Origin of the sequence: Heyndrickxia camelliae, assembly GCF_002844575.1 — a bacterium.
Lineage (GTDB): Bacteria > Bacillota > Bacilli > Bacillales > Bacillaceae_C > Margalitia > Margalitia camelliae.
Genome location: NZ_PIQO01000008.1, coordinates 1 through 57671, shown reverse-complemented (window position 1 = coordinate 57671; position 57671 = coordinate 1). Strand labels below are relative to the sequence as shown.

The 57671-nt window shown below is 37.5% G+C and carries 51 protein-coding genes (1 of these 51 running past the window's edge); 41 read left to right on the top strand and 10 right to left on the bottom strand.

Annotated elements, in window-relative coordinates; all coding sequences use genetic code 11:
* The 11 genes from CWO92_RS12035 to CWO92_RS11985 form a co-directional block, all read left to right on the top strand.
* On the top strand, window positions 1-298 hold the final stretch of the coding sequence (locus CWO92_RS12035) for a PRK06851 family protein (protein WP_101354461.1). The gene continues 794 nt to the left of window position 1, outside the view; the window shows 298 of its 1092 coding nt (coding positions 795-1092); its start codon lies off the left edge, out of view; the stop codon is at window positions 296-298.
* Window positions 299-429: 131 nt separating this feature from the next.
* Entirely contained in the window at window positions 430-1620 is a 1191-nt protein-coding gene (locus tag CWO92_RS12030) for a MalY/PatB family protein (RefSeq protein ID WP_101354460.1), read from the top strand.
* A gap of 100 nt (window positions 1621-1720) precedes the next feature.
* Window positions 1721-2569 carry a MurR/RpiR family transcriptional regulator gene (locus CWO92_RS12025; protein ID WP_101354459.1) on the top strand — a complete coding sequence of 283 codons (849 nt, stop codon included), beginning with the start codon at window positions 1721-1723 and terminating at the stop codon, window positions 2567-2569.
* A gap of 138 nt (window positions 2570-2707) precedes the next feature.
* Window positions 2708-3592 (top strand): N-acetylmuramic acid 6-phosphate etherase, encoded by an 885-nt coding sequence (gene murQ, locus CWO92_RS12020; RefSeq protein WP_101354458.1) that lies wholly within the window; start codon window positions 2708-2710, stop codon window positions 3590-3592.
* Between the two features lie 17 nt (window positions 3593-3609).
* Window positions 3610-4983 carry a PTS transporter subunit EIIC gene (locus CWO92_RS12015; RefSeq protein WP_101354457.1) on the top strand — a complete coding sequence of 458 codons (1374 nt, stop codon included), beginning with the start codon at window positions 3610-3612 and terminating at the stop codon, window positions 4981-4983.
* Between the two features lie 61 nt (window positions 4984-5044).
* Window positions 5045-6112 carry a DUF871 domain-containing protein gene (locus tag CWO92_RS12010; RefSeq protein WP_101354456.1) on the top strand — a complete coding sequence of 356 codons (1068 nt, stop codon included), beginning with the start codon at window positions 5045-5047 and terminating at the stop codon, window positions 6110-6112.
* A 218-nt stretch (window positions 6113-6330) separates the two neighbouring features.
* Window positions 6331-7521 carry a glycine C-acetyltransferase gene (locus tag CWO92_RS12005; protein WP_101354455.1) on the top strand — a complete coding sequence of 397 codons (1191 nt, stop codon included), beginning with the start codon at window positions 6331-6333 and terminating at the stop codon, window positions 7519-7521.
* 131 nt (window positions 7522-7652) lie between these two features.
* On the top strand, window positions 7653-8600 hold the full coding sequence (locus CWO92_RS12000) for an L-threonine 3-dehydrogenase (protein WP_101354454.1): 948 nt from the start codon (window positions 7653-7655) through the stop codon (window positions 8598-8600).
* A gap of 130 nt (window positions 8601-8730) precedes the next feature.
* Window positions 8731-9993: an ATP-binding protein gene (locus CWO92_RS11995; protein ID WP_101354453.1), complete on the top strand. Its 1263-nt coding sequence runs from the start codon at window positions 8731-8733 to the stop codon at window positions 9991-9993.
* A 184-nt stretch (window positions 9994-10177) separates the two neighbouring features.
* The gene (gene recQ / locus CWO92_RS11990; RefSeq protein ID WP_101354452.1) at window positions 10178-12340 is read left to right on the top strand and encodes a DNA helicase RecQ; all 2163 of its coding nucleotides are present in this window, start codon (window positions 10178-10180) and stop codon (window positions 12338-12340) included.
* A gap of 56 nt (window positions 12341-12396) precedes the next feature.
* Entirely contained in the window at window positions 12397-13263 is an 867-nt protein-coding gene (locus CWO92_RS11985; RefSeq protein ID WP_101354451.1) for a Cof-type HAD-IIB family hydrolase, read from the top strand.
* 94 nt (window positions 13264-13357) lie between these two features.
* Here the strand turns inward: CWO92_RS11985 and bshB2 are convergent, their stop codons facing one another.
* From bshB2 to pdxK, 3 genes are all read right to left on the bottom strand, one after another.
* Window positions 13358-14041, bottom strand: coding sequence for a bacillithiol biosynthesis deacetylase BshB2 (gene bshB2, locus CWO92_RS11980; RefSeq protein ID WP_101354450.1), 684 nt, complete (start codon window positions 14039-14041; stop codon window positions 13358-13360).
* 23 nt (window positions 14042-14064) lie between these two features.
* Window positions 14065-14415 (bottom strand): YojF family protein, encoded by a 351-nt coding sequence (locus CWO92_RS11975; protein ID WP_101354449.1) that lies wholly within the window; start codon window positions 14413-14415, stop codon window positions 14065-14067.
* 245 nt (window positions 14416-14660) lie between these two features.
* Window positions 14661-15476, bottom strand: a complete 816-nt coding sequence (gene pdxK, locus CWO92_RS11970) for a pyridoxine/pyridoxal/pyridoxamine kinase (RefSeq protein ID WP_101354448.1) — start codon at window positions 15474-15476, stop codon at window positions 14661-14663.
* 673 nt (window positions 15477-16149) lie between these two features.
* Between pdxK and rsgA the strand changes: the two genes are divergently transcribed.
* From rsgA to CWO92_RS11940, 6 genes are all read left to right on the top strand, one after another.
* Complete coding sequence (rsgA, locus tag CWO92_RS11965) at window positions 16150-17208, top strand: ribosome small subunit-dependent GTPase A (protein WP_101354447.1); 1059 nt, start codon at window positions 16150-16152, stop codon at window positions 17206-17208.
* A gap of 115 nt (window positions 17209-17323) precedes the next feature.
* The gene (locus CWO92_RS11960; protein ID WP_101354446.1) at window positions 17324-17716 is read left to right on the top strand and encodes a VOC family protein; all 393 of its coding nucleotides are present in this window, start codon (window positions 17324-17326) and stop codon (window positions 17714-17716) included.
* A gap of 2 nt (window positions 17717-17718) precedes the next feature.
* Window positions 17719-18324 (top strand): molybdenum cofactor guanylyltransferase, encoded by a 606-nt coding sequence (gene mobA, locus CWO92_RS11955; protein ID WP_101354445.1) that lies wholly within the window; start codon window positions 17719-17721, stop codon window positions 18322-18324.
* A gap of 64 nt (window positions 18325-18388) precedes the next feature.
* Entirely contained in the window at window positions 18389-18853 is a 465-nt protein-coding gene (locus CWO92_RS11950; RefSeq protein WP_101354560.1) for a molybdenum cofactor biosynthesis protein MoaE, read from the top strand.
* On the top strand, window positions 18846-19079 hold the full coding sequence (moaD, locus tag CWO92_RS11945; RefSeq protein WP_101354444.1) for a molybdopterin converting factor subunit 1: 234 nt from the start codon (window positions 18846-18848) through the stop codon (window positions 19077-19079). The genes CWO92_RS11950 and moaD overlap by 8 nt, the downstream gene beginning before the upstream one ends.
* Before the next feature lie 23 nt (window positions 19080-19102).
* The gene (locus tag CWO92_RS11940) at window positions 19103-20119 is read left to right on the top strand and encodes a ThiF family adenylyltransferase (protein WP_101354559.1); all 1017 of its coding nucleotides are present in this window, start codon (window positions 19103-19105) and stop codon (window positions 20117-20119) included.
* Between the two features lie 90 nt (window positions 20120-20209).
* Here CWO92_RS11940 and CWO92_RS11935 read toward each other — a convergent pair whose 3' ends face one another.
* Window positions 20210-20563, bottom strand: coding sequence for a YflT domain-containing protein (locus CWO92_RS11935; RefSeq protein ID WP_101354443.1), 354 nt, complete (start codon window positions 20561-20563; stop codon window positions 20210-20212).
* A 190-nt stretch (window positions 20564-20753) separates the two neighbouring features.
* Between CWO92_RS11935 and CWO92_RS11930 the strand changes: the two genes are divergently transcribed.
* A complete protein-coding gene (locus CWO92_RS11930; RefSeq protein ID WP_101354442.1) occupies window positions 20754-21017 on the top strand; it encodes a YwdI family protein in 264 nt (87 codons plus the stop codon).
* Between the two features lie 54 nt (window positions 21018-21071).
* A complete protein-coding gene (locus CWO92_RS11925; protein WP_101354441.1) occupies window positions 21072-21443 on the top strand; it encodes a DUF423 domain-containing protein in 372 nt (123 codons plus the stop codon).
* Between the two features lie 369 nt (window positions 21444-21812).
* On the opposite strand, the gene gerQ is transcribed toward CWO92_RS11925, so the two are convergent.
* Together gerQ and hemQ are read right to left on the bottom strand one after the other, a co-directional pair.
* Entirely contained in the window at window positions 21813-22238 is a 426-nt protein-coding gene (gene gerQ / locus CWO92_RS11920; RefSeq protein ID WP_101354440.1) for a spore coat protein GerQ, read from the bottom strand.
* Window positions 22239-22578: 340 nt separating this feature from the next.
* Window positions 22579-23334, bottom strand: a complete 756-nt coding sequence (hemQ, locus tag CWO92_RS11915) for a hydrogen peroxide-dependent heme synthase (protein WP_101354439.1) — start codon at window positions 23332-23334, stop codon at window positions 22579-22581.
* A 359-nt stretch (window positions 23335-23693) separates the two neighbouring features.
* On the opposite strand from hemQ, the gene pta reads away from it, so the two are divergent.
* The 4 genes from pta (at window position 23694) to CWO92_RS11890 (ending at window position 30101) form a co-directional block, all read left to right on the top strand.
* Window positions 23694-24665 carry a phosphate acetyltransferase gene (pta, locus tag CWO92_RS11910; RefSeq protein WP_101354438.1) on the top strand — a complete coding sequence of 324 codons (972 nt, stop codon included), beginning with the start codon at window positions 23694-23696 and terminating at the stop codon, window positions 24663-24665.
* A 204-nt stretch (window positions 24666-24869) separates the two neighbouring features.
* A complete protein-coding gene (gene lipL, locus CWO92_RS11905) occupies window positions 24870-25712 on the top strand; it encodes an octanoyl-[GcvH]:protein N-octanoyltransferase (RefSeq protein ID WP_101354558.1) in 843 nt (280 codons plus the stop codon).
* A 634-nt stretch (window positions 25713-26346) separates the two neighbouring features.
* Window positions 26347-28095 carry an ABC transporter ATP-binding protein gene (locus CWO92_RS11895; RefSeq protein WP_101354436.1) on the top strand — a complete coding sequence of 583 codons (1749 nt, stop codon included), beginning with the start codon at window positions 26347-26349 and terminating at the stop codon, window positions 28093-28095.
* A complete protein-coding gene (locus CWO92_RS11890; RefSeq protein WP_101354435.1) occupies window positions 28092-30101 on the top strand; it encodes an ABC transporter ATP-binding protein in 2010 nt (669 codons plus the stop codon). The genes CWO92_RS11895 and CWO92_RS11890 overlap by 4 nt, the downstream gene beginning before the upstream one ends.
* A gap of 125 nt (window positions 30102-30226) precedes the next feature.
* Here the strand turns inward: CWO92_RS11890 and CWO92_RS11885 are convergent, their stop codons facing one another.
* On the bottom strand, window positions 30227-30958 hold the full coding sequence (locus CWO92_RS11885; RefSeq protein ID WP_101354434.1) for an RsfA family transcriptional regulator: 732 nt from the start codon (window positions 30956-30958) through the stop codon (window positions 30227-30229).
* Window positions 30959-31149: 191 nt separating this feature from the next.
* Between CWO92_RS11885 and CWO92_RS11880 the strand changes: the two genes are divergently transcribed.
* Together CWO92_RS11880 and CWO92_RS11875 are read left to right on the top strand one after the other, a co-directional pair.
* Window positions 31150-32454: an HD domain-containing protein gene (locus tag CWO92_RS11880; protein ID WP_101354433.1), complete on the top strand. Its 1305-nt coding sequence runs from the start codon at window positions 31150-31152 to the stop codon at window positions 32452-32454.
* Window positions 32455-32480: 26 nt separating this feature from the next.
* Complete coding sequence (locus CWO92_RS11875) at window positions 32481-32990, top strand: YwgA family protein (RefSeq protein ID WP_101354432.1); 510 nt, start codon at window positions 32481-32483, stop codon at window positions 32988-32990.
* Between the two features lie 61 nt (window positions 32991-33051).
* On the opposite strand, the gene thmT is transcribed toward CWO92_RS11875, so the two are convergent.
* Complete coding sequence (gene thmT / locus CWO92_RS11870) at window positions 33052-33237, bottom strand: 2-hydroxymuconate tautomerase (RefSeq protein WP_101354431.1); 186 nt, start codon at window positions 33235-33237, stop codon at window positions 33052-33054.
* Window positions 33238-33388: 151 nt separating this feature from the next.
* On the opposite strand from thmT, the gene CWO92_RS11865 reads away from it, so the two are divergent.
* Window positions 33389-34051, top strand: coding sequence for a site-2 protease family protein (locus CWO92_RS11865; RefSeq protein ID WP_101354430.1), 663 nt, complete (start codon window positions 33389-33391; stop codon window positions 34049-34051).
* Between the two features lie 182 nt (window positions 34052-34233).
* A complete protein-coding gene (locus CWO92_RS11860) occupies window positions 34234-34746 on the top strand; it encodes a YwhD family protein (protein WP_101354429.1) in 513 nt (170 codons plus the stop codon).
* A 241-nt stretch (window positions 34747-34987) separates the two neighbouring features.
* Here CWO92_RS11860 and CWO92_RS11855 read toward each other — a convergent pair whose 3' ends face one another.
* Window positions 34988-37054: a transglycosylase domain-containing protein gene (locus tag CWO92_RS11855; RefSeq protein ID WP_101354428.1), complete on the bottom strand. Its 2067-nt coding sequence runs from the start codon at window positions 37052-37054 to the stop codon at window positions 34988-34990.
* A gap of 185 nt (window positions 37055-37239) precedes the next feature.
* Between CWO92_RS11855 and speE the strand changes: the two genes are divergently transcribed.
* The 5 genes from speE (at window position 37240) to argS (ending at window position 42188) form a co-directional block, all read left to right on the top strand.
* Complete coding sequence (speE, locus tag CWO92_RS11850; protein ID WP_101354427.1) at window positions 37240-38070, top strand: spermidine synthase; 831 nt, start codon at window positions 37240-37242, stop codon at window positions 38068-38070.
* Window positions 38071-38083: 13 nt separating this feature from the next.
* Complete coding sequence (gene speB, locus CWO92_RS11845; RefSeq protein WP_101354426.1) at window positions 38084-38956, top strand: agmatinase; 873 nt, start codon at window positions 38084-38086, stop codon at window positions 38954-38956.
* Between the two features lie 177 nt (window positions 38957-39133).
* Window positions 39134-39880, top strand: coding sequence for a sulfite exporter TauE/SafE family protein (locus CWO92_RS11840; protein WP_437177544.1), 747 nt, complete (start codon window positions 39134-39136; stop codon window positions 39878-39880).
* A gap of 191 nt (window positions 39881-40071) precedes the next feature.
* Window positions 40072-40521 carry a YwiB family protein gene (locus CWO92_RS11835; RefSeq protein WP_101354425.1) on the top strand — a complete coding sequence of 150 codons (450 nt, stop codon included), beginning with the start codon at window positions 40072-40074 and terminating at the stop codon, window positions 40519-40521.
* Complete coding sequence (gene argS / locus CWO92_RS11830; RefSeq protein ID WP_101354424.1) at window positions 40518-42188, top strand: arginine--tRNA ligase; 1671 nt, start codon at window positions 40518-40520, stop codon at window positions 42186-42188. The genes CWO92_RS11835 and argS overlap by 4 nt, the downstream gene beginning before the upstream one ends.
* A 168-nt stretch (window positions 42189-42356) precedes the next feature.
* Here argS and cls read toward each other — a convergent pair whose 3' ends face one another.
* Window positions 42357-43559, bottom strand: a complete 1203-nt coding sequence (gene cls / locus CWO92_RS11825; RefSeq protein WP_207767797.1) for a cardiolipin synthase — start codon at window positions 43557-43559, stop codon at window positions 42357-42359.
* Between the two features lie 263 nt (window positions 43560-43822).
* Here cls and CWO92_RS11820 point away from each other — a divergent pair, with 263 nt between their 5' ends.
* The 9 genes from CWO92_RS11820 (at window position 43823) to pyrG (ending at window position 57637) form a co-directional block, all read left to right on the top strand.
* Window positions 43823-45940 (top strand): 4Fe-4S dicluster domain-containing protein, encoded by a 2118-nt coding sequence (locus tag CWO92_RS11820; protein WP_101354422.1) that lies wholly within the window; start codon window positions 43823-43825, stop codon window positions 45938-45940.
* 217 nt (window positions 45941-46157) lie between these two features.
* Window positions 46158-47339, top strand: a complete 1182-nt coding sequence (locus CWO92_RS11815) for an acetyl-CoA C-acetyltransferase (RefSeq protein WP_101354421.1) — start codon at window positions 46158-46160, stop codon at window positions 47337-47339.
* Window positions 47340-47354: 15 nt separating this feature from the next.
* Complete coding sequence (locus CWO92_RS11810) at window positions 47355-48206, top strand: 3-hydroxybutyryl-CoA dehydrogenase (RefSeq protein ID WP_101354420.1); 852 nt, start codon at window positions 47355-47357, stop codon at window positions 48204-48206.
* 35 nt (window positions 48207-48241) lie between these two features.
* On the top strand, window positions 48242-49363 hold the full coding sequence (locus CWO92_RS11805; RefSeq protein ID WP_101354419.1) for an acyl-CoA dehydrogenase: 1122 nt from the start codon (window positions 48242-48244) through the stop codon (window positions 49361-49363).
* Between the two features lie 12 nt (window positions 49364-49375).
* Entirely contained in the window at window positions 49376-50515 is a 1140-nt protein-coding gene (locus CWO92_RS11800) for an acyl-CoA dehydrogenase (protein WP_101354418.1), read from the top strand.
* Window positions 50516-50840: 325 nt separating this feature from the next.
* Window positions 50841-51422: a TetR/AcrR family transcriptional regulator gene (locus tag CWO92_RS11795; RefSeq protein ID WP_101354556.1), complete on the top strand. Its 582-nt coding sequence runs from the start codon at window positions 50841-50843 to the stop codon at window positions 51420-51422.
* 15 nt (window positions 51423-51437) lie between these two features.
* On the top strand, window positions 51438-54704 hold the full coding sequence (gene icmF / locus CWO92_RS11790) for a fused isobutyryl-CoA mutase/GTPase IcmF (RefSeq protein WP_101354417.1): 3267 nt from the start codon (window positions 51438-51440) through the stop codon (window positions 54702-54704).
* Between the two features lie 534 nt (window positions 54705-55238).
* The gene (rpoE, locus tag CWO92_RS11785) at window positions 55239-55817 is read left to right on the top strand and encodes a DNA-directed RNA polymerase subunit delta (RefSeq protein ID WP_101354416.1); all 579 of its coding nucleotides are present in this window, start codon (window positions 55239-55241) and stop codon (window positions 55815-55817) included.
* A gap of 221 nt (window positions 55818-56038) precedes the next feature.
* Window positions 56039-57637 (top strand): CTP synthase, encoded by a 1599-nt coding sequence (gene pyrG, locus CWO92_RS11780; protein ID WP_101354415.1) that lies wholly within the window; start codon window positions 56039-56041, stop codon window positions 57635-57637.
* The last annotated feature ends 34 nt before the right edge of the window (window positions 57638-57671 follow it).

Here is a 57671-nt window from a genome sequence, read left to right as displayed (position 1 = left end):
AGTTGCAATCTTTGACAGCACAGATCCTCATGAGTATTTTCCTGATCGTGAAGGTGATGAAATTGTGGATTTATATTTAGCAGCAGTAACTCCAGGAACAGATGAAAAATATTCTATAGAAATTAAGGAAGTGCATAAAAGATATAAAGATAAGATGAAAGAAGGTACTGCTTATTTAGCGGAGGCAAAAGCCCTTCATGATGAGCTTGAACAATATTATATTGAAGCAATGGACTATGCTATTGTTGATGAGATTTACGAGGAAGTGAATGCTGGAATTCAAAAGTTGGAACAATAATGATTGAAGTGGCTCTATTATGTGGGGTCACTTTTTTTTAGGCTTTTTTGCATTGTTCAACATAACATGGTTTAAAGATTCACACAATTATATTAAAGTATGTATGAGGACAAAGAATAGGGGGATAAAGTGTGAATTGGAATGATTGCATCGAGAGGACAAATACACATTCGGTAAAATGGTCAATGGCAGATGATGAAATAATCCCAATGTGTATTGCAGATATGGATTTCCAGGTGGCTCCTGAGATTATTGAGGCCATGGAAAAGAAAGCAAGGCATGGGATATATGGGTACACAACTTTTTGTGAAGATTATTATACTTCTATTATGAAATGGTGGGAAAAGAGATTTCAGCTGAAAATGGAAAGAGACTGGATCTGTTTTAGTCCTGGCATCATACCTGGAATGAATCTTCTTTTACAAGTTTTAACGAAACCGGGGGACAAAGTAATCGTTCAAGAGCCAGTATATTATCCTTTTTATAGCAGTATTGAAAATCATCAATGTGAAATTCTTTCAAACTCGCTTAAATATGTTGATGGGCGCTATGAAATTGATTTTGCAGACCTTGAGCGAAAGGCAAGTGATCCACTGGCAAAGGTCATGATATTATGCAGTCCTCATAATCCAGTTGGACGAGTTTGGAGTGAAGAAGAGTTAAGGAAGATTGCAGACATATGTTTGAAAAACGATGTGTGGATTATCTCGGATGAAATGCACGGTGACCTTGTATACAAAGGAAATCACCATTTGCCATTATTCAGTGTGAATCATGAAATTAAAAACAGGAGCATTCTTTGTGCAGCTCCTAGTAAAACCTTTAATATTGCTGGGTTACAAACTTCTATTATTATGATTCCTAATACAGAAATAAGAGACAAATATCAGCATAAACTATTTCAATATGGAATGATGAGACCGAATGTATTTGGTGTTGAGGCCACTGTCGCTGCATATACCTCCTGTGAATATTGGTTAGAAGACTTATTAAGATATTTAGAGGGAAATCTGCGGTTCGTTGAAGACTATTTTAATACTAATATCCCGGAAATAACGCTTATACATCCTGAAGCGACCCATCTTATATGGATGGATTGCTCGAAATTAAACTTGAAAGGGGAAGAACTATTCCAGTATTTTTTAAAGGAAGCCAAAGTTAAATTTGATGAAGGATATAAGTTCGGAAAAAGTGGGGAATCATTCTTAAGAATGAACATAGCTTGTCCGAGAGATCGACTAAGTATTGCGGTGGAAAGAATTCAGATAGCGGTTCAGGAGCTATTAATGAAGAACAAAGTTTTCGATAAGAATAGAGAGTAAATGATATAATCCCACTAGAGTACATAAGTTAGTAGTACAACTGAGATTACTTTAGTGGGTATTAAAACAGTTCTGATTTTAGGAGTACGGGGGTTCCACAATGCATTCATTACTTGCAAAAATAGAAAATCAATTAAGTCAATTGACAGAAGCAGAGAAAAAAATAGGTAAGTTTATTATAGATAATGCGAAATTAGTACCAAATATGACCACGAAAGATCTTTCTAAAAAAACCGGAGTAAGTGAAGCGAGTGTAGTCCGCTTTTGTAAATCCATTGGAATTAGAAGTTTTAAGTCGTTTAAACTGGAATTGGTGAAGGATTTAACCCTGTCAGAAACGGACATTACAGACTTTTCTATTCTACAAAAAAAAGACTCCCCGTATGAGCTATTTCATAAAGTAACTTATGTTAATAAACATGCTGTTGAGTCAACATTATCATCCTTAGATAAAAATGAATTAAACAAAGCGGTAGAATCTATTAAAACTGCAAAAAAAATTATCTTTTTTGGAGTAGGAGGCTCGGCTACGGCTGCATTTGATGGGCATTATAAATTCACAAGGCTAGGATTTCATTCCGTCATGGCCCATGATTTTCACTATTTAATTACGCTGATTCCTCATTTGTCTAAAGGAGATATTTTTATAGCAATAAGTATGTCTGGAAAAACGAAGGATGTGTTAGAACTTGCGCAATTTGCAAAGAAAAGTGGTGCAACATTAATTGCAATAACAAATATTGATAAGTCACCGCTATACAAAGAAGCAGACATTCGATTGTGTACCCCAAATGTGGAACAGGATTTTCGAATAGGTACTATTGCATCGCGAATGACTCAATTAAATATCATCGATACTTTATATTTGAGTGTATTTAATAGCATTGGCGAAAATTTAGTGAATCTTTATCATAAGGCAAGAAAGGAAGCGGTTCGTCTTCGTAGGTGAATCCAAATGCATTTTCGGAGAGTTGCACTTATTTTCCGTCAAATGAAATTTTGATTCATAATAAATGAAAATATTATTGACATTTTATTTCGGTCATATAAAATAAAAGTGTGAAATAAAATTTTAAAGGATGGTTCTATGCTTGATAAACTGACAACAGAAAAGCGAAATAGCAGCACCATGGATTTAGATGTCATGTCGGTTCATGAAATTTTAAAAACAATGAATCGGGAAGACTTAACAGTACCTCAAGCAGTTGCTATGGAAATTCATAGTATTGAAGAAGCCGTTCAAAATGTAATCCAGTCATTTCAAGAAGGAGGTCGACTAATCTATATCGGTGCAGGCACGAGCGGAAGACTTGGTATTTTAGATGCAGTAGAGTGTAAACCAACATTTGGTTCACCATCTGAAATGGTGCAAGGATTTATTGCTGGTGGTATGAAAGCGTTTACAGAGGCGGTTGAAGGCGCAGAGGATAATGAAAGTTTAGGAGAAAGTGATTTAAAAAGCATAGCAATTTCAGAGAAAGATACAGTCATAGGGATTGCTGCAAGCGGGCGTACTCCTTATGTTATCGGCGCTCTTAAATATGCTAGTCATGCTGGAGCAAAGACAGTAAGCATAAGTTGTAATAAAAACGCAGAAATAAGCAAATATGCAAAGGTAAAAATAGAGGTGGAGACAGGACCAGAAGTTTTAACAGGATCCACAAGATTAAAAGCGGGAACAGCGCAGAAGCTTGTTTTAAACATGATTTCTACGGCATCCATGATAGGTATTGGAAAAGTATATAAGAATCTAATGGTCGATGTCCAATCAACCAATTACAAGTTAATTGAGCGATCTAAACGCATTATTATGCAAGCAGCAGATGTCGATTATGATACAGCTGCAAAGTATTTTGAAGAGGCAAACCATAATGTTAAGGCAGCTATTATCATGATTTTACTTCAATGTTCTTATAAAGAGGCATTAGAGAAGCTAAGTAACTCTAATGGTTTTATAAGAAAAGCTTTATAAGCAAGGGGGAGAGAGAATTGAAGAAAGAACAGCAGATAGCTGAAGGGATATTAGCGAATGTAGGAGGAAAGGAAAACATTAGGAAAATTGCCTTCTGCATGACTCGTGTTCGTTTGGATCTAAATAATGAGGGAAAAGCCGATATTCAAGCTCTGAAAAAAATAAACGGGGTTATGGGAGTGATAGAGGACGAAACATTGCAAATTGTAGTGGGACCTGGAACCGTTAATAAGGTATCGGATGCTTTAAGTAATCTGACTGGATTAGCAATCGGGGAAGTAGCTGCCGCAAGTGATATGACACTGGAAGAAAGAGCGCAAATAAATAAGGCTAGTATTAAGAAGAAAAATAATACTCCGGTAAAAAATTTATTACGTAAAATTGGAAACATCTTTATTCCACTAATTCCTGGGCTAGTGGCATCAGGAATTGTAAATGGTATTGCCAACTTTGCTAAAAACGCAGGAGTCGATCCTACTGCTACTTGGATGCAAATTCTCTTACTTCTCGGCAGCTGTATCTTTACTTACTTAGCAGTTCTAGTAGGCTGGAATACAGCGAAAGAATTCGGCGGTACACCGGTTCTTGGTGCCATTGCAGGAATGTTGCTATTCAATCCTGGATTAGCAGATATTCATATTTTTGGTCACGCATTAATTGTAGGACGTGGAGGGTTATTTGGAGTTATTTTTGCCGCATGGCTTATGACCTTTGTTGAAAAACAAGTAAGAAAATTTATGCCTAATTCCATAGATATTATTTTCACACCGCTTATTACTATTTTGGTTGTAGCTATTTTATCATTATTTGTTGTAATGCCTGTAGCGGGTGTAGTATCAGATGGAATTACGAACGCAATTAATGCAATTTTAGACTTTGGCGGAGTGGTGGCCGGAGCCATATTATCTGGATTCTTCTTACCGCTTGTAATGGTTGGTTTACATCAAGGGTTGACGCCAATTCATATGGAATTAATTCAAAAGACAGGAAGCACAGCACTTTTACCAGTATTAGCGATGGCTGGCGCAGGTCAAGTAGGAGCAGCACTTGCTATCTTTGTTAAAACAAAAAATAGGAAATTGAAAAATATTATTAAAGGTGGTCTTCCTGCAGGAATACTAGGTATTGGCGAGCCGCTATTATATGGTGTTACTTTACCGCTTGGTCGACCTTTCATAACTGCCTGCCTAGGAGCCGCAGTTGGAGGTGCCTTCCAAGCAGTAATGAAAACAGCTGCAAGTGGCATTGGGGTATCCGGTATCTCCCTAACTATGCTAATTGTAGGAAATAAATATTTCTTGTATATTATAGGACTATTGATTGCATATGCATTTGGATTCTTATTTACTTACCTATTTGGATTCAAGGAAGAAATGGCAGATGATATTTAAAGATTAAATGGCAAAAAGGGGGGATAATCCTCCCTTTTTGTCTATGAAAGGAATGTTTTAAATGTTAGGTCTTTCCGTTTATCTCTCTGAACCTATTGAAAATCAAAGAGAATATATACTTAAGGTAGCTGAAAAAGGGTTTCGTTCGATATTTACCTCATTACATATCCCGGAAGATAACCCATCCGTTTATGAAGAAAGATTGAAAGAGCTTGGAAGAATTGCTAAAAGTAAGGGATTAGAGTTGGTAGCAGATATTTCTCCTAAGTCGATGGATTATTTAGGATACACTTGGGATTCTGCTCCCGAGCTTCTTGATTGGGGATTAACTGGTTTACGAGTTGATTATGGTATTAAAGAAGAGGATATAGCTGCCTTATCGAAAAAAATGAAAGTAGCATTAAATGCAAGTACCATAACACAGAAATCTTTAGCACGATTGAAATCATTTGGATTAAAGATTGATGCTGTTGAAGCATGGCATAATTATTATCCGCGCCCTGAAACTGGTCTTGACCGCAAAGAATTTAGAAAAAAGAATCAGTGGTTGAAATCGGAAGGGATAAAAACAATGGCATTTATCCCTGGAGATAAAAAACTTAGAGGCCCATTATATATGGGGTTACCCACATTAGAAGACCATAGGTATCAATCACCGTTCTCTGCTTTCTATGATTTTATTATTAATGAGGAGATTGATAAGGTTTTAGTCGGAGATTTTGAATTAAGTGAAAAATCTCTTGATCAGTTTCAGAAATACAATGAAGAAGGTTATTTGTTGTTACGTGCCAAAGCATATACAGTGGATAAGAAAATATTGCAATTTTTAGAGTCAGTTCAAACAAATCGTTGGGATTCAGCCAGAGATTGTATTAGATCCATGGAATCACGTGAGTATGGACTAGTTGGCACAGAATCGCTCGATCCATTTAATACTATTGAACGTGAAATTGGGTCAATAACAATAGATAATCTTCATTACGGACGATATAAAGGGGAAATTCAAATAACAAAACGGCATTTAAAAGCAGATGAAAAGGTAAATGTTATCGGTAAAATCATTCCGGAGGATCTTTTACTGCTCCCATTAATAAAAGGTGGAACAAACTTTAAGATACAATGGTTATAATGTAAAAAAATTATTCTTTCATTTAATGAGAGGATAATTTTTTTATTTGAAAAATGATGGAAATAATAAAAAGAAGAAATTTATTGTCCACCACATATAAACAAAAATAATTATTTATGATAAATTATATATAGATAGCATAATAGAAAATGTTATTGTCCACCTGTGGAGGACAGTTGTTTATAAAACGCTTACATTTATAAATGGAGGGATTGCAGATGTCCAGTAATACATTAGATCGATTTTTAACAGAAAATCTAGAGGATTTAAAAGGCAAGGGTCTTTATAATGAAATAGATGTAGTGGAAAGTGCAAATGGTCCAGTCATTAAAATAAAAGGGAAAGAGCTGATTAATCTCTCCTCTAATAACTACCTAGGATTAGCTACGGATGAGCGATTGAAGGAAGTTGCGATTAATGCCATCAAAGAATACGGTGTTGGTGCGGGAGCAGTGCGTACTATAAATGGTACTTTAGACCTTCATATCAAATTGGAAGAAACGTTGGCTAAATTCAAAGGAACAGAGGCAGCAATTGCATATCAATCAGGTTTCAATTGTAATATGGCTGCGATTTCTGCAGTAATGGATAAAAATGATGCCATACTTTCAGATGAGTTGAACCATGCATCCATCATTGATGGCTGCCGTCTTTCAAAGGCAAAAATCATTCGTTTCAATCACTCTGATATGGATGACTTACGCAAAAAGGCAAAGGAAGCAAAAGAATCTGGTCAATATAATAAAATCATGGTAATCACAGATGGCGTGTTTTCTATGGATGGCGATATTGCGAACCTTCCGGGAATTATCGAGATTGCAGAAGAATTTGATTTAATTACGTATGTGGATGATGCTCATGGTTCTGGTGTAACCGGAAAAGGAGCAGGAACAGTAAAGCAGTTTGGCCTAGCAGAAAAGATTGATTTCCAAATTGGAACACTTTCAAAGGCCATTGGGGTTGTTGGCGGATATGTAGCAGGAAGAAAGAATTTAATTGACTGGTTAAAGGTTCGTTCACGTCCATTTTTATTCTCCACTGCGGTAACTCCTGCTGATGCTGCTGCAGCAACCAAAGCGGTTGAGCTATTAATGAGCAGTACAGAGCTGAATGACCGTCTATGGGAAAATGGAAATTATCTCAAAGAAGGTTTAAAGAATCTTGGATTTAATATCGGTAATAGTGAGACTCCAATTACTCCTTGTATTATTGGGGAGGAAAAGGCAACTCAAGAGTTCAGTAAACGACTTTATGAAGAAGGCGTTTATGCGAAGTCTATTGTTTTCCCAACCGTTCCACAAGGCACTGGTCGTGTAAGAAATATGCCAACAGCTGCACATACAAAGGAAATGCTTGATAAGGCAATTTTCATTTATGAAAAAGTCGGTAAAGAAATGGGCCTAATCTAAAGAACAAGGCGCTGAAGCTAGAAGCATACAACCTTATAAACATTTATCAATAGAGTAAACGTTAGGGACATAACATTAATTATAGATTTGATTAGACAACGAGATGAGCTTCAATACAGGGGGATTCCATCATGAAAAAAATACTTGTGACCGGTTCATTAGGTCAAATCGGAACAGAATTAGTAACCAAAATGCGCGGTATATACGGGTCTGATAATGTGATTGCAACAGATATCCGTGATAACGGCAGTACCGTTGTGAAGGAAGGACCATTTGAAATTCTGGATGTTACGGATGCCAGCAAGATGCATGAGCTTGCTAAAAAATATAAAGTGGACACTATTGTTCATCTTGCTGCTTTATTATCAGCTACTGCTGAGAAAAACCCGTTATTAGCTTGGAATTTAAATATGGGTGGTCTGGTAAATGCATTGGAAACGGCAAGAGAACTAAATTGTCAATTTTTCACGCCGAGTTCCATTGGTGCATTTGGTCCATCTACACCAAAAGACCAAACACCACAAGATACAATTCAACGTCCAACAACCATGTATGGGGTGAACAAAGTATCTGGTGAGTTATTATGTGATTACTATTTTTATAAATTTGGGGTAGATACGAGAGGTGTGCGCTTCCCAGGATTAATTTCTTATGTAGCACAACCTGGAGGTGGAACCACAGACTACGCGGTAGAAATTTATTATGAAGCAATTAAAAGTGGCCGCTATACTTCATACATTGGAGAAGGAACAAAAATGGATATGATGTATATGCCGGATGCTTTAAATGCCATTATTCAGTTGATGGAAGCAGATTCTGCAAAACTGGTACATCGGAATGCATTTAATATTACGGCGATGAGCTTTGCTCCTGAAGAAATAGCCGCGGAAATTAAAAAGCATATCCCTCAATTTGAAATGAGCTATAATGTGGACCCAGCAAGACAAGCAATTGCAGATAGTTGGCCAAATTCCATCGATCCTACTGCTGCAAAAGAAGAATGGGGATTTAAAGCCGATTATGATTTGGGAAAAATGACCGTTGATATGTTGGATAAATTGAAAGCAAAATTAAAATAATCATAAAAAATGACGTTCAAGCTTTAATTTGAACGTCATTTTTTTCGGAATAGAAAACATATTCTCGCCTCAAATCTTTATGGTAGAATGAGATGAAAAGGGTATATAAAAAAAGGAATAGGAAACTTTTATGGGGAATCGTAGGAAAATTTACTTTAGCGCTTGTTGTGTAATCAATCTAGTTATTTTATTTCTTGATATAGGATGTCAATTAGTCATTTCTGCTTTTTTTCGCAATGCAAGCTGGTTCTTAGAAGTTATGATGCTTTTATTATGCTTCTTACTAGTCTATATATTGTTTTGGACGTACCGATTCTATTTTCTTTATAAGGAATATTGCCATCTAGAAGACGAAGAAGAAAAATGGTCTCTGCTGATGCAAGCCACTCCTGATTTTATTTGTTTTAAAGATGGAAAGGGCAGATGGAAAAAAGTAAATAAATTTGGTCGGAAACTTTATCAATTAGAATCTATCGATTACGTTGGCAAAACAGATTTGGAACTGGCAGAATTAGTTCCTTTTTTCAAAGATGGCCTGAATTCTTGCTATTTATCGGATGAAGAAGTATGGCGTGCCGGAAAATTAACAAGAATAGAGGAGTCTTTTATAGTACCTTCCGGAGAGATTAAAAGCTTCGATGTTATTAAAATCCCCCTTTATTACGAAAATGGGTTGCGAAAGGGATTATTAACAATAGGGAGAGATATTACCCAACAGAAGGTAGCTGAATCGATATTAATTAAACGGGAAAAGCTTTCAGTAGTTGGAGAACTTGCCGCAGGGATTGCCCATGAGATTCGTAATCCGCTAACAAGTATAAAAGGACTTACACAATTAATGTGGGAATCTGGCAATATTACAGAGGATTATGCAAAAGTTATGGTATCTGAAATTGATAGGATCAATCAAATTGCAGGCGGACTGCTCGCTCTTTCAAAACCGCAAAGCGCAGAAATGGACACTGTTTTATTAAATGAAATCCTGCAGTATGTTGTTAATATTATGGAGCCGGAGTCATTATTAAAGGATATTCAAATTAATATGAATATGGAAGAGTCCGTGTGCAAGATACAAGGAAATCGTAATGGACTTATTCAAGTATTTATTAATCTCTTAAAAAATGCAATGGATGCTATGCCGAATGGAGGACAGATTAACATTACTTCCAGAAGAGTTCTCAATAAAATCCATATAATCGTCTCCGATCAAGGCGTCGGCATTCCGTCTGAGCGACTGGAAAAAATCGGTGAGCCATTCTTTACTTTAAAAGAAAAAGGAATGGGTCTTGGTCTTACTATTAGTTACAAAATTATTCAGGATCATAAGGGAACATTTGAATTTTCAAGTCAAGAAGGATGCGGAACTGATGTAGTCATTAAACTTCCGTGTTAAGTTGTTAAACAATAAGGGTGGGGACTTTCTATCATCCTTATTATTTTTTTGAAATCAAAAAATTGAAATATCAGGCCTTCATTATTCTAGCAATTTATACCTACATTATATATAATCTAATTAACCTCGCTTTCTCCATCCATTTCCATCATATTCTTCTAAAAAATATATCCCCGAAAGGAGCATACTATTGTTATCAAAAGCAAAGGACATTCTTCAATCCTACTATGGTTATACTGAATTTAGGAAAGGCCAAGAGGCAATTATTAACCAGGTTTTAAATGGGAAAGATACTGTCGCCATCATGCCAACAGGTGGTGGGAAATCTATTTGCTATCAAATCCCCGCATTGCTGTTTTCCGGTATTACAATCGTTATTTCTCCGTTGATCTCCTTGATGAAGGACCAAGTTGATGCCTTAACTAATGCAGGTATTCCCGCTACTTTTATTAATAGCTCTATTAACGTAAGTGAAATGGATGAACGTTTGCGAAGAATGGAAGCTGGGGAATTTAAATTAATCTATATAGCTCCAGAGAGATTAGAGGCAACTTTCTTTATTGAACTCCTCAACAGAGTAAATGTTTCTCTATTAGCCATTGATGAGGCGCATTGTATATCGCAATGGGGTCATGACTTCCGGCCAAGCTATTTGCTCATCAAAAAACTGATTCAGCAGATCCATCCAAAACCAGTTATTTTAGCTTTAACTGCAACCGCCACACCGAGTGTAAAGGATGATATTTGTGAATTATTAAATATCCCTTTTTCTAATGTTATTTTAACCGGGTTTGGCAGAGAGAATTTAGCTTTTCAGGTGATTAAAGGGCAAGATCGGGATTTATTTATAAAAGATTATATTCAAAAAAATGAAGATCAATCGGGGATTATTTACGCTGCAACACGAAAAGAAGTAGAACGGCTGTACCAACAATTAAATAGTCTAGGAGTCAGAGTAGGAAAATATCATGCTGGTATGTCAGAGAATGAGAGAGCACGCAATCAAGAGGAATTTTTATATGATGATATTACCATTATGGTCGCAACAAGTGCATTTGGTATGGGAATTAATAAATCGAATGTCAGATACGTCATTCATTATCATATTCCTAAAAATATGGAGTCGTATTATCAAGAGGCTGGGCGTGCGGGCCGTGATGGGCTGGAAAGTGAGTGCATTCTATTATTTTCTCCCCAAGATATTCATATTCAGAAGTTCTTTATAGATCAGTCCGATATGAATATAGAGCGAAAGGAATATGAGTATTCAAAGCTTCGGAAAATGATTTCTTATTGCCATACTGAAACTTGTTTTCAACAATATATTTTGCAGTATTTCGGTGAGGAAGATTCGTATGCTTGTGGAAAATGCGGGAATTGCACAGATAATCGTAAACAAGTAGAAGTAACAGTAGAAGCACAAATGGTATTGTCTTGTATAAAACGGATGAATGAGCGATTTGGAAAGACCTTTATTACAAAGGTATTGACAGGCTCTAATGATAAGAAGATTAACAGTCTTGGATTTCATCAGCTCTCTACTTACGGCATTTTGAAAGAAAAAACCCAAAAAGAAGTGAATGAGTTTATAGATTTTTTAACAGCGGAAGGATACTTACGCCCTACAGATGGTGCTTATCCTGTCTTAGTGGTGACAAATAAGGGGATTAGTGTTTTAATGGGCGGAGAAAAGGTCTTTAAGAAGGAACGGGTTGAAGTGAAGCGGCTGGCCCAAGATAATCCATTGTTTGAAGACTTAAGGAAGCTTAGAAGAGAAATTGCCACAGTAGAGAAGATTCCTCCATATATTATATTTTCTGATCAAACCTTGCAGGAGATGAGTGTAAGAATGCCTGCCACCAATAATGAACTTTTACAAATAAAAGGCGTGGGAGAAAGAAAACTGGAGCAATATGGTAGTGCATTTTTAGCTGTAATTATAGCTTACCGAGAACAAAATAAAATCGAGAATAGTGTTGAAATTAATGTGAAAAGTTCTGGGGCCATTTCTGTATCTGAAGAAGGAAAGCAAAAGGAGAAAAGCCATCACGCCACATATGCTCTATTACAAGAAGGATTTAATATTGAGGAAATCGCAGATAGGCGTGGGATGTCAACGAGGACGATTGAAAGCCATCTTATTAGGTGCTCTGAGGAAGGGTGTGCAATTGATTGGGATAAGTTTATTCCTGGTCAATATGTATCATTAATCGCAGATGCAGTTGAAAAGGCAGAGACAGATAGACTTACACCAATTAAAGAACTTTTACCCGATGAAATTAGTTATTTTATGATTCGCGCTTTTTTACAGAAAAAAAGTGAAGTGTTAGGAAATCAGAACCGGTAATGGTACAATATTGAAGTTGATAAGGAACGTGTGCAACTAGAAAGGGTGATACTTATATGATACGGTGTATTGCATCAGATATGGACGGTACATTATTGAATGCAAGACAGGAAATAAGTGAATTAAATCGTAAGGCACTATTAATTGCTCAGGAACAGGGAATGGAAATTGTGATTGCAACAGGGCGTTCGTATGATGAAGCGCATTATCTTTTAGAGGATGCCGGAATTACCTGTCCTATTATAGCAGTAAACGGAGCGGAAATCAGGAATGAAGTTGGTGATATTGTTAAATCAATAGGCTTAAGCGGAGAACAAGGGGCAACTATTGCTAAAATTTTGAGCGAAATTGGGGTTTATTTTGAGATATATACGAATAACGGGAAATTTACTGAGGACTATGATAAAAGCATAAGTGTCATCGTAGATATATACAAAACGGCAAACCCTGAACGTCCAACAGAAGAGATTAGACAAATGGTAGAAAACCGCTTTACAAATGGGTTTATTCAAACCATTGATGACTATGAAGCTCTTTTTAAAAATCCTGAATATATCTTTTATAAGTTTATAGTATTTACAAATGATGAAATCCTGTTGGAAAAAGCAAGTATGGCGCTGCATGAAATAGAAGGACTCAAGGTGACATCTTCCGGCCACAATAATTTAGAAGTAAACCATATCGATGCTCAAAAAGGGATTGCATTAGAAGCATTCGTGAAAGAAAGAGGCATTGAATTAGAAGAAACAATGGCGATTGGAGATAATCTAAACGATCTCTCTATGCTAAAAAAAGTTGGCTATTCCTTTGCAATGGGCAATGCAGAAGATGAGGTTAAACATATTTGTAAGTATCAAGCCGATAAAAATGTGAATGATGGTGTTGGGAAAGCAATTGCTCAAATGTTGAAAATTTCCCTGTAGATTTTAGTAGAACGATGTGAAAAAGTATATTTCACATCGTTTTTATGTATTCTTGTATCGGTTTTTAAACAAAAAATAAGTTCGATATTCGAACTTATTTCACCTTGTCATTATCCCATGGATAAGACCAAAATCTTTCTGTTTGAAGCCATGCCAAAGTTTCTGGATCCTTGGCCGCCAATTTCTTTTCTCTTTCTTCTATCATCCAGCCAGTTTGGGAAATATGTGCTTTCATTGCTCCCATTTTTTGATCAATAACCGCACTAACATCATTAAAGATATCTGGCTTGCCAATCTCCTCTTCATGCCCATTAGAGAAAGCGAGACAATGAACTTTTGGACGCTGATCTTCTGGTAGCTTTCTTACAGCACGGATAACTGCTCTACCGGTGGCATCATGATCTGGATGTACGGCATACCCTGGATAGAAAGTAATGATAAGCGAAGGATTTAATTCCTCTATCAATTCTGATATCATGTTTGTCATTTTCTCGTCATCTTCAAATTCAATGGTTTTGTCACGTAAACCCATCATTCGCAAATCTTGAATTCCCATCACTTCGGCAGCTTTTTGTAATTCCTTTTTTCGAATGAGTGGGAGAGATTCCCTGGTAGCGAATGGCGGATTTCCTAAGTTTCTCCCCATTTGCCCTAGAGTTAAGCAAGCGTAGGTAACAGGAGTTCCATTTTTTACATGAGTAGAAATGGTTCCGGATACACTGAATGCCTCATCATCCGGATGCGGAAATACAACTAAGACTTGACGTTCTTTTTCCATATAAAAAACTCCTTTCTAATAAATTATATTTCAAATGGGGTTTTGCTAATTTCTAGCGCAACGGCAAGTTTACCATCATACCCATGACCAGCGAGCAATAAACGATTCTGTTCATCCACTTCAAAATGTGTGATTCCTTCCGCGTAAATCCAGCCTATTTCAGTTTTAAAACCAACTCGGAAAGGTCCATCTCCAGTGATTTTTCCATGCTCATATTTCACTTTAGCATTTCGAATATAGGCGCCTGCAGAAAAAAAGGATTCATTGAAATGGGAAGCATAGGCCCCATTTGTTGTTTCGAGATGTATATAAACCTCTTCATTTGCAAATTCATTTATTTTTTCTTGCACTTTTGACATATTAATTGGCTCCATGGAAATTCCCCTCCTTTATTAATATATGATAGTATCGGTTTTTATAATGTAAATTATTGAACAGATATATCCTTTGTTTATCTACATCGCCTCTTGGCTAGCGGATGAGCAAGGCGTTGGCGCTTTTCTGATGTATGTGAACATTTTACTAAAATTACTAACGGATTGCTAAAAATAAGCTTAAGTAGAACGCTCTTTTCTTAAACATAGAAAAAACGGGTGAAAAACACCCGCAGTTTCATTCTTTATTTACTGGCAACAAAGCGAGTATAAGCTCCGTGCATAACTGGACCTACATATTGGTTAAGTTTAAAACCATGTTCAATTGCTGCAGTAACGAATTCTTTTGCTGTTTTAACAGCGTCTTTAACATTTGCACCTTTTGCAAGTTCTGCTGTGATGGCAGCTGCAAATGTGCAGCCTGCACCATGATTGTAAGTTGTGTCTAGTTTTTCTTTTTCCAGTAGGATAAATTCATTTCCATCATAGAATAGATCCACTGCTTTCTCATGGTTTAGCTGCTTGCCGCCTTTAATCACAACATTTTTTGCTCCTAATTCGTGAATCTTTGCTGCTGCTTGCTTCATATCATCAACAGTTTTAATAGGACCAGTTTTGGCTAATTGCCATGCCTCGAATAGGTTAGGAGTTACAATAGTAGCACGCGGTACTAAAAGATCGCGCATTGCTTCAGTATTTTCTGGCTGTAATACTTCGTCTTCTCCTTTACAAACCATAACAGGATCAATGACCACTTTATCAAGTTTATGCTCATCAATTTTTCTCGCAGCTAGTTCGATAATGTCAACTGAACCCAGCATACCAGTTTTCATTGCATCAATTCCCACGGACAAAATCGTTTCTAATTGTGGTTCAACCGTCTTTACATCTATAGGAAAAACATTATGGTGCCAGTCATTTTTAGGATCCATGGCAACAATCGATGTAATAGCTGTCATACCATAAACGCCCAATTCTTGGAACGTTTTCAAATCTGCCTGAAGCCCTGCTCCACCGCTTGAATCAGATCCAGCAAGAGTAAAGGTCTTTTTCAATGTCATGTTATGATTCCTCCTCCATACCAATGGTGAATATAGATTATGCAAATAAAATTTTTAAGATAATACATACTTTCTACATTAGGATAAACCAAAAAATTTTGAAAAACAATGAAAACAGCATTTGGAAGTTAGCACATGCATAACCATTATCTGCTAGCCTACAGTTATGTTTAGATGGAGTCTATACATCTGGACCAATTTATGTAAAAAAATTGGGCTATTTTAATTTAAAAAAAGCAAAAAAATAGAGGGTGTCCTTTTGTCAAAGGCCACTCTCCGCAAGAGGGGGTTTCATCGTCTACTATTATTATGGACAATGATTTAGCAAACTATACATCTAGCAAAAAAATATTTTAATTTTTTTGAAAATGACTTTACTTTACAAAGTGAAACGTTTACAATTATTCTGTAATCAAACATTTTCCAAAGGGAGGTATGTATTATGAACACTAATGTAGATATGACAAATCAACTTAATTTCATAATGCAGTCTATGGAAAGTGTAATGTTTTTGAATTGAGTGCTGAGCAATCATTATCTATGTATATTTAACCATGGGCTGCTATTTAGAAGCTCATGGTTTTTATATTTTTTTGGGGGGGATTTTACCCTTTTTTCAGAAAACCGTGTTCACACGGTTATTTTTTTAGCTTAAAAAACGGAGGAATCACATTTGAATTTAAAAAAATTTGGTTGGAATGAATTTTTTGAAGAAGGATTTATACAGTATAAAGGGCAGGGATATAAAGTTGGAAGAATCGCGTTAGAACATAAAAAAATGTATAGGATTTTAACGGAGTATGGGGAACTTTTAGGTGAAGTATCTGGAAAATTTCGTTTTCAGGCAGCAGAACGCGGGGATTATCCTGCTGTAGGCGATTGGGTAGTAATTTCCGCCAGACCGGAAGAACAAAAAGCAACCATTCATGCTGTATTACCTAGAAAAAGCAAATTTTCTCGAAAGGTTGCTGGGCAAACGACAGAAGAACAAATCGTAGCATCTAATGTCGATACCATCTTTCTAGTAAATGCTTTGAATGCAGATTTTAATGTGCGACGTATTGAACGATATATATTATCCGCCTGGGAAAGTGGTGCAAATCCAGTTATTGTTTTGAGTAAGGCTGATTTATGTGAAGATATAGAAGAAAAGATTGCAGAAGTAGAAACGGTTGCATTCGGGATTCCGATTCTTCCTATCAGTGCGGAAAAAAATATTGGATTAGATCAGCTTGCTCCATACGTTTATGAAGGGCAAACCGTTGCGTTACTTGGATCAGCGGGAGTTGGAAAATCAACGTTAACCAATACATTAATTGGTCATCAAAAGCAACAGGTAAAAGAAATCCGAGAAGGGGATGATCGCGGGCGCCATACAACAACTCACAGGGAATTAATCGTTCTTGATCAAGGTGGGATATTAATCGATACTCCTGGGATGCGTGAATTGCAATTGTGGGAAGCGGATGAGGGGTTAAGCCAAAGCTTTTCTGATATTGAATCTTTGGCAGAACAATGTAAATTTAGAGATTGCAGGCATAAAAAAGAACCAGGGTGTGCCGTGCAGCAAGCAATCTCCGATGGAACACTAGATATGGATCGCTATAATAGCTATGTAAAACTGCAAAAAGAGCTTGCGTATATAGAAAGAAAAGAGAATCAGCGGGCAGCATTAGCGGAAAAGGCAAAATGGAAGCAGGTTTCTAATAACCAGAAGAAAATAAAATATTGAATGAATGGAAGAGGCTTAGTTTCGCACTAAGCTTTTTTCTTTCCAAATAATGAAGGTGTAGTCACTTATACTATAGAAGTAATGAATATAGTAAAAATATAGAGGTGATCTTTATATGCTGCATCATATCGAAATATATGTATCCAACCTTGAGAGCACAACAGAATTTTGGAATTGGTTTTTAACGAGATTGGATTATCAGGTCTATCAAAAATGGGATAAAGGGATTAGTTGGAAGGACAAGTCTACGTATATTGTGTTTGTACAAGCCGAGGAGAAATATTTGGATATCCCTTATCATCGTTGTCGAGTTGGATTAAATCATCTGGCCTTCTGTGCGAAATCAAGAAAGCAAGTCGATGATATAACTATGGAATTAAAGAAGAAGGGGATAAAGATTCTCTATTCGGATCGGCATCCATTTGCCGGAGGAGAAAATCATTATGCTTTGTATTTTGAAGATCCGGATCGTATTAAAGTGGAATTAGTTGCGCCTAAGGAGGAATAATTTTGAAGACTATTATTTTAGCTGGTGGGAAATCCAGCAGAATGGGGCAGAATAAAGCGTTACTTCCTATTGGCGGCAAAAGCATCATTAAGAGATTAGCAGAAACCTTTAAACCTATTTCAGACGAAATCATTATTATATCGAATGAACCTGAAAAATATAATGGTCTTGATTTCTCAATTTACTCCGATGTAAAAGAATTCAGGGGAGATGGCCCTTTGGCAGGTATCTATACAGGTATGAATGCCGCTAATGAAGATTGTTGCTTATTTCTAGCCTGCGATATGCCCTTCGCTTCTCAAAAAATCGGGAAATTTATGATGGAAACATTAAAAAATAGCGGGGCAGATGCAGTTATTCCTTTACATGAAGGAAGAGTACATCCTTTATTTGGTACCTACCATAAAAGAATTCTTCCGGTTGTAAAGGAAAATCTTTTAAATGGTAAGAGGAAAATGTTACATCTGTTAAATGGAGTGAATGCTAAAATAATAGAAAAGCTAGATGCTCCTAAGGAATTAAAGAAAGAATGGGAATATAGCTTCTGGAACATGAATACAATGGAAGATTATCAGAAGGCGTTAGAACTTTATAAGAAACTTTCATGAGTATCGCTCTTAGAAGGCATTTTACTCGTTAATCAATATGGGAACAAGTTATGGAGATGATGCAATGAATTATCAAATTACCAAGGATCCGATTAAGATAGAAAATGTGGTTCAAAAGGTTGTACAAAGGGAGGCCGGGGCTATTACTACGTTTATTGGGACTGTGCGGGAACTCACGCACGGAAGGCGTACCTTGTATCTTGAATATGAAGCATATGAATCTATGGCACTCAAAAAACTTGAGCAAATTGGAAAAGAAATAGCTGAAAAATGGCCAGATACAAAGACGGCAATCACACATCGTATCGGCCGATTAGAAATCACGGATATTGCTGTTGTCATAGCCGTTTCCACTCCTCATAGAGCAGAGAGCTATGAGGCAAATAGATACGCCATTGAGAGAATAAAGGAAATAGTCCCTATCTGGAAAAAAGAACATTGGGAAGACGGAGAAGAGTGGGTAGGTAATCAGCTAGGAACGAGGGAATATACGGACGGAAAACCTGGGGAGGAGGATCTCCATGATTAAACTATTACTATTCGCACAATTTCGTGATCAGATAGGAAAACAAGAGATGCAGTTTCCTATAGAAGGTAAAACAGTTAAAGAGTTAAAGGAAATTTTAAAGGAATCCTATTCTTTTGATGAATTAGACAGTGTAATGGTTGCCATTAATGAAGAATTTGTAACCGACCAAGAAATAATCCGTGAAGGAGATATTATTGCATTGATTCCGCCCGTCAGCGGGGGATGAGCGGTTTGAAAGGAAGTACCTATATGAAAAGATATTCACGACAAACATTGTTTTCTCCTATTGGAGTAGATGGACAGGAAAGGCTACGCAGAAAGCACGTATTAATCGTGGGTCTTGGAGCATTAGGATCATCAATAGCTGAAACATTAACTAGGGCAGGTGTCGGAAAACTAACCATCATCGATCGGGATTATGTAGAAGAAAGTAATTTACAACGCCAGCTCTTATATTCGGAAAACGATGCAATGGAACGAATGCCAAAGGCAGAAGCAGCAAAAAGAAGATTGAATGAGGTTAATCAAGATGTTGAAATCCATTCTATCGTAGGAGATGCAGACGTACCTCTGCTAGAAAGGCTAGCACCAAATATTGATTTAATCATGGATGGAACGGATAACTTTGATACCCGTTTTATGATGAATGACATCTCTCATAAGTTTCACATCCCTTGGATTTTTGGTTCATGTGTCGGAAGTTTTGGCTCCACTTTTACCATTATTCCAGGAAAAACACCTTGCTTACAATGCTTATTGAAAAAGCTTCCAATGAGAGGGCAAACTTGTGATACAGTTGGCATTATTGCCCCCGCGGTGCAAATGGTTACAGCATACCAAACGGCTGAGGCATTAAAAATCTTATCAGAAAATCAATGGGCATTAAGAAATACTTATGTGACTTTTGATTTGTGGCAAAACCAGACTTTATCTATTAAAGCTGATTCAATAAAAAACGCTGATTGTTATACATGTGGACATTACCCAACCTATCCGTATCTTCAATATGAAGCCACTACAAAGACGGCGGTTTTATGTGGAAGAAATACAGTGCAGATTCGGCCAGCTACCTCCACTAATTGTTCTATTGCAGTTCTTGCAGATCAATGGAAAAAAGCTGGATATAAGGTCAGTGCAAATCCCTTTCTTGTATCCGTATTGAAGGATGAGCATCGGATGGTTTTGTTTAAGGATGGCAGGGCATTGATACACGGCACCAATGATATCACGATAGCAAAAAGGGTATATCACTCATTAATAGGATAGGAGAAAAGCGGTCCGCTTGTAGGACCGCTTATATAAATTATCAGAAAGTTACTTGTATGGGGATGGGCAAGATTCCTTCCGCATTTCTAATTAAAGATAAGTATACGGAGGTTCATCATCTTTCATATCAGAAGCAATGACAATTAATTTGCCTTCGTCCAATACTTCCTCATATTTTTCTGCTTCCATTTTGCTCAAACCTAGAGAGCTCATTTTTGAACGTAACTCATCTCCACGTTTCTTAAATACATTCCCTACAGAATCTAGGAAGCCTTGTTCCTCTATTCCAACACTTCCTGTTTCGGTAGCGTCTGTTAAATCTTTCGAGCGGCCCTTTTCATGAGCAAAGATATAAATATCCTCTTTTCGATATCCTTGGTTTTGCAACTCACTCACTAGGTTGGATGCGGCAAGTCCATTTTCTGCAACTTTTACTGTATACATAAAATCTCCTCCTTGGTGAGGTGTGCTTACCACCTCGAATTATTATGTATATAGCCTGTTTCTCATCGAGTTAAACATCTATTTTTAAATCGACAGAAATTTACATGTTTCACGTGAAACATGTCGAATTTAGAGTGATACAATGAAATATGGTAAGATGGAGGTAATATAAAGATAAGGAGAAATCAAAGTGACCATCTCAAATCATTCTCTTTTGAAAAAGATAGAAGAAGAGGTCCTGAAAGCAAAACAAGCTCAGGATTCTAGCCAACAAAAACAGCATGTGTATACTATTAAAACGTTGTGTGATTTAATCTTAGAACAGGAGACGGAATCAGCAGTAGAAGCCCCTCGCATTGTAAATCCTGCGCCTGTAAGCACCTTAATTCATGAAAAGTCACAACCTTTAAAGACAGATGATGGCGCAAACGGGGATTCCCTTTTTGATTTTTAATGAAGCATCTCTTACAATGAATGAAGAAGAATTAGAGAAATAAGGAGTGTTTGCATGAAAGCCTTTATAATAATTGGTGCAATTAATGCCTTTTTAGCGGTCGCATTAGGCGCTTTCGGAGCCCATGGATTAGAGGGGAAAATCTCAGAGAAATATTTAGAAGTTTGGAAGACTGGTGTGACTTACCAAATGTTCCATGCCCTTGGAATAATTGCAATTGGTCTGATTGCCAAACATATTCCAACGTCCTCTCTTATGTCATGGTCTGGCTGGTTAATGTTTCTCGGAATTATTTTATTTTCAGGAAGTCTTTACATACTAAGTGTAACAAGAATAAGTGTTTTAGGCGTTATTACTCCTTTTGGCGGTGTAGCATTTCTTGTTTCATGGGTATTGTTAATTATTGCTGCAGCAAAATACTATTAAGAAATTCTTTTCTTAAAGGTTATTCTTTTGTAAAGGCTATTTTCGCCAAGATTATTGCTTTTCGTATACGCATATAATCCTTGGTTGGATAGGATTCGCGCTCTTTTCTACATTTCGTTTTTCATTTGGTTGTAGAAAATTACCGTAAAAATCCTACTGCCGATTTTTATTCACTTGTCTTAAATGAAGTTTCACTTTTAAGACAAGATGCTCCGAAATAGGATTATAACAAATTACGAAAAACCACAATTTATAAGCAACAGCCTAATGAAAAAACAGCTCTTTCGTTTGAAAGGGCTGTTTTTAGTGAAAAGAAATTTATAACTGTAATCTTTGTGCAGTCTCCAGCGACCATTAGCTAACTTGATCCTATCTAGCAGGATAGGTAGCCATTTGTGGAGTTGCTCCAAAAGGATATTCATACTCCACTTCTTCCGTAAACGTAATGTAGTCTACATAAACCATTGGAATTAGATGGCGCTCACCTGTTTGTGGATCACTGAGTATGACATGATCACGACCGGCAGCTTCGATAATTCCTACAAATTCCCGTTCCTTTTTATTTTCGAATGTGGCATAAAGATGAATTAATTTTCCTTTGTTTAACCTTAAAATATTCTCAATGTAGGACTGTTCTGCTGGCAACATTCCTGGTACATTAGGTCCTTGTGGGGTAGGGCCGCCAGCAGTCAAAGGCGGTGTTCCAAATTGAGGTGCGTTTCCTCCGTAATATGGTTGTTGAGTTGCTTGTCGATAAGGATAGTATGCATTTGGATTGACATAGGAATTTGACACTATTCTCCCTCCTTGATTCTCCTAATTGGTAAACCAATATGTCATTACATAAAGGATGTTAATCCGCAAAGCGAAAATAATAATCAGAGACATCAAGTCATCATCATTTAGAATGTCGATTATTCTTTTCTGTTAGCTTTACACCTCTTTTCAAGGAGCTAGACTTGTACGGATGGTGAAAGGATTTATTTGTTATTTTTCACTATTTCATATGTATGTTGGTGGTGATGGAGTTATGCAAGGAATTTTTATGAGGATTATGGGGGGAAAAAAATACCCTTAAACATTACTTAAGGGTATTCCGGCTAGATAAACTATATTCAGAAAAGGCTTTTGCTTGTTAGTTTACATGTAAAAACTGTGCAATTTTATCTTCTTCTAATAGATTCCCAACAAAGAAGGAACCAAATTCTCCGTATCGTGCACTTACTTCATCGAAGCGCATTTCATATACAAGCTTTTTAAATTGTAAAACATCATCAGCAAAAAGGGTTACCCCCCATTCGTAATCATCGAAACCAACAGAACCCGTAATGATTTGTTTTACTTTTCCAGCATATTTACGGCCAATCATTCCATGGCTTTTCATTAGCTCACGACGTTCTTCCATGGAAAGCATGTACCAATTGTCATTTCCTTGACGACGCTTGTCCATTGGATAAAAGCAAATATATTTAGATTTTGGTAGTTCAGGGTAGAGACGTGATTTCACATACGGATTTTCGTATGGATCTTCAGCAGATTTACCTGCCCCGACATAATTGCTTAATTCTACAACAGATACATAAGAATAGGTTGGAATCGTATATTCAGCTATTGTAAGTTTATTAAATTCATTCTCTAGCTCATTGAGTTCCTCCATCGTAGGACGAAGCAACCAAAGAATAAAGTCAGCCTTTTGTCCAACGATTGTGTATAAAGCGTGGCTGCCTTGTTTTTCATTTTGAGTTTGATTTAATTTATTGATAAATTGTTGAAATTCATAAATAGCCGTTTGGCGTTCATCACTTGAAAGAGCCTTCCACGCTGACCAATTCATTGCTCTTAAATCATGCAAGGAATACCAACCATCTAATGTTTGAGCTGCCTCACTCATATTTATCACCTCGAGTTTGTTTTCATCTAGGGCTCCTTTCTTAAACCTTGTAGCTTTTGCATTCTAAATCCACGGCATCAATCTTTTTTGGGGAAAAGTGCTCCGAAACAAAGCCGATCTTGGATTTATAACAAAAGACGAAAAACAAGAATTTTAGCGAAAAAAGCCTTATCTATCCATACTATAGCATAGTTTTTCCATTCATAAAGAATCCAACACACAAATGTTGAAAATCAGTCAAGAAAGGGAAACACTATATTCACAAAATATAAACATTTTCTTTGAGGGTAAAACCATTTATACTCTTTAAAAAAGTTTGTTATAGTTTGGATAGGAAATGAATTGAAGGAGGAGTATACATGACCGATTTATTCTCGGTGATTAAAGATAAGGTATCCAATAACAATTTGAAAATTGTGTTTCCTGAAGGATTAGATGAGCGAATTTTATCAGCTGCAAGCCGTCTTGCGTCAGAGAATATCTTAACCCCGATCTTAATAGGTAATAGAGAAGAAATTGAAGCAAAGGCGAAAGAGCTTCGCATAGAGATAGGAGGGGCAGACATCTTTAATCCAACTTTGTATGAAGGATTTTCTGAAATGGTAGCCTCTTTTGTAGAAAGAAGAAACGGCAAAGTGACAAAAGAAGAGGCAGAAAAAATTCTATTAGATGAAAATTACTTCGGAACAATGCTTGTTTATATGAATCATGCCAATGGATTAGTGAGTGGAGCGGCTCATTCAACGGCGGATACTGTTCGACCTGCTTTGCAGATTATTAAGACAAAAAAGGGTGTTAAAAAAACATCCGGAGTATTTATTATGGTACGGGAAGAAGAAAAATACGTGTTTGCAGACTGTGCTATTAATATTGCACCAGATAGTCAGGATTTAGCGGAGATTGCGATTGAAAGTGCAAAAACGGCAGAAATGTTTGACCTCGAGCCGAGAGTAGCAATGTTAAGTTTTTCAACAAAGGGTTCTGCCGTGTCACCGGAAACAGAAAAGGTCACGGAAGCAGTTCGGATTGCGAAGGAACGTAATCCAGAGCTTGTGTTAGACGGAGAATTTCAATTTGATGCTGCCTTTGTTCCTTCGGTTGCACAGAAAAAGGCTCCCGATTCTGTATTGAGGGGCGATGCAAATGTATTTATTTTCCCAAGCCTCGAAGCTGGAAATATCGGATATAAAATTGCCCAGAGACTGGGAAACTTTGAGGCAGTTGGTCCTATTTTACAAGGGTTGAACGCACCGGTAAATGACTTGTCCCGTGGTTGTAATGAGGAAGATGTGTATAAATTAGCTCTTATCACAGCTGCTCAAGCCTTGTAATGAAGAAATAGTTAATTAGAAAGGCTGTTTTTTGGTAATTGTTGCTGTTTGTAATTTATTTTAGATCCTAATATAGACTTAGCTTTGGAGAATCTTTTCTTGGTTAGAAACCTATTTTTAGGTGAATGAAGAAGTTTAGCTGATTTTCCTTTCAAAAGCAAAGAAATCTAAGAAAAGAGTCATAGAAAAGTGAGATGAGAAATGGTGGAAACAAATCTATCATTATTACAGCAAGAGAAATGGCGAATTATTGATCAATCGAGTCTAGGACCTATGTTTGATGCATTGCAATCGTTTGCGATGGACGACACATTATGTACCTCGGTGGGAGCAGGTGTGTCCTCTGCTGTGGCAAGGTCATGGGTACATCATCAAACCATTGTATTAGGGATTCAAGACACGAAGCTCCCCTTTTTACAAGATGGTTTGGCTTATTTAAAAGAACAAGGATATCGATTTATTGTCCGAAATTCCGGCGGTTTAGCCGTTGTACTAGATAGCGGGGTATTAAATTTATCCCTTATTTTCCCTGATACGGAAAAGGGGATTGATATTAATCGTGGATATGATGCAATGTGGGCATTGATTAAGGAAATGTTCTCAGATTTTCATGTTGATATAGAAGCAAGGGAAATCGAGGGTTCCTATTGTCCTGGCAGCTACGATTTAAGTATTAACGGGAAGAAGTTTGCAGGGATTTCTCAGAGGAGAATTCGGAAAGGTGTCGCTGTCCAGATTTATTTATGTGTATCTGGAAGTGGACAAGACAGAGCAAGGCTAATTCAGCAATTTTATAAATTGGCTAAAAAGAACCAAGAAACAAAATTTTTCTATCCGACTATTCGGCCGGAAGTAATGGCATCCTTGACTGAATTACTGAATACAGAATTAACGGTACAAGATGTAATGCTACGATTTTTGAATGTATTGAAACAAATGAGTGGAAGAATATATGGTGAACCGTTATCCGGCAAAGAATTAGATTGGTATGCAGTGAACTATCAAAGGATAGTAGATCGTAATGAAAAGATAATAGTAGATATTTAAAATCAAGGTGATATGCCTTGGTTTTTTCTTTGGAAAAAATTCGATGTATGAGCAAATCTTTCTAATCATTATATAAATTTGTTAAATTGGGAATTGACATATAATTCTGAGGGTGATATTCTAACTAAGACTCTAAAATTACCAAAAAAAGCAAAGGAGGTTATCGTGATGGAATTAACTGTACTCTTAAACAAGAACACAAAAATAAACATGGATAATTTCATATATCACGTAACCTGTCCTTATGCATCATTGATAGCGTAAAAGTATGTAAAAATACGAATCAAGCACAGGATACGTTTCGGTGAAATTTAAATTACTAAATTCACTCGTTCCTGTGCTTTTTTTGTGGGCAGCTGCCACTAGCGCAGTCTGCCCTTTTTTGTGCCTAGATTTATTTAGCAGTCTTGCTTCAGAGCCTTTCCGGCTAGCGGATTTCTTCGTCTCCTCCCTACGATAAGTCAATACAAGTAAAATTCCACTATAAATTTTACTCAGTGAAAATGGTAGTTCAATTTTCAATAGCTCGTGAACTACCTCAGCACGGTATCCTTTATCTCAATCGAAGACTATGAAATCCGTACGCCGATGGGCAAGGCATTTATGCATTTCAAATAAGGGGGTGGGATCACCTATGCTTTGGAAATTAAGGTGGTTCTTTAAAGAAAATTGGAAACGGTATGTTGTAGCGGTTTTATTTTTAATTATTGTAGGAATTTTAGATGTAATGCCTCCTAGATTAGTGGGGATGGCAATTGATGATATACAGCTCGGCAGTTTAACATGGTCGGATGTTTATCGATACCTTTTATACTTAATCGGAATTGGAGTAATCTCCTATGGTATTACGTATGTTTGGATGTATCAATTATTTGGAGGGGCATTTGTTCTTGAAAGAAAGCTTCGATCAAGGTTAATGGGGCATTTTTTCAAAATGACGCCAGCCTTTTATGAACGAAATCGTACTGGTGACCTTATGGCGAGGGCAACGAATGACCTGAAAGCCATATCAGTAACAGCTGGATTTGGTATTTTAACGCTGACAGATTCTACTATTTTTATGTCTACTATTCTGTTAACGATGGGGTTTCTTATCAGTTGGAAACTAACAATCGCTGCTATTTTGCCATTTCCAATTATGGCTGTATTGATTACAATCTATGGAAAGAAAATTCATGAACGCTTTATTAAGGCACAGGATTCCTTTGGAAATTTAAATGATCGAGTATTGGAGTCTGTAGCAGGTGTTCGTGTGATTCGTGCCTATGTGCAAGAAAGAGCAGATGAAAAGCTTTTTAGTGATATGACAGAAGATGTATTTAAAAAGAATATGGATGTTGTCAAAATTGATTCATTGTTTGATCCGACAATCAAAATATTAACAGGGGTTAGTTACTTAATTGGATTGGGGTACGGTGCATACCTTGTTTTTCATCAACAAATTACTTTAGGAGATTTAGTGTCCTTTAATGTATACCTTGGAATGATGATTTGGCCAATGTTTGCTATCGGGGAGTTAATGAACTTAATGAAACGAGGAAGTGCCTCTCTTGACCGGGTAGAAGAAACATTAAACCAGAAGGAAGATGTCTTAAATCCCGAAGTGCCTTCATTAGTGGATATACCGGAAAGCATTCAATTTGAGCAATATACATTTCAATACCCATCTTCTAATACTCCAAACTTAAGCAATTTGCGATTGTCCTTTAAGAGAGGGCAGACATTAGGGATAGTTGGAAAAACAGGGAGTGGAAAAACTACTTTTGTAAAACAGCTATTGCGTGAGTATAAAGAAGGTACTGGGGGATTTTCCATTTCGGATGTGGAAATCGCTAAGCAAACGAAGGAACAGGTACGTAATTGGATTGGCTATGTTCCACAAGATCATGTCCTTTTTTCCAGAACGATAAAGGAAAACATTTTATTCGGGCATCCAGATGCAACGGAAGATGATATGGAGAAAGCTATTGATTTAGCCTCCTTCCGTAAAGATTTGGAGTTGCTGCCAGAGGGATTGCAAACCCTTGTAGGGGAAAAAGGTGTGTCATTGTCCGGCGGTCAAAAACAGCGAATATCCATTGCTCGGGCATTAATCAAAAATCCAGAGATACTTATCTTAGATGACTCCTTATCAGCTGTCGATGCAAAAACGGAAACGAGAATTATTGAAAACATCCAAAGAGAAAGAAGCGGTAAAACAACGATTATTACAACTCATCGATTATCGGCAGTCGAGCATGCAGATTGGATTATTGTTTTAGACGACGGTGCCATTGTGGAAGAGGGAACTCATGAACAGTTAATCAGGCAAGATGGCTGGTACCATGAGCAATTTTTAAGACAGCAGATGGAAGAGACCAAAGAAGAGGAGGTGGTTTCATGAAGGCGGGAAAGCAACTATTTCAATATGCACTTCATTTTAAGAAAATCATTATTATTGCATTAGTAATGCTTGGACTATCTGTCGCAGCAGAATTAACGGGACCTTTCATCGCTAAAAAGATGATTGATTCTCATATTCTCGGGATAGAATCTGCTTGGTATGAAGCAACAAAAGGGAAGGATGCTGTTTCATTTGATGGTCATTACTATAAGCGCGGCGCTTACTTCGGAAACGGCGAAACAAAAGGAAAAGAAGTAAGAGTTATCCAAATCGGCAAAGATTTTTACTTCATACCTGATGCCATACCCTTTGATGGAAAAAGAAGTTATCATAATGGGCAAGTAACGATTAAAAAGGGGGATCAGTCAAAAACCTTTCAAGCGAAAAAAATAAAAGCCAATCAGCTTCTCCAATTTTATCAGCCGGAGATTCCTAGAATAATCAAGCTTATACTCTTTTATTTTAGCTTATTGCTAGGAGCTTCCGCATTTCAATATGGACAGCACTATTATCTGCAAAAGGCATCCAACCGGATTATTCAAAAAATGCGTAATGATATATTTCAACATATTCAAAGATTGCCGATTCGCTATTTTGATAATTTACCTGCAGGTAAGGTGGTTTCACGTATTACGAACGATACAGAGGCCATCCGGGATTTATATGTGGCCGTATTAGCAAACTTTTTTACGAGTACGATTTATATTACAGGTATTTTTATTTCCTTGTTTATTTTAAATGCAAAGCTGGCGGCTATTTGTTTACTGCTAATACCGATTCTTTATGCTTGGATGATTATTTACCGGAAATACGCTTCGAAATATAATCAAGTTATTCGCACAAAAATTAGCGAAATCAATGCTTCTATTAATGAATCGATACAAGGAATGAATATTATTCAAGCATTTCGGCGTGAGGATCAAATGAAAAAAGAGTTTGAGCAATTGAATGATACCCATTTTCAATATCAAAATAAACAGAATAACTTAAATGCCCTAACTTCGCATAATTTGGTGGGAATTTTAAGAACGATCACTTTCGTCGCTTTTATTTGGTACTTTGGAGGCGGATCTGTTGGGGTTGGCTCCTTCGTTTCTTTAGGTGTATTATATGCATTTGTTGATTATATTAACCGGCTTTTCCAACCAGTAACAGGAATTGTGAATCAGTTTGCAAATCTGGAACAAGCACGTGTAGCGGGGGAAAGAGTGTTTGAATTATTAGCCGAAACAGGCACCCCGGTTAATGATAACAAAATGGAACGTTATCAAGGAAATGTTACATTTGATCATGTTACATTTGCCTATAAGGAAAATCATGACGTACTCAAAGATATTTCCTTTGATGCAAAGATGGGTGAAACTATCGCATTAGTCGGTCATACCGGCTCTGGAAAAAGTTCAATTATGAATCTTTTATTCCGTTTCTATGATTGTGTGAACGGGGTCATTAAAATAGATGGAAAAAATATTAACGAGATTCCCGTGCAGGCATTGCGTGAGCATATGGCAATTGTTCTACAGGATCCATATTTATTTACAGGTACTATCGCATCGAATGTCAGTTTAAATGATCCGAGAATTACCCGAGAAATGGTAGAAAAGGCATTGAGAGATGTTGGGGCAGATAAAGTGCTGAAAAACCTGGAAAAAGGAATAGATGAGCCAGTGATTGAAAAGGGTAGTACCCTTTCTTCCGGCCAACGGCAACTCATTTCTTTTGCTAGAGCACTAGCTTTCAACCCGGCTATCTTAATATTGGATGAGGCGACTTCCAATATCGATACGGAAACAGAATCTATTATTCAAAATGCAATGGAAGTGTTGAAAAAAGGTAGAACTACTTTTATCATTGCTCATCGACTGTCTACTATCCGTAATGCTGATCAAATCTTGGTTTTAGATAAGGGTAGAATCGTTGAAAAAGGAAATCATGAAGAACTGCTGGCCCTTGGGGGCAAGTATTATCAAATGTATCAATTACAGCAAATAAAGAGTGCCGGGTAAACGTGGGCAGTGTGAAAGAACGGAAAATATTTGGATAACCGAAGTTTTCTTGAACGGCGTGAGTTTTAATAATAGGCCAACCAAAATGTAAAAGACCCTGCTCCAATGATGGAACAGGGTTCTTCCTACTCTGCCAACTTCTCTAAATTACCATTTCGATCCATCTTAAAAGTGGAGGCAGATGGCTCATCTTCATCAAACAATACAAGTTTCCTTGCCCGATTCATGATTTTCATCAGTGTTTCATAATCTTCCTGCATCGTAACTGAATTCTTCTCCAGCTCATTAATTCGCTTTTGCAGTTCTTCATTTTTTCGTCTCATATCGGATAGTTCGTGCTTTAATCTTGCATTCTCACTTTTTAAAATAGTGGATTGAAATTGCGTATTATTCAAGTATTGTAAATACCCAATGACTTTTGATAAGCTCATTTCCTCATTGCCTTTATTGATGACCGTTACTGGTAAGGAAGAAGTATTTGCTGTTACCGGAGTCAACTCCTCTGCAATTTCCTCCTGCTCCAACACAACTGATTGTAATGGCATTTCTAAATCCTCTACATCTTCTATGGTAGGCGTAGGTGGTTGATAGAGTAGTTTTTTCTTGCCTCCTTGATCTTTCCCTAATAGTCGTTGTCTCTGTTTTCTTTGTTTTTTTGCTAGTTGAAGAGCTTGTTCATAATTATGGCGAACGACCGCATTCCATCGAAAGCCACAGGCTGCTGATGTTCTATTTAACCTATCTCCAACTTCTTCAAAGGCATTTAATTGCGTACTACCTTCCCGAACGTGACGTAATACTGTTTCTGCTAAAATTAAATCATTTTCTTCTGTCCAAGCATCTTGACGTGATTTCATTATTCTCAACTCCCAATTCGAATAAATTTTACATTCCTTGTTAATCAAAGCATGGACAAATTCAGAAACTTTTATACCAATATTGTAAAAAAGATGATAGTTTCACAACTTTTTAACGGTCTTTATGAAATCTTTCAATATGAAAGGAAAGTCGTTATAATAAAATTATGATAGACATGGAGGGTAATTAGGTGGAATATTCCAAACAAAAACTAAGCGAGGAAAAAGTATTTAAAGACCCTGTTCATCGATATGTTCATGTCAGTGATCAAGTCATTTGGGATTTAATTGGAACGAAGGAATTCCAGCGTTTGAGGAGAATTCGCCAATTAGGTACCACTTATTTTACGTTTCACGGTGCAGAACATAGCCGTTTTAATCATTCCCTAGGTGTGTATGAAATTGTACGGAGAATTATTGATGATGTATTTGACGGACGCTCTGAGTGGAATGACGATGAACGTTTACTTTCTTTGTGTGCTGCACTATTACATGACTTGGGACATGGACCCTTTTCCCATTCATTTGAAAAGGTATTTACATTGGACCATGAGGAATTTACTCAGCAAATCATAGTTGGGAACACAGAGGTTAATGCTATTTTACGCAAAGTAGAACCTGATTTTCCTAAAAAGGTTGCAGAAGTCATTGCAAAGACATATGAAAACAAACTAGTGATTAGCTTAATATCCAGTCAGCTTGATGCCGACCGTATGGATTATTTACTTCGTGATGCTTATTTCACTGGTGTAAGCTACGGTCATTTTGATATGGAAAGACTTCTGCGCGTTATGAGACCACGCGAGGACCAAGTAGTGTTTAAATACAGTGGGATGCATGCAGTAGAGGATTATATTATGAGCCGTTATCAAATGTACTGGCAAGTGTATTTCCATCCAGTAACAAGAAGCTCTGAGGTTATCTTGACGAAAATTTTACACCGAGCAAAATCTTTGCATGAAGAATATTACTCATTTAAACATCATCCTATTCATTTTTATTCCCTTTTTGAGGATGAAATGACATTAGAAGACTATTTAAAGTTAGATGAATCTGTCATATTATATTATTTTCAGATGTGGCAGGAAGAAGATGACCCGATTTTAAAAGATTTATGTACAAGGTTTATGAACCGGAATTTATTTAAATATGTTGAATTTGATCCAGCAAAGCAGTTTAAGGTACATAGTCAATTAGAAAAATTATTTACCCGTGCCGGTATCGACCCTAACTATTATTTAGTGGTGGATTCATCTTCTGATCTCCCCTATGATTTCTACCGACCGGGAGAGGAAGAAGAACGCTTACCAATTTATTTATTAATGGCAAATGGGGAACTACGTGAGTTATCGAGGGAATCCGATATTGTGGATGCAATCTCAGGGAAACGTCGTACGGACCATAAATTGTATTATCCAAAAGATTTTATATATGATGATTCGAACCAAAGTGAAGTTATACAGCAAATTCGTTCTATTCTTGAGGGATTGAAATAGTTATTGGAAGCAGGAGATGAAGTTCGTTGTTAAAGGATCATGTAAGAATAATGAGTGCACTTTCAGCTTCTGGCGAGATTGTTGGCCGTAAAAAGCTGCAAAAAATGATATATATTGCAAAAAAATTATCCTTTCCATTTCAGGAGAAATTCCAGTTTCATTTCTACGGACCATACTCAGAGGAATTAACCTTAAGGGTGGAAGAACTTTTTAATTTAGGCTTTATTGAAGAAGTAAAGGAAAAAAAGGGCGGATATTATCAATATCGCTATAAAATTACGGAAAATGGGGAAGAATTTCTTCATTTATATGAAACAGAAATGCCTTTCCTAAAAGAATGTTTAACTAGCATGAATGAACAAAATGCCCGTTATTTGGAGCTTGTTTCTACTGTTCTGTACTTTGATAATTTGCCAAAAGCTGAGGTAATTGAGAAAATTAATAAAGTAAAAGCAAAGCAGCGTTATACAGAAGAGGAAATAAATCAAGCATATGAATATATTGAAGAACTGAAAAAAATAGCCAAGCCTAATTAAAGGAGACTTGGCTATTTTTATAGAAAGTGAGTTTTGCGGCCTTATCTTTGATTTGTAAATATTATTGGTCGCTTAAACGTTTTCCGCCTACAGCATAATGATTTTTAGACATTTCTTCAATAAATACAACAACGTTTTCCTTTGGAGCATTGGCTGTTTCGCAAACAGCCTGAGTTACTTTTTCAACTAATGCTTTTTTTTGCTCCTCTGTGCGTCCTTCTAACATTTTTACGGTTACATATGGCATAATGGACAGCTCCTTTCTTTTATATAAAAGTGTATGTTTTTTGCAATATGAAAGCAAGGGAATTATAGTTATATAAAGGTATTTCTGTACGATGCATTGTATACTATGTATAAGAAGGAATAGAATGATTAAAAACTAAAGGGGATTGAGCGTGGACTTTTTAAATAATATTCTAGTATATCCTATTCAAGAGATTCCGTTTGTTGTCATTACTCTACTTATTGCATTTACAGTGCATGAATTTGCACATGCCTATACAGCATATAAGTTTGGCGACCCGACTGCACAAAAGCAAGGACGATTATCATTAAATCCCATTCATCATCTAGATCCGTTGGGTACTATCCTTATTCTTATTGCGGGTTTTGGATGGGCACGACCCGTTCCGGTGAATCGGAATTATTTTAAAAATCCGAGGGCAGCTGGTGTTTTAGTTTCCATTATGGGACCGTTAAGTAATCTAATTATGGCATTTATTGGATATGGCGTATGGTATTTACTTATCTCTAAAAATGGCGGAGTAGGTGTTCCTACATTTATCATGGATTTTTTAAACTATTTCACTACTATCAATTTAGTATTAATGGTATTTAATCTAATCCCTTTGCCGCCGCTTGATGGCTATCGGATTATTGAAGACCTTGTTAGCCCATCGATAAGAGCAAAATTAACACAGTATGAACAATATAGTATTATTGTTTTTCTTGTCATTTTGGTTACGCCATTGGATCGTTATACCATTACACCGCTTATCCAAAATGTATCGCATTATTTTATAGAACGTTTTGCTGCAATTTTTTCAGTGTTTTTGTAAAGGCAAACAGTGATAGTGGACACAGATTCTTTATTTATAAAAAATACAAGAAAAGTACAGGCCTTTTTCAAATAACGGAAACCTGAGTCCGTGAACCTGTGAAATTAGCCTGTTTAGTCACAATAAAAGGATTTAGTGTCGCAGTATTTAAATAGAGATCAATCGAAGGAGGCTTTTTTACAATGGAACCGGGAAAAAAGAAACTTGAATTTAATATCGTTAAAAAAGATCCAAGGGATGATCATAAAGGATTCGGGATGGGATCTCTCAGCTTAGACAATGTTTCTCCCGTTATTATCGACATTGAAGAAGGGAGCGCGGTAGTAGATATTGGTGCAATGCACGGAAAAAGTGCGGTAGAGAAAAGAGTCAAATTCCTGCCTAATAAAGAGGAAGTTCCTGAAGGAGCAAAACCATACTGGTTAGTTTGGGTAACGATGGAACGTAACGAGGATGGTTTGTATTACGCTGGTGTAACCGCATGTGAAATGACCGTTAATAAAGAAGCAAGAAGAGGATACAAATCATTACCTGAACATGTAAATCGTTTAGATAAATCCTTAAAGCGCCAAATTATTGTGGATCATATGGATACAAAATCAAAAAAGATATTAGCTGATTTTCTCAAAAACAATGATGAGGACATGTGGAATCGCTCAAGTGAGAAATTAAAAAAGGATTTAGAAACGGAATAAATTATATTTTACAATAATTTACTAATATGTGTCTGAAATGTGACAGTTAAATAAACGTAAAAAGTCGACTTGCTGATTTAAAAAAATATCAGTAAACTTAAAACTATGATTGCACTGACCAATCTAGGACATAAAAAAGCTCGGGCCGCACACCCGAGTTTTTTTATGTCTTATTGATTTGTATAGGAAATAATCCTGATTCGCGAGAATAGCCTAAGTTAAAAAGACAGAGGTACTAATTTTATAACCAGTTAAACAGTTTATGAAGCCATCCATCTTGTTTTGGCTTTTCTTTTTGTTTTGGAAGCCGTTTTTCACCCTTACCAGGATGTAAGTCGCAATATTCATTTGGCTCCGTACCTTTCACAAAATACATTTCACGAGAAATCGGACAATCCTTTGTTGCAACTTTCCCGCTTTTCGGGTCGATTGGCAGAGAAACAACTCCCTTTGGCGCTTTGAAAGTTTTAATAGGTTCACCTTTTAACGATTTTTCCATAAAACGTGCCCAAATAGTTTTTGCGTACCGTTTATCAGCAGCCAAGGTAATTTCATTTCCTTTGTCATAACCGGTCCAGACACCAGCAGTAAGCTGCGGTGTGAATCCAATCATCCAGCTATCTGTGTTGGTTGACCCTGACTTTCCAGCATATTGACGAGTTAATTGATTAATGATGGTAGATCCGGTAACAGAAGCATAACCATTCAGTTTTTTATCAAACATGCCTGTCATCATTTGTGTCATGACGTACGCAAGATCTGGCCGTAAAACTTGTTCATTTTGAGGCTTGTATTCATATAATACATTGCCTTGATAATCTTCCACTCTTGTAATAAAGACTGGATCTGCCTTTTTCCCGCCATTTGCTAACATGCTATAAGCTCCAACCATATCAATCACATGAACACCGGAGGTTCCGAGAGCAAGGGAGGGAACCTTCGCCATTTTCGTGGTAATACCAAAATCCTTTGCCGTTCTGACTAATGTATTTTCCCCTAAAAATAAATGTGTTTTGACCGCATACACATTATCAGATAGGGCTAACGCCTGTGCCATTGTGATTTCCCCATCTGCATACTGGTCATTAAAATTATGGGGTGTGTATTTAGCATTTCCATTATCAAACTGAAAGGTGGTTGGTTCACTGCGCATCATGGTTGTTGGCGTAAAGCCTTTTTCCAAAGCCGCATAATATAATAGCGGTTTGATAGTGGAACCAGGTTGCCTGCTTGCCTGCACCGCTCGATCATAAGGGCTCTCGTCATAATTTCTCCCTCCAACTAGAGCGGTCACAAATCCTGTTTTTGGGTCCATGGCAGTAAAGCCCACTTGTATATCGGAATCTTCGGCAATACTTTCCTTAATAACATCATCTGCAATTTGTTGTTGCTTCGTGTCTAATGTTGTATATACACGAAGACCCCCTAATTGGATAGTCCTGTCACTTAAACCTAATGCTGTTTTGAGTTGATGCCGCACAATATCCTGAAAGTATGGTGCTAATTCAGAGCGATGGTAAGCATGCTTTCCGACAATCGTTATTTTCTCCTGTGCAGCTGATTTTACATCCTTTTCCGTAATATATCCGTTTTCCTTCATGGAGTTTAAAACAAGTAGCTGCCTGTTTTTTGCTTTTTCCAATGAATTAATAGGTGAATAGATGCTGGGGCCTTTTGGTATGCCGACTAGCATTGCCGCTTCGGCAAGGTCTAACTGATCTGCGTCTTTGCCGAAGTAATATTGGCTCGCCGCCTGAATTCCATAAGCACCATGCCCGTAGTTTATTGTATTTAAATAGCCTTCAAGAATTTTATCTTTGCTATAGTTCATCTCTAATCTTATCGTATATAAAGCTTCGGAAATTTTGCGAGTCCATGTTTTATCCATCGTTAGAAAGAGATTTTTTGCATATTGTTGTGTGATAGTACTGGCGCCTTGGACCTTATGCATGGCAATTGCATCTGCTAAAAGAGCACCTCCGATTCGCTTAATATCAAAACCGTGATGATGGTAGAAATTTTTATCCTCAATGGAAATGGTGGCATTTACAATCTCTTTTGAAACACTTCTTAGTGGGACCCAGTAGCGTTTTTGTCCACTATTGCTTTCGCCAATAATGGATCCGTCATTCGAATAGTATAGTGTTGACTGTGGAACAGCTAATGGTGGAGGTCCAAGAATTTTAGCATAGATGTAAACGGCTAGAGCAAATAATACCAGACCGGCTGTAATAAAGAGGATACCAAAGAAAAGAAAGCGAAAATATTTCTTGCCTTTTTGGATCCTAGGGTTTGTCATTGTTTCCACAACCATCACCTCACTTGTAAAAATCTATTAATCAGTATGAAGAAACGTATCATGTTTTAAACATGTAAAAAGGGAGAAAAATTTTTTGCTTTTTTAAAAGAATTCTCTATACTTTTTTGCAAGTTGTATTTATATTGTTAAAGGGGAAAACTATTGTAATCCCAAATAAAGAAAGGAAGAATACAATGGCTGGACTTTGGTTCACAGAGAATCAAACAGAAAATTTTGGAATTACAATGAAAATAAACCAGACTTTACATACAGAACAAACGGAATTTCAAAAATTAGATATGGTGGAGACAGCTGAGTGGGGAAACATGCTGCTTTTAGATGGAATGGTAATGACATCTGTAAAAGACGAGTTTGTATATCACGAAATGGTTGCCCATATACCTTTATTTACTCATCCGAATCCCGAGTTTGTGCTTGTCGTTGGCGGTGGAGACGGCGGGGTTATTCGAGAAATCCTCAAACACCCAAGTGTGAAAAGAGCAACCTTAGTGGATATTGACGGAAAAGTGATTGAGTACTCTAAAAAGTTTTTGCCAAGTATTGCTGGTGAATTGGACAATCCTCGTGTGGATGTTCGAGTGGATGATGGATTCATGCATATTGCTAAAAGCGAGAATGAGTATGATGTCATCATGGTAGATTCTACAGAACCAGTTGGTCCGGCTGTTAATCTATTTACGAAAGGTTTCTACGCAGGAATTGCAAAGGCATTAAAAGATGATGGGATCTTTGTAGCCCAAACAGATAATCCATGGTTTAAAGCAGATTTAATTCGTGAGGTTCAAAAAGATGTGAAGGAAATCTTTCCGATTACTCGTCTTTATATTGCAAATGTTCCAACCTATCCAAGCGGTATGTGGACATTTACTTTAGGATCCAAAAAATACGATCCATTAGAGGTTAGTGATTCAAGATTTCATGAAATTGAAACCAAGTATTATACGAAAGAGCTTCACAAAGCTGCTTTTGTTCTGCCAAAGTTTGTTCAAGATTTAACCCGTTAAGGAGGAGTTTTATATGCGCTTTGATGAAGCTTATTCAGGAAATGTATTTATTCGCAGTCATCAAAATTATGAGGAAAGCCAAGCAGTAATCTATGGAATGCCAATGGATTGGACAGTAAGCTATCGACCAGGCTCTCGTTTTGGTCCTGCTCGTATTCGTGAAGTCTCCATTGGTTTAGAAGAGTATAGTCCATATTTGGACCGAGAATTAGAAGAAGTTAAGTACTTTGATGCTGGAGATATTCCATTGCCATTCGGAAATCCGCAAAGAAGTATTGATATGATAGAAGATTATATTGATTCTCTATTAAAAGATAATAAATTCCCAATCGGAATGGGTGGGGAGCATTTAGTTTCTTGGCCAGTCATTAAAGCAATGTATAAAAAATATCCGGATTTAGCCGTTATCCATATGGATGCTCATACGGACTTGCGCTCTGAATATGAAGGGGAACCACTATCTCATTCAACACCAATTCGCAAAGCCGCTGAATTAATGGGCGGTAAGAATGTGTTTTCATTTGGTATACGTTCCGGAATGAAGGAAGAATTCCAATGGGCGAAGGACAACGGAATGTTCATTGCGAAATTTGAAGTATTAGAACCGTTAAAAGAGATTTTACCTAAGCTTGCAGGTCGTCCTGTATATGTCACCATTGATATTGATGTCCTTGACCCTGCACATGCTCCTGGGACAGGTACTGTAGACTGTGGAGGAATTACATCCAAAGAATTACTTGCATCCATTCATGAGATTGCTCGTTCCAATGTGAACGTTGTTGGATGCGATTTAGTAGAAGTGGCTCCCATTTATGACCCATCTGAGCAGACAGCTAATACTGCGAGCAAGTTAATTCGAGAAATGATTCTTGGTTGGGTGAAATGATTCTTTAGGTAAAAGCCGGTATGTATCATCGGCTTTTTCCTATTTAATAGTATTAAATTTTAATGAATTTTTTTCCATTCCATTTTTGGTAGCAGTTAATCCTTTGTTCAATCACTCCAAAAAATAGCTAAGTTCGTTTATACTAAAGTAATAATAAAACATTTTGGAGTGACGCCATTGGCTATTATGATAACAATGCTTGCCCTAGGAGCCCTCTTGGGATTTATTGGAGCAGGCGGATCCGGATTTATTATTGCAATTTTAACATTGGTTTTTAAAGTGCCTATTCACACTGCACTAGGAACTTCTCTAACCGCAATGGCCTTTACCAGCCTTTCGGGTGCCTTCAGTCACTACCGGGAAGGGAATACATCGGTAAAAGCGGGAATCATTGTTGGATTATTTGGGGCAGCAGGGTCCTTTGTTGGGTCCAAAATCGCAGCGCTCATCCCAACGAATTACATGCACTTTTGTACAGCAGGAATGCTGTTTTTATCAGCGCTTTTATTGATAGTCAGATTATTTTTACTGAAGGAAAAAACTGTAAAAGAATCCGATGGGCGGATTAGTGCTGTGTTTGTGCTGAAAGCTGCAGTATTAGGAATAGTCGTTGGAATTCTTTCAGGTACTTTTGGAATCGGCTCCACGCCGTTTATTCAATTGGGTCTGCTTACATTTTTAGGACTTACCTTGCGTCAATCCGTTGGTACAACGATGCTTGTCATCGTTCCAATTGCTATCGGTGGTGGGATTGGTTTTACATCCGAGGGTTATTTAGATTTTGTTTTATTACTGCAGGTACTTATAGGAACTATGTTAGGGGCATATATTGGAGCAAAATTTACCAATCTTGTTCCGAAAGTAATTTTAAAAACGGCAATGATATTAACCCCGGCAGTTTCTGCACTAATACTTACTTTGTAAAAGATGCTTATTATGATAATAAGTGTCTTTTTTCGCTTATTAAAGAAGGAGCTATGTGTCAGTTTATGAACATAACGAGTGGTCTAGCTGCAGCGCCTATTGGCTACCGAATTTCATAGTGATTGATTTTCTACCTATTTATTTTTATACTAAAAAGGTTATACTGATGAATTGTAAAGGATGTGAATGATTTGGCAGTTGAGACTAGGACGACAAGTATACCTGTCAAAATTCACTTGAATACCACCATTGATCATGGCGGAGAAGCTGAAGACTATGAGCTTACTTTATTCGGAGAATATTATCAAAAAGATCAGGCCGCTTTTTTAAAATATGAAGAGCTATTACAAGAAGGTTCGATTCAAACGGTAGTAAAAGTGAAGGAAAGAGAAGCACTAATTTTGCGGAGCGGTTCAATAAAAATGCGCTTAGCGTTTGATTTAGATAGTGAAAAAGCCGGTTCCTATGAAGGGGAATATGGTACATTATTATTAACAACGCAGACAAAAAGTTTACAGAACAAAAAATCTCAATCCGTTCCATTAGCAGGACAATTTATTTTAAAATATGACTTAAAAATGCAAGGTTCCATTGTTGGTACATATAAAATGGTTTTAGAGTATAAGGAGGTAAGCGAATGAATATAGCAGAACAGATTCAAGCGAATTTAAAAAATGAGATTAAAGCCGCTGTTATGAAAGCTGGTTTAGCGACAGAGGAACAGATTCCAGATATTATTTTAGAGACACCGAAGGATAAAGCACATGGTGATTATGCAACAAATGCGGCAATGCAATTGGCACGTGTCGCGAAAAAGGCGCCAAAAATGATTGCTGAGGAAATTATTAATCACTTTGACCGCTCAAAAGCTTCCATTGAAAAAATGGAGCTTGCAGGACCAGGATTTATTAATTTTTACATGGATAATAGCTATTTAACGGACTTGATTCCGACTATTTTGTCGGAGGGAAATGAATATGGCCGTTCGAATGCAGGAAAAGGTCAAAAGATACAGGTCGAGTTTGTTTCCGCGAATCCTACAGGTGATTTGCATTTAGGACATGCTCGTGGTGCCGCTGTTGGAGACTCTCTTTGTAATGTATTAGACAAAGCAGGCTATGAAGTAAGCCGCGAGTATTATATAAATGATGCTGGAAACCAAATCCACAATCTTGCTTTATCTGTGGAAGCTCGATATTTCCAAGCGCTTGGACAAGAGAAAGAAATGCCGGAAGATGGATATCACGGTCAAGATATTATTGAGATAGGAAAAAAATTAGCGGAACAATATGGAGACAAGTACGCACAAGCTGATGAGCAGGAACGTTATGAATTTTTCCGTGGGTATGGTCTTGATTATGAAATGGCCAAATTAAAAGCGGACCTTGAAAACTTCCGTGTTCCATTTGATGTTTGGTATTCTGAGACATCTCTGTACAAAAACGGAAAAATTGATGAGACATTGAAAGAGCTTCGTGAAAGAGGTCATGTCTACGATGAAGATGGTGCGACATGGTTTAGATCAACGGACTTCGGAGACGATAAAAATCGTGTTCTAATCAAAAACGATGGATCCTATACGTATTTAACTCCAGATATCGCGTATCATAAAGATAAATTTGACCGCGGATTTGAAAAATTGATTAATATTTGGGGTGCGGATCATCACGGCTATATCCCTCGTATGAAAGCTGCGATGGAAGCATTAGGATATGATCCCAATAACTTAGAAGTAGAAGTTATTCAGCTTGTGCATTTATATAAAAACGGCGAGAAAATGAAAATGAGTAAACGTACAGGTAAAGCCGTTACAATGCGTGATCTAATTGAAGAAGTAGGCTTGGATGCGGTTCGCTATTTCTTCGCTATGAGAAGTGCAGATACGCATATGGATTTTGACCTTGATTTAGCTGTTTCCCAATCAAATGAAAATCCTGTGTATTATGCTCAATATGCACATGCTCGTATTTGCAGTATTTTACGACAAGGAGAAGAGCAAGGCTTCACGGTAAATGAAAATGCCAATGTTAAACTTATTCAAGCAGAGAAGGAAATTGATTTGTTAAAGAAAATGGGTGACTTCCCATCGGCTATTGCGGAAGCAGCGGAAAAGCGTATCCCACATCGCATTACAAATTACATTAATGATTTAGCTCAAGCATTCCACAGCTTTTATAATGCGGAAAAGGTATTGGATAAAGACAACGAAGATCTTACTAATGCTCGATTAGCATTAATTAAATCGGTTCAAATAACAATGAAGAATGCATTAGCCCTAATTGGGGTTTCAGCTCCGGAGAAAATGTAAAATTTTTAGAACAGGTATCCGTTTGGGTACCTGTCTTTTTGATTTTTATAAAATGGTGATTTTACTAATTCAGTCATAGCTCATGATATTTCAGTAGATACCTTAATAAATAACAAATCCCCATAATCGTGCAAAAAATGTCCCAACTGCACGATGCATTTGGGACATTTATAATAAATCTGCCACTAACTTTGCGCCGAGTTCTTTCAACTTGGTTGCATACTTTGTGTTGTTCAATTCCTCGAGCGAAAGGCGATGAGAGTCTAAGATATCCTTCTCGACCACTTTAATCATGCTTTGAATAAAATCATGATCATAAATATAACAATTTATCTCAAGATTCAAGTAAATACTTCTGCGGTCAAAATTTGCTGTTCCAATTTGACAGACTTCCTCATCTACTATAATAATTTTTGCATGATAAAACCCGTTCAAATACTGGTATACTTCTGCCCCCAACTCAATTAAAATCCGAAAGTAGAAAAAAGAGGCCTCTTTTACTAAGATATGATCTGCCTTTTTTGGTACAATAATTCTAATTTTTACTCCCCTTTTTAATGCGTCGTTTAATTTCGCTAAAATAATTTTTGACGGAACAAAGTAAGGAGTTCCAATACAAATGGATTCTTTTGCAGATTCAATTAATTCACATATAGTATGTTCTAGGCGCAAGCCTTCTGTTGGAAAAAACTGATGGTCCATATTCCCTGTTGCTGGTCCAGAAAAGTATTTTTCGCTAATCGAAACCGTGTTTTTTGAAGATTGATTCCAATTTACACAAAACTCATTTTGCAAATCATGAACACTTTCACCGAAAATGCGTAGGTGGTAATCCCGCCAAGGTGATAGGACGGAATCTTCATCTATATATTCCTTCCCAACATTGTACCCGCCAACATACGCTACTTTTCCATCTATAATAGATATTTTTCGATGATTCCTTTGCTGAAGTGAAAAAAAGGGATATGGAAACTTTAATCGATTACTATATGCAACTTGACCTCCTGCGTTTCTTAATTCCGTTATTAATGATTTAGGAGTATTATGGCTGCCCAACCAATCTAACAGTAGACGAACTTCAATTCCTTGTTTCGCCTTTTGGATCAATAGTTTTAAAAAATTTTTGCTAAACTGATCGTCTTTTACAATATAAAATAAAATATGAATACTTGATTGCGCATTTTTAATATCGGTAAGCAAAAATGAGAATAGATCCTTCCCATGTGTAATAAGATGAATATCTCCTTTACGTTTGGAATAGTCTCTAAAAGAACTGTTGTGGTGAAAACGCCTTTTCCCCATCTTAAAATCGACGATGCAATACGCAACAACTACTATAATCAATAAAGCTAAAATTGAAACCCATATCATCATACCCTCTCCTCAAGAGTCATACAGTCTTACTAGTATAGCCAAAAGGCCGGCAAATCATGTGGTAATAATATAAGTAAAGCTGGATGAATATAAAAATAAGAGATGAAAATATCATATTATTTGCTATTATAAATTTTAAAAAAATATCATAGAAATCTGTTGACTGAATGCTCATTCATTATATAATGTAAGTAAGCAACATTCAGAAAATTTAGGTGTTTGAAGGGAAATTCACCTTGGAGGGGAGTGTTTTCACAGTTATGAGTTGGTTATTGTGGGTGAATTGGATTGTGTTTCTTTTTGTAACCGTTTACGCAATATCCTTGTTTGTGTATGTGGTCAAAACGAGGATTCAATATATCAAACTAGGGAAAAAAGTAGAGTTTGATAAACGTATGAAGGAACGGTTTCGAAAGATTTGGATTAATGTATTTGGTCAAAAGAAGCTGCTAAAGGATAAAAAGAGCGGCATCATCCATGTTATGTTTTTCTATGGCTTTATTCTAGTACAATTTGGCGCCATTGATTTTATTTGGAGAGGGCTAGCTCCTGACTCTCATTTGCCGTTAGGACCTCTTTATTCAGGCTTTACGTTTTTTCAAGAGATTGTGACGTTAATGATCTTAGTGGCAACATTCTGGGCTTTTTATCGAAGGTATATTGAAAAGTTAGTACGTTTAAAACGAGGGTTTAAATCAGGACTTGTTTTATTATTTATTGGTGGATTAATGATATCTGTACTAGTAGGAAGCGGAATGGGTATCATTTGGCATGGTGAAGAATTATCGTGGACAGAACCAATCGCATCCTGTATTGCCGCTGCATTTGGATGGATTGGAGAAACGGGATCTATCGTTGTATTTTATATTGCATGGTGGATACATTTACTTTTCCTATTAGCGTTCTTAGTCTATGTTCCACAGTCAAAACATGCGCACTTAATTGCAGGACCGGCAAATGTTTTCTTAAATCGTCTAGATGGCGCTGGGAAACTAAGTCCTATTAACTTTGAAGATGAAACACAGGAATCATTTGGTGTTGGGAAAATTGAGGATTTCAAACAACATCAATTAGTAGACCTATATGCCTGCGTGGAATGTGGTCGTTGTACCAATATGTGTCCCGCAACAGGAACGGGAAAAATGCTGTCTCCGATGGATTTAATTGTGAAGCTGCGAGACCATTTAACAAACTATGGAGCAGCCGTTACTTCCAAGCAACCGTGGGTACCGACATTTGCCTTTTCTCATACAAAAGGAAATCAAATTGCTTTAGCGAGTGCTGGTCAAGGGGCAGAGGAATCGGCAGCAGCATTAAGCTACAGCCCAAGTCTTATTGGCGATATTATTACAGAAGAGGAAATTTGGGCTTGTACAACTTGCCGCAACTGTGAGGACCAATGTCCAGTAATGAATGAGCATGTGGATAAAATCATAGATCTTCGCCGTTATTTAGTTTTAACAGAAGGAAAAATGAATCCGGATGCACAAAGGGCAATGCAAAACATTGAACGCCAAGGGAATCCATGGGGATTAAATCGCAAGGAACGCGAAAACTGGCGTGAGGTAAGAGACGATGTGTACGTTCCAACTGTAAAGGAATTGAAAAAAGCTGGAGAGGAATTTGAATATTTATTTTGGGTTGGCTCTATGGGTTCTTTCGACAATCGCAGCCAAAGAATAGCGTTATCATTTGCGAAACTGATGAATGAAGCGGGTGTGAAGTTCGCTATTTTAGGTAATAAAGAGAAAAATTCAGGAGATACTGCCCGTCGTTTAGGAAATGAGTTTTTATTCCAAGAACTAGCTACACAAAATATCGATGAGTTTCAAAAAAATGATGTAAAGAAAATAGTTACGATTGACCCGCATGCCTATAATATTTTCAAAAAGGAATATCCGGACTTCGGTTTAGAAGCGGAAGTATATCACCATACAGAGCTTCTTCATCAATTATTGCAGGATGGTCGTCTTGTTCCAAAATATGAGGTGAATGAAACGATTACTTTCCATGATTCCTGTTATTTAGGACGTTACAATGAAGTCTATGATCCACCTCGTGAGATTTTAAAATCACTCCCAGGTGTAAAGCTTGTAGAAATGGAGCGTAATCGTGAGACAGGAATGTGCTGTGGAGCTGGCGGCGGTTTAATGTGGATGGAAGAAGATACAGGCCATCGTATCAATGTTGCACGTACGGAACAAGCATTAGCTGTGAATCCATCTGTTATCAGTTCTGGATGTCCATACTGTCTAACAATGCTTTCAGATGGTACGAAAGCAAAAGAAGTCGAGGATAATGTTAAGACGTATGACGTGGCAGAGCTTCTTGAAAAAGCTGTTTGTGGTGGACCGGAACAAACAAACGTTGCATCCTAAATATTTTTTTATTAAAATATTTCAATTTTTAATATTTATCATATATTATAGAATTATAAAACTTCTGAAAGGGACTTTTGATGTCCCTTTTCTATTCACTCTTTGTCGAGCGAGCGTTCAGTCGATATTGTTAAAGCTATGATTAAGAAAATGTTAGTTTTCGTATTCCATAATATGAAAGCGGTTACTAATTCGTTTTTTTGGGGAGGAGATCGAAATGGCAAGAACAGTGATTCTAAGCGGTGCAAGAACACCATTTGGCAAATTTGGCGGTGGTTTAAGTACATTAACTGCTACGCAGTTAGGCGGAATAGCTGTTAAAGAAGCTTTGCATCGCGCCAGTATCAAACCCGAAGACGTGCAAGAGGTCATTATAGGTACTGTTTTGCAAGGTGGTCAAGGACAGATTCCTTCCAGGCAAGCAGCTAGGGAGGCAGGAATACCTTGGGAAGTGAAGACGGAAACTATTAACAAAGTTTGCGCGTCCGGTATGAGAAGTGTCACACTGGCAGATCAGATTATCCGTGCTGGGGATGAGGATTTAATTGTGGCAGGCGGAATGGAATCCATGTCCAATGCTCCTTATATTCTTCCAAAGGCACGTTGGGGATTAAGAATGGGCGATGCGGTGCTCAAGGATTTAATGATTCATGATGGTTTAACATGTTGTTTCAGTGGAGTTCATATGGGGACGTATGGGAATGGTACTGCAGAAGAATTTAAGATTACGAGAGAAGAACAAGACGAGTGGGCATACAGAAGTCATCAACGTGCCATTGAAGCAATAGAAAAAGGATTATTAGCAGAAGAGATAGTTCCAGTTTCCGTTCCACAGCGAAAAGGGGAACCGCTTGTAATAAAAGAGGATGAGGCTCCGAGAAAGGATACTTCACTGGATAAACTGGCGAAATTGTCCCCAGCATTTGATAAGAACGGAACAATCACTGCAGGAAATGCTCCAGGAGTAAATGATGGGGCAGCAGCGTTAGTGTTAATGAGTGAAGAAAGAGCGCAGAAGGAAGGCAGAGAACCACTTGCTTATATCCTTGGACATACAGCTATCGCTACAGAAGCGAAAGATTTTCCGCAAACACCTGGATTAGTCATCAATGAGTTATTAAAGAAAACAGGGAAAACGGTAGAAGACATAGATTTATTTGAAATTAATGAGGCTTTTGCAGCTGTTGCCTTAGCAAGCAGCAAAATTGCCAATCTCAATCCGGAAAAAGTCAATGTCAATGGAGGGGCAGTGGCACTTGGACACCCTATAGGAGCAAGTGGAGCAAGAATTATTTTAACCCTTGCATACGAACTAAAGAGGCGTGGTGGCGGAGTTGGAATAGCAGCCATCTGTTCTGGAGGCGGTCAAGGTGACGCTATTATGATTGAGGTTCAGTAAAAGGAGGTACATTCAATGAATATTAATACAGTAATGGTTATCGGTGCCGGCCAAATGGGATCTGGGATTGCACAGGTTTGTGCACAGGCTGGTTATAGAGTGATATTGAATGATTTAAAGGATGAATTTGTAGACAGAGGTTTAGAGGTAATTTCAAAAAACCTTTCCCGTCAAGTGCAAAAGGAAAGAATGACCGAAGATGAAATGAATGGCATTCTAGCTAATTTAGTAAAATCTACGAATCTAGGAGATGCGAAAGAAGCAGATATTGTAATTGAAGCAGCGGTAGAAAATATGAGCATTAAAGCAAAAATTTTCTCCGATTTAGACCAAATTGTACCGGAGCATACTATCTTGGCGTCAAATACTTCATCCTTGCCAATAACGGAAATTGCAGCCGTAACACAACGCCCGGAAAAAGTAATTGGTATGCATTTTATGAACCCAGTGCCGGTTATGAAGCTTGTGGAAATCATCCGTGGGCTAGCGACAGCCGAGGAAGTATATAAAGCCATAGAGGATATGACAAAAACATTGAATAAAGTACCAGTGGAAGTGAATGATTTTCCGGGCTTCGTTTCTAATCGAATTCTTATGCCGATGATTAATGAAGCTATTTATACATTGTACGAAGGGGTAGCAACGAAAGAGGCAATTGACGAGGTTATGAAGCTTGGGATGAATCATCCAATGGGGCCGCTTACGCTTGCAGATTTTATCGGATTGGATACATGTCTATATATTATGGAGACCCTGCATGAAGGATTTGGAGATGATAAATATCGACCATGTCCACTTCTCAGAAAATATGTGAAAGCTGGGTGGTTAGGTAAGAAAACGGGACGGGGATTTTACATTTACAACTAATTAATAGTACAAAGCAGAATAAAGGGGTGACAGGGATGGAGCTGCACTTTACAGAAGAGCAAATCATGATGAGAAACATGGTTCGTGACTTTGCGGAAAGCGAAATTATCCCTTTTATTGAAAATATGGAAGATGGCAAATTCCCGAGGGAAATCCTCCGTAAAATGGGTGAACTTGGTTTGATGGGGATTATAGTACCTGAGGAATATGGTGGCTCGGGAATGGATTATACATCTTATATTATTGCAATACATGAGCTTTCAAAGGTTAGTGCAACAATAGGGGTTATACTTTCCGTACACACATCGGTGGGCACAAGCCCGATCCTTTATTTTGGTACGGAGGAGCAAAAGCAAAAATATGTTCCGAAGCTAGCGTCGGGGGAATACCTGGGAGCATTTTGTTTAACAGAAGCCAATGCAGGTTCAGATGCCAAAAGCCTAAGAACAAAGGCGGTCAAACAAGGGGATTATTATATATTAAATGGCTCAAAAATGTTTATTACTAATGGTGGTGAAGCGGATGTTTACATCGTCTTTGCTAAAACCAGTGAGACAGATATTACTGCATTTATTGTGGAAAAGAATACACCAGGACTAATAATCGGAAAAGATGAGCATAAAATGGGTCTTTCCGGTTCAAGGACGGTACAGCTCACCTTTGAAGATATGAGGGTTCCTACAGAAAATCGATTAGGAGATGAAGGACAAGGCTATAAAATCGCTATGGCTAACCTGGATAGCGGACGTATTGGAATAGCAACCCAAGCTCTTGGGATTGCGGAAGCAGCTTTTGAAAGGGCTGTAGAATATGCAAAGGAACGCAAGCAATTCGGTAAGCCAATTGCTGCACAACAAGGGGTTGGCTTTAAACTGGCAGATATGGCAACAAGTGTGGAGGCAGCAAAATTGCTCGTATATCGTGCGGCAAATCTTCATACAGAAGGGCTACCATGTGGAAAAGAAGCGTCTATCGCAAAATTATTTGCTTCTCGTACTGCAGTAGAAGTGACAACAGAAGCAATCCAAGTGTTCGGAGGCTATGGATATACGAAAGATTATCCGGTGGAAAGGTTTTTTCGTGATGCGAAAATCACTGAAATATATGAAGGTACAAGTGAAATTCAACGTATTGTAATTAGCAAACACTTAGTCTAGGAGGAATACAAGATGAATTTTAAGCTATCAGAAGAACATGAAATGATAAGAAAAATGGTCCGGGATTTTGCAGAAAATGAGGTAGCTCCAACGGCTGCGGAACGTGATGAGCAGGAGCGCTTTGACCGTGAAATTTTCGATAAGATGGCAGAGTTAGGGTTAACGGGAATCCCTTGGCCGGAAGAATACGGAGGAATTGGCAGTGATTATTTAGCATACTGTATTGCGGTAGAAGAACTATCGCGAGTATGTGCATCCACTGGGGTAACTCTTTCGGCTCATACATCCTTAGCGGGTTGGCCAATTTTTAAATTTGGATCCGAAGAACAGAAACAAAAATACTTACGTCCAATGGCTGAAGGTAAAAAAATCGGTGGATATGGGTTAACAGAACCAGGGTCAGGTTCAGATGCGGGCGGAATGAGAACAACCGCTCGTTTGGAAGGAGACCATTACGTATTGAACGGTTCAAAAATTTTCATTACGAATGGAGGGGTCGCAGATATTTATGTAGTATTTGCTCTAACCGATCCATCTTCCAAGCATAAAGGCACTAGCGCATTTATTATTGAATCAGATTTTTCCGGCTTTTCTGTGGGGAAAAAAGAGAAAAAGCTAGGGATTCGTTCATCCCCAACAACAGAAATTATTTTTGAAGATTGTATAGTACCAAAGGAAAACCTTCTCGGTGAAGAAGGGGATGGCTTTAAAATTGCCATGATGACCTTAGATGGCGGACGTAACGGAATTGCTGCTCAAGCTTTGGGAATCGCCCAAGGTGCATTGGACGCAGCTGTTGCTTATGCGAAGGAACGACATCAATTTGGAAAACCAATTGTAGCTAACCAAGGGGTATCTTTTAAATTAGCGGATATGGCTACTAGTATAGAGGCATCTCGTCTATTAACCTATCAAGCTGCATGGTTAGAATCGAATGGTCTGCCATATGGAAAGGAATCCGCAATGTCAAAACTATTTGCGGGTGATACAGCAATGAAAGTAACGACGGAGGCCGTTCAAATATTTGGAGGTTATGGCTATACAAAAGACTATCCAGTGGAAAGATACATGCGTGATGCGAAGATTACGCAAATCTATGAAGGTACACAAGAGATTCAAAGATTAGTTATTTCAAGAATGCTTACAAAGTAATAGGAAAAGCGTAGGCGCCTTGCTCATCAGCGTATGGATTTCGTAGTCTTCAACTGAGATAAAGGAAACCGTGCTGAGGTAGTCCACGAGCTATTGAAAATGGAACTACTCTTCACATGATATTGACTATCACTAGGAAGAAGACGGAGAAATCCACTAGCCGATAGGAGCCAGTGATATGTGAAGTGCCAAGTTTCACTTGGAGCTGAAAATAGAAATTAATGAACTACTAATGAATTTTAGCATTTCAATAAGGAGGCGATGAAGGGTAGTGAATAAAAAACGAACAGTCCATGCCTCTGTGAAAGACGAACGATTGGTTAGGATGCGCAGAAATCAAATGATTCGAGGAGCTGTTGCCCTTTTCAAACAAAAGGGCTTCCACCGAACGACAACGCGGGAAATTGCGCAGGCCGCAGGATTCAGTATTGGTACATTATACGAATATATTAGAACAAAAGAGGATGTTTTATATTTAGTTTGCGATAGCATCTATGACCAGGTAAGGGAACGCCTGCAGGGAATGGATGTTGACAAGGGGACACTGGATAGCCTGAGACTTGGAATTGCTTATTATTTTAAAATTATGGATGAAATGCAGGACGAAGTACTTGTAATGTATCAAGAAGCAAAGTCCTTATCCAAGGATGCCTTGCCATATGTGCTAAAAAAAGAATTAGAGATGGTAGGAATGTTTGAAACCATCATCAGGCGATGTGTCGATAATGGAGAGCTAGTGATGGACAACAAACACATTGATTTATTAGCCCATAATATTTTTGTGCAAGGGCAAATGTGGGGCTTCAGGAGATGGGCCCTAGGAAAAAACTACTCTATTGATGATTATATTAAGGTGCAAACGGATTTGCTTTTTACAGGGATTGAACAATATCAGAAACAACTGTGAACAGGGGGATGAAAAATGAGCACAGTTCAAATATATCGACCAAAACATGCGGTACGTTTTGTAACAGCATCCAGCCTTTTTGATGGTCATGATGCCTCTATCAATATCATGAGGAGAATTTTGCAGTCAAGCGGTGCGGAGGTTATCCATCTTGGTCATAATCGTTCAGTAGAAGAGGTCGTCAATGCGGCAATCCAGGAGGATGTACAAGGAATTGCGATCTCTTCGTACCAAGGGGGACATGTGGAATATTTTAAATACATGTATGACCTGTTGAAAGAAAGAGGTGCTTCCCATATTCGTATTTATGGGGGAGGTGGCGGAGTTATCATTCCTCGCGAAATAAAAGAGTTACATGATTATGGAATTGCGCGTATTTTCTCACCTGATGACGGAAGAGAATACGGCCTTCAAGGGATGATTAATATCATGTTGGAGGAATGTGATCACCCTACCTATACCGGATCTTTACAAGAAGAGATTGAAAAGTTGCACACAGGAAATATTAATTCCGTGGCAAAGCTTATCACGATTGCAGAAAATCATTTAGAGTTAAAGGATGAAGCAGCAGCAGCGGTTGAAAGAGCTTTTCTTGAATTAAAAAATGTTGAGTCAAAGTCTCCTGTAATTGGAATAACTGGTACAGGTGGAGCAGGAAAAAGTTCCCTGACAGACGAACTGATTCGCCGCTTTCTTAATGAAATAACGGAAAAAAGGATTGCAATACTATCTGTGGATCCGACAAAGCAAAAAACGGGTGGGGCATTACTTGGAGATAGAATTCGAATGAACGCTATTTTCAATTCACGTGTTTATATGAGAAGCTTGGCAACACGTGGATCTAGAAGTGAGCTATCTCTTGCAATAAAGGATGCTATTAATGTAGTAAAAGCTGCCGGATTTGATTTCATTATTGTAGAAACAAGTGGAATCGGGCAAGGGGACGCAGAAATTACGGAGATTTGTGATATCTCCATGTATGTCATGACAAGTGAATTCGGGGCACCTTCGCAATTGGAAAAAATCGATATGATTGATTATGCCGATCTTATTGTTATCAATAAATTTGAACGCCAAGGCTCAGAAGATGCAAGAAGCCAGGTTCGAAAACAATATCAACGGAGCCATTTACTCTTTGATCGAGACCTGAAAAATATGCCGGTTTACGGTACAATTGCAAGTCAATTTAATGATCCAGGAACGAATGCCCTTTTTGCTGCCCTTATTGAAAAAGTAAATGAAAAGATGGGCTTGAATTGGAAAGTACCGTTTTCAAAGGATGTAAAGGTTGAAAAGCAAAATGTCATTATTCCGAATAGCAGAAGATATTACTTGCGGGAGATATCTGATACTGTAAGGAATTATCATAAAAAGGCGGAAGAACAAGTTCGTTTGGCAAGAAAGTTATTCCAATTAGAAGGTGCTATTGCTGCAGCGAAAGAAACAGGATTAAATCAAGAAGTTATATCTCCACTAGAAGCAGTAAAGCAGGATATAGAGGAAAAACTTACGACAGAGTCGAAAAAAATACTAAAAGGTTGGAATCAACTAAAGGAGAAATACGCAGGTGATCAATTTATCACGAAGATACGTGATAAAGAAATTATAACCGAACTAAAGACAATCAGTCTTTCAGGTCTTAAAATTCCAAAAGTGGCTCTTCCCAAATACGAAGATTATGGTGAAATCCTAAAGTGGGTATATAAAGAAAATGTTCCTGGGTCTTTTCCGTTTACTGCAGGAGTATTTCCTTTCAAGCGTGAAGGAGAAGATCCTAAACGACAGTTTGCTGGGGAAGGAACACCGGAAAGAACGAACAAAAGGTTCCACTACTTATCCAAGGATGATTCCGCTAAGCGTCTAAGTACTGCATTTGACTCTGTTACATTATATGGAGAGGATCCTGATTATCGCCCAGACATTTATGGAAAAGTAGGGGAATCAGGGGTAAGTATTTGCACATTAGATGATATGAAAAAGCTGTACGAAGGTTTTGATTTATGCCATCCATCAACTTCCGTTTCTATGACGATCAATGGACCAGCACCAATCATTTTGGCTATGTTTATGAATACGGCTATTGATCAACAGGTGAAAAAGAAAGAAGAGGAACTTGGCCGAGTATTATCAGTAGAAGAATTTACTCAAGTAAAAGAGCAAACGCTCCAAGTGGTGCGCGGTACAGTGCAAGCAGATATTTTAAAAGAAGATCAAGGACAAAATACTTGTATTTTTTCAACTGAATTTGCCTTAAGAATGATGGGGGATATTCAACAATATTTTATTGATCATAAAGTTCGTAACTACTATTCCGTTTCCATCTCAGGCTATCATATTGCGGAAGCGGGAGCTAATCCGATTTCACAGCTTGCTTTTACATTAGCAAATGGCTTTACCTATGTAGAATACTACTTAAGCCGCGGAATGAATATTAATGATTTCGCACCAAACTTATCATTCTTTTTCTCTAACGGCCTTGATCCAGAGTACTCTGTAATTGGGAGAGTGGCCAGACGAATTTGGGCTACTGTGATGAGAGATAAATATGGGGCAAATGAGCGCAGCCAGAAATTGAAATATCATATTCAAACATCCGGACGTTCCTTACATGCTCAGGAGATTGACTTTAACGATATTCGTACCACACTCCAAGCGTTAATGGCCTTGCATGATAATTGTAACTCTCTTCACACCAATGCATATGATGAGGCAATCACGACTCCTACAGAGGAATCGGTAAGACGGGCAATGGCCATTCAAATGATTATTACAAAGGAACATGGTTTAACGAAAAATGAAAATCCGCTACAAGGTTCCTTTATTATTGAAGAATTAACAGATCTGGTCGAAGAAGCGGTCCTTCAAGAATTTGAGAAAATAAACGATCGCGGTGGAGTACTGGGTGCAATGGAAACACAATATCAACGCGGGAAAATTCAGGAAGAATCTATGTACTATGAAATGAAGAAGCATTCAGGAGAACTTCCGATTATTGGTGTTAATACGTATTTAAATCCAAACCCGCCTTCTGAAGAAGAAATGAATAATATTGAATTGGCTCGTGCTACAACCGAAGAAAAGGAAACACAAATCAGAAACCTCCATGAGTTTCAAGTACGAAATGAAGACAAAGTAGAAGAGGCACTAAAAAGATTAAAACAAGCAGCTGTGAATAATGGTAACATCTTTGCGGAATTAATGGAAACCGTTAAAGTGGCAAGTCTTGGACAGATAACGAAGGCGCTTTATGAAGTGGGCGGCCAGTATAGACGAAATATGTAAGTACAGAAACAAAATAGCTCTGATGTAAAACAGGGCTATTTTGTTTTTGAAAAAATTATGAAATTTACTAATATGGATAATTATTCTTGAAAAATGGTTCAAGGCTAGCTATTGCGCCTATCAACTAGTGGATTTCTCCGTCTCTACACTGCGATAAGTCAACATCATGTAAAAAATGAGGACGTGTGCTACCTCAGCACGGATTACTTTATCTCTGTCAAAGACTACAAGAAGGAAATTACACTTCAAATTTTACTCATTTGTATACCGATGAGCAAAGCGACTGTGTATTTGTATATTGCATATGGCTAAAAAACAGGTAAAATTAAATTTGAACTAATAGATATAAGGACAATCAATTGAGTACATAAATACTCTTTGGAGAAAAAAGAGTACTAAAGAACATGGAAAGGGTAAGTCACTAGCATAATTGTTATAAATTTGTTTATAATGGTAAATATGTATTTTGCCCTGAAGATGTTTTTTTGCCTTTTTTCACTCTAATGAGTGTAAATATAGAAAGGAAGTGCGAAGTTGAGTTTACAGCAATTATCCAAAGAAGATTTAAAAGAAATGTCTCTTATTGAGCTTGCTTATCAACTAATGGAAGAAAAAAAGCAAGCATATGCATTTTCGGATTTAGTTGATGAATTAGCAGGTCTGCTAGAATTATCAAAAGATGAAATCCGTTCAAGAATGGTTCAATTTTACACAGATATAAATATTGATGGTCGTTTTCTTAGCTTAGGTGAAAATCGCTGGGGATTAAGAATTTGGTATCCATATGATCAAATTGATGAAGAAATTGCACCAGCTGTTAAATCTAAGAAGAAAAAAGCTAAAAAGGTTTATGAAGAAGATGAAGATCTTGAATTACTGGATGACGATCTAGACTACGATGATTTAGATGATTTTGAAGATGATGATTTAATCGATGATGAGGACGAGGAAGACGAAGAGGATGACTTCGTAGATCTTGATGAAGAAGATGAGGCGTTCGAGGAAGACGATGAACTAATCAGCGAGGACGAATATGATCTTGATGTAGATGATGATGATGACATGGATGAAGAAGAAGAGGAAGAAGAACTTGAAGAGGAAGATGAAAAATAATCCGCTTGACTTCTTTCTTGTAGACAGGTAGTATGTTATTTGGGCTCCTTAGAAAAGGAACTGATAATAATATAAATTATGCTCCCCCTGCATTTTTGCGAGAGGGGGCTTTTTTTGTTTTTAGGGATGTATTCTCTTAATTTTTAGTAAAGATGTGGAAAGTTAGAGTATCAAAATCACAACCTGAGGAACAATAATTTTGACTAAAAGGGGGAAAAATTGTGACAAAATACATCTTTGTAACAGGCGGTGTGGTTTCTTCTTTGGGAAAAGGAATCACTGCAGCATCATTAGGCAGACTGCTTAAAAATCGTGGTTTATCTGTAACCATTCAAAAATTTGATCCCTATATTAACGTGGACCCTGGAACAATGAGCCCTTATCAGCATGGTGAAGTCTTTGTTACGGATGATGGTGCTGAAACAGATTTGGATTTAGGGCATTATGAACGTTTTATTGATATTAATGTAACAAAATATAGCAGTGTCACAACGGGTAAAGTATACTCTGAGGTTTTGAGAAAAGAGAGACGCGGAGAATACTTAGGCGGGACAGTGCAAGTAATTCCACATATCACTAATGAAATAAAAAGCAGGGTATTTCGTGCCGGTGAAGTAACGAATGCGGATGTCGTTATTACAGAAATCGGCGGAACTGTTGGGGATATTGAATCGTTGCCATTCCTTGAAGCAATTCGCCAAATAAAAAGTGATATTGGACGCGAAAATGTCATGTATATCCACTGTACATTAGTACCTTTTATTAAGGCAGCAGGAGAAATGAAGACTAAGCCTACTCAACATAGTGTGAAAGAATTACGCAGCTTAGGAATACAACCAAATATTATTGTAGTAAGAACAGAAATGCCAATTTCACAAGATATGAAGGATAAAATTGGTCTGTTTTGTGATATTGATCCAAAGGCGGTTATTGAGTGTCGTGATGCCGATACATTATACTCTATACCATTGGCTCTTCAAGACCAAAACTTAGATCAAATTGTTTGTGACCATTTAAAAATTCAAAGTCCAGAAGCTGATATGACGGAATGGATTCAACTTGTGGAAAGAGTTAGAAACTTGAAGAAGACAACAAGAATCGCTTTAGTAGGGAAATATGTAGAATTGCAGGATGCCTATCTTTCCGTAGTGGAAGCATTAAAACATGCTGGATATACATTTGATGCAGACGTTGACATTGATTGGATCAATGCAGAACACGTAACAGAAGACAATGTGAAGGAATTATTAAAGGATGCAAGTGGAATCCTAGTCCCTGGTGGATTTGGTGATCGTGGAGTGGAAGGGAAAATCCTTGCTATCCAGTATGCACGTGAAAATAAAGTTCCTTTCTTAGGTATTTGTCTTGGAATGCAACTGGCATCTATCGAGTATGCACGAAATGTACTTGGATTAAAAGGAGCACATTCGGCTGAAATCGATCCAACAACAAAATACCCTATTATTGATTTACTGCCAGAACAAAAGGAAATTGAGGATTTAGGCGGTACCTTAAGACTAGGATTATATCCTTGTAGATTAGCAAAAGATACGAAAGCATTTGAAGTATATGGGAAAGAAATTATATACGAAAGACATCGTCACCGCTATGAATTTAATAATCATTATCGCCAGCAAATGGAGGATGAAGGTTTTATATTCTCTGGGACAAGCCCTGACGGTCGTTTAATCGAAATTATCGAATTAAAAGACCATCCATGGTTTGTAGCATCACAATTCCATCCAGAATTTACTTCAAGACCGACAAGACCTCAGCCCTTGTTCCGTGGATTTATAGAAGCGACTCTAAATAATAATTAATACAAAAGAGGCTGGGACATAACTAGCTTCAAAT

Coding starts and splice junctions, on each gene's coding strand:
- CWO92_RS12025 (WP_101354459.1), top strand. CDS start 1,721: ATGCATTCATTACTTGCAAAAATAGAAAATCAATTAAGTCAATTGACA.
- murQ (WP_101354458.1), top strand. CDS start 2,708: ATGCTTGATAAACTGACAACAGAAAAGCGAAATAGCAGCACCATGGAT.
- CWO92_RS12010 (WP_101354456.1), top strand. CDS start 5,045: ATGTTAGGTCTTTCCGTTTATCTCTCTGAACCTATTGAAAATCAAAGA.
- CWO92_RS12005 (WP_101354455.1), top strand. CDS start 6,331: ATGTCCAGTAATACATTAGATCGATTTTTAACAGAAAATCTAGAGGAT.
- CWO92_RS12000 (WP_101354454.1), top strand. CDS start 7,653: ATGAAAAAAATACTTGTGACCGGTTCATTAGGTCAAATCGGAACAGAA.
- CWO92_RS11995 (WP_101354453.1), top strand. CDS start 8,731: ATGGGGAATCGTAGGAAAATTTACTTTAGCGCTTGTTGTGTAATCAAT.
- CWO92_RS11985 (WP_101354451.1), top strand. CDS start 12,397: ATGATACGGTGTATTGCATCAGATATGGACGGTACATTATTGAATGCA.
- bshB2 (WP_101354450.1), bottom strand. CDS start 14,041: ATGGAAAAAGAACGTCAAGTCTTAGTTGTATTTCCGCATCCGGATGAT.
- CWO92_RS11975 (WP_101354449.1), bottom strand. CDS start 14,415: ATGGAGCCAATTAATATGTCAAAAGTGCAAGAAAAAATAAATGAATTT.
- pdxK (WP_101354448.1), bottom strand. CDS start 15,476: ATGACATTGAAAAAGACCTTTACTCTTGCTGGATCTGATTCAAGCGGT.
- CWO92_RS11960 (WP_101354446.1), top strand. CDS start 17,324: ATGCTGCATCATATCGAAATATATGTATCCAACCTTGAGAGCACAACA.
- CWO92_RS11950 (WP_101354560.1), top strand. CDS start 18,389: ATGAATTATCAAATTACCAAGGATCCGATTAAGATAGAAAATGTGGTT.
- moaD (WP_101354444.1), top strand. CDS start 18,846: ATGATTAAACTATTACTATTCGCACAATTTCGTGATCAGATAGGAAAA.
- CWO92_RS11940 (WP_101354559.1), top strand. CDS start 19,103: ATGAAAAGATATTCACGACAAACATTGTTTTCTCCTATTGGAGTAGAT.
- CWO92_RS11935 (WP_101354443.1), bottom strand. CDS start 20,563: ATGTATACAGTAAAAGTTGCAGAAAATGGACTTGCCGCATCCAACCTA.
- CWO92_RS11925 (WP_101354441.1), top strand. CDS start 21,072: ATGAAAGCCTTTATAATAATTGGTGCAATTAATGCCTTTTTAGCGGTC.
- hemQ (WP_101354439.1), bottom strand. CDS start 23,334: ATGAGTGAGGCAGCTCAAACATTAGATGGTTGGTATTCCTTGCATGAT.
- pta (WP_101354438.1), top strand. CDS start 23,694: ATGACCGATTTATTCTCGGTGATTAAAGATAAGGTATCCAATAACAAT.
- CWO92_RS11895 (WP_101354436.1), top strand. CDS start 26,347: ATGCTTTGGAAATTAAGGTGGTTCTTTAAAGAAAATTGGAAACGGTAT.
- CWO92_RS11890 (WP_101354435.1), top strand. CDS start 28,092: ATGAAGGCGGGAAAGCAACTATTTCAATATGCACTTCATTTTAAGAAA.
- CWO92_RS11885 (WP_101354434.1), bottom strand. CDS start 30,958: ATGAAATCACGTCAAGATGCTTGGACAGAAGAAAATGATTTAATTTTA.
- thmT (WP_101354431.1), bottom strand. CDS start 33,237: ATGCCATATGTAACCGTAAAAATGTTAGAAGGACGCACAGAGGAGCAA.
- CWO92_RS11860 (WP_101354429.1), top strand. CDS start 34,234: ATGGAACCGGGAAAAAAGAAACTTGAATTTAATATCGTTAAAAAAGAT.
- speE (WP_101354427.1), top strand. CDS start 37,240: ATGGCTGGACTTTGGTTCACAGAGAATCAAACAGAAAATTTTGGAATT.
- speB (WP_101354426.1), top strand. CDS start 38,084: ATGCGCTTTGATGAAGCTTATTCAGGAAATGTATTTATTCGCAGTCAT.
- argS (WP_101354424.1), top strand. CDS start 40,518: ATGAATATAGCAGAACAGATTCAAGCGAATTTAAAAAATGAGATTAAA.
- cls (WP_207767797.1), bottom strand. CDS start 43,559: ATGATATGGGTTTCAATTTTAGCTTTATTGATTATAGTAGTTGTTGCG.
- CWO92_RS11820 (WP_101354422.1), top strand. CDS start 43,823: ATGAGTTGGTTATTGTGGGTGAATTGGATTGTGTTTCTTTTTGTAACC.
- CWO92_RS11815 (WP_101354421.1), top strand. CDS start 46,158: ATGGCAAGAACAGTGATTCTAAGCGGTGCAAGAACACCATTTGGCAAA.
- CWO92_RS11810 (WP_101354420.1), top strand. CDS start 47,355: ATGAATATTAATACAGTAATGGTTATCGGTGCCGGCCAAATGGGATCT.
- CWO92_RS11805 (WP_101354419.1), top strand. CDS start 48,242: ATGGAGCTGCACTTTACAGAAGAGCAAATCATGATGAGAAACATGGTT.
- CWO92_RS11800 (WP_101354418.1), top strand. CDS start 49,376: ATGAATTTTAAGCTATCAGAAGAACATGAAATGATAAGAAAAATGGTC.
- CWO92_RS11795 (WP_101354556.1), top strand. CDS start 50,841: ATGCGCAGAAATCAAATGATTCGAGGAGCTGTTGCCCTTTTCAAACAA.
- icmF (WP_101354417.1), top strand. CDS start 51,438: ATGAGCACAGTTCAAATATATCGACCAAAACATGCGGTACGTTTTGTA.